Source organism: Sinorhizobium sp. 22678 (assembly GCF_052044265.1).
GTDB lineage: Bacteria > Pseudomonadota > Alphaproteobacteria > Rhizobiales > Rhizobiaceae > Sinorhizobium > Sinorhizobium meliloti_A.
This window is the reverse complement of the sequence record NZ_JBQEMS010000032.1, coordinates 1-55,721: the sequence shown is the minus strand read 5'-3', so window position 1 is coordinate 55,721 and position 55,721 is coordinate 1. Positions and strand designations below refer to the sequence as shown.

At 62.0% G+C, this 55,721-nt stretch carries 54 protein-coding genes and 1 riboswitch (1 of these 55 running past the window's edge); of the genes, 25 read left to right on the top strand and 29 right to left on the bottom strand.

The window, feature by feature from the left end; genetic code table 11:
- The 11 genes from ACTJKL_RS29105 to ACTJKL_RS29055 all read right to left on the bottom strand — a co-directional run.
- A protein-coding gene (locus ACTJKL_RS29105; RefSeq protein ID WP_440854477.1) for an FGGY-family carbohydrate kinase crosses the window boundary here: on the bottom strand, positions 1-534 show its beginning. 996 nt of this gene lie to the left of the window's left edge; 534 of the gene's 1,530 nt are visible here — the first part of the coding sequence; the start codon lies at positions 532-534; its stop codon lies off the left edge, out of view.
- Positions 535-564: 30 nt separating this feature from the next.
- Entirely contained in the window at positions 565-1,407 is an 843-nt protein-coding gene (locus ACTJKL_RS29100) for a class I fructose-bisphosphate aldolase (protein WP_440854476.1), read from the bottom strand.
- A 62-nt stretch (positions 1,408-1,469) separates the two neighbouring features.
- Positions 1,470-3,203: a glycerol-3-phosphate dehydrogenase/oxidase gene (locus ACTJKL_RS29095; RefSeq protein ID WP_440854475.1), complete on the bottom strand. Its 1,734-nt coding sequence runs from the start codon at positions 3,201-3,203 to the stop codon at positions 1,470-1,472.
- 12 nt (positions 3,204-3,215) lie between these two features.
- Positions 3,216-4,211, bottom strand: coding sequence for an aldo/keto reductase (locus ACTJKL_RS29090; protein WP_440854474.1), 996 nt, complete (start codon positions 4,209-4,211; stop codon positions 3,216-3,218).
- Entirely contained in the window at positions 4,208-5,212 is a 1,005-nt protein-coding gene (locus ACTJKL_RS29085) for a sugar-binding transcriptional regulator (protein WP_379940049.1), read from the bottom strand. Before ACTJKL_RS29085 ends, ACTJKL_RS29090 begins: the two co-directional genes overlap by 4 nt.
- 1 nt (position 5,213) lies before the next feature.
- Entirely contained in the window at positions 5,214-6,206 is a 993-nt protein-coding gene (locus ACTJKL_RS29080) for an ABC transporter permease (RefSeq protein WP_379940046.1), read from the bottom strand.
- Between the two features lie 19 nt (positions 6,207-6,225).
- Positions 6,226-7,767, bottom strand: coding sequence for a sugar ABC transporter ATP-binding protein (locus ACTJKL_RS29075; RefSeq protein ID WP_440854473.1), 1,542 nt, complete (start codon positions 7,765-7,767; stop codon positions 6,226-6,228).
- Positions 7,768-7,833: 66 nt separating this feature from the next.
- Positions 7,834-8,862, bottom strand: a complete 1,029-nt coding sequence (locus tag ACTJKL_RS29070; protein ID WP_440854472.1) for a substrate-binding domain-containing protein — start codon at positions 8,860-8,862, stop codon at positions 7,834-7,836.
- A gap of 286 nt (positions 8,863-9,148) precedes the next feature.
- Entirely contained in the window at positions 9,149-10,102 is a 954-nt protein-coding gene (gene araH, locus ACTJKL_RS29065) for an L-arabinose ABC transporter permease AraH (RefSeq protein WP_018098539.1), read from the bottom strand.
- A gap of 2 nt (positions 10,103-10,104) precedes the next feature.
- On the bottom strand, positions 10,105-11,631 hold the full coding sequence (gene araG / locus ACTJKL_RS29060; protein ID WP_440854471.1) for an L-arabinose ABC transporter ATP-binding protein AraG: 1,527 nt from the start codon (positions 11,629-11,631) through the stop codon (positions 10,105-10,107).
- A gap of 65 nt (positions 11,632-11,696) precedes the next feature.
- Positions 11,697-12,680 (bottom strand): arabinose ABC transporter substrate-binding protein, encoded by a 984-nt coding sequence (locus ACTJKL_RS29055; RefSeq protein ID WP_275598829.1) that lies wholly within the window; start codon positions 12,678-12,680, stop codon positions 11,697-11,699.
- A 192-nt stretch (positions 12,681-12,872) separates the two neighbouring features.
- Here ACTJKL_RS29055 and ACTJKL_RS29050 point away from each other — a divergent pair, with 192 nt between their 5' ends.
- From ACTJKL_RS29050 to ACTJKL_RS29040, 3 genes are read left to right on the top strand one after another with little or no spacing between them, the layout of a single operon-like run.
- Positions 12,873-13,640 (top strand): FadR/GntR family transcriptional regulator, encoded by a 768-nt coding sequence (locus tag ACTJKL_RS29050; RefSeq protein ID WP_440854470.1) that lies wholly within the window; start codon positions 12,873-12,875, stop codon positions 13,638-13,640.
- A gap of 57 nt (positions 13,641-13,697) precedes the next feature.
- Complete coding sequence (gene dgoD / locus ACTJKL_RS29045; protein WP_100672290.1) at positions 13,698-14,846, top strand: galactonate dehydratase; 1,149 nt, start codon at positions 13,698-13,700, stop codon at positions 14,844-14,846.
- Positions 14,847-14,876: 30 nt separating this feature from the next.
- Entirely contained in the window at positions 14,877-15,656 is a 780-nt protein-coding gene (locus ACTJKL_RS29040; protein ID WP_440854469.1) for an SDR family oxidoreductase, read from the top strand.
- A 76-nt stretch (positions 15,657-15,732) separates the two neighbouring features.
- On the opposite strand, the gene ACTJKL_RS29035 is transcribed toward ACTJKL_RS29040, so the two are convergent.
- Complete coding sequence (locus tag ACTJKL_RS29035; RefSeq protein ID WP_440854468.1) at positions 15,733-16,674, bottom strand: 2-dehydro-3-deoxygalactonokinase; 942 nt, start codon at positions 16,672-16,674, stop codon at positions 15,733-15,735.
- An 84-nt stretch (positions 16,675-16,758) separates the two neighbouring features.
- On the opposite strand from ACTJKL_RS29035, the gene ACTJKL_RS29030 reads away from it, so the two are divergent.
- The 9 genes from ACTJKL_RS29030 (at position 16,759) to ACTJKL_RS28990 (ending at position 26,521) form a co-directional block, all read left to right on the top strand.
- Positions 16,759-17,688, top strand: a complete 930-nt coding sequence (locus tag ACTJKL_RS29030; protein WP_440854467.1) for a dihydrodipicolinate synthase family protein — start codon at positions 16,759-16,761, stop codon at positions 17,686-17,688.
- Positions 17,685-18,854 carry a mandelate racemase/muconate lactonizing enzyme family protein gene (locus ACTJKL_RS29025; RefSeq protein ID WP_440854466.1) on the top strand — a complete coding sequence of 390 codons (1,170 nt, stop codon included), beginning with the start codon at positions 17,685-17,687 and terminating at the stop codon, positions 18,852-18,854. Before ACTJKL_RS29030 ends, ACTJKL_RS29025 begins: the two co-directional genes overlap by 4 nt.
- 32 nt (positions 18,855-18,886) lie before the next feature.
- On the top strand, positions 18,887-20,152 hold the full coding sequence (locus ACTJKL_RS29020) for an ABC transporter substrate-binding protein (RefSeq protein WP_440854465.1): 1,266 nt from the start codon (positions 18,887-18,889) through the stop codon (positions 20,150-20,152).
- An 84-nt stretch (positions 20,153-20,236) separates the two neighbouring features.
- The gene (locus tag ACTJKL_RS29015) at positions 20,237-21,142 is read left to right on the top strand and encodes a carbohydrate ABC transporter permease (RefSeq protein ID WP_440854464.1); all 906 of its coding nucleotides are present in this window, start codon (positions 20,237-20,239) and stop codon (positions 21,140-21,142) included.
- 11 nt (positions 21,143-21,153) lie between these two features.
- Positions 21,154-21,984, top strand: a complete 831-nt coding sequence (locus ACTJKL_RS29010; RefSeq protein ID WP_440854463.1) for a carbohydrate ABC transporter permease — start codon at positions 21,154-21,156, stop codon at positions 21,982-21,984.
- A gap of 1 nt (position 21,985) precedes the next feature.
- The gene (locus tag ACTJKL_RS29005) at positions 21,986-23,074 is read left to right on the top strand and encodes an ABC transporter ATP-binding protein (protein ID WP_440854462.1); all 1,089 of its coding nucleotides are present in this window, start codon (positions 21,986-21,988) and stop codon (positions 23,072-23,074) included.
- A 1-nt stretch (position 23,075) separates the two neighbouring features.
- A complete protein-coding gene (locus ACTJKL_RS29000; protein WP_440854461.1) occupies positions 23,076-24,056 on the top strand; it encodes an NAD-dependent epimerase/dehydratase family protein in 981 nt (326 codons plus the stop codon).
- Positions 24,035-25,744 carry an SMP-30/gluconolactonase/LRE family protein gene (locus ACTJKL_RS28995; protein ID WP_440854460.1) on the top strand — a complete coding sequence of 570 codons (1,710 nt, stop codon included), beginning with the start codon at positions 24,035-24,037 and terminating at the stop codon, positions 25,742-25,744. Before ACTJKL_RS29000 ends, ACTJKL_RS28995 begins: the two co-directional genes overlap by 22 nt.
- A gap of 9 nt (positions 25,745-25,753) precedes the next feature.
- Positions 25,754-26,521, top strand: coding sequence for an SDR family NAD(P)-dependent oxidoreductase (locus ACTJKL_RS28990; RefSeq protein ID WP_440854459.1), 768 nt, complete (start codon positions 25,754-25,756; stop codon positions 26,519-26,521).
- Between the two features lie 326 nt (positions 26,522-26,847).
- Here ACTJKL_RS28990 and ACTJKL_RS28985 read toward each other — a convergent pair whose 3' ends face one another.
- Positions 26,848-27,918, bottom strand: coding sequence for an ROK family transcriptional regulator (locus tag ACTJKL_RS28985; protein WP_440854478.1), 1,071 nt, complete (start codon positions 27,916-27,918; stop codon positions 26,848-26,850).
- A 59-nt stretch (positions 27,919-27,977) separates the two neighbouring features.
- Positions 27,978-28,628, bottom strand: a complete 651-nt coding sequence (locus tag ACTJKL_RS28980; RefSeq protein WP_440854458.1) for an SGNH/GDSL hydrolase family protein — start codon at positions 28,626-28,628, stop codon at positions 27,978-27,980.
- Between the two features lie 262 nt (positions 28,629-28,890).
- On the opposite strand from ACTJKL_RS28980, the gene ACTJKL_RS28975 reads away from it, so the two are divergent.
- Genes ACTJKL_RS28975 through ACTJKL_RS28955 form a run of 5 tightly spaced genes read left to right on the top strand, consistent with a single transcriptional unit; the run spans position 28,891 to position 34,138 of the window.
- Positions 28,891-29,967 carry an ABC transporter substrate-binding protein gene (locus ACTJKL_RS28975; RefSeq protein WP_275598840.1) on the top strand — a complete coding sequence of 359 codons (1,077 nt, stop codon included), beginning with the start codon at positions 28,891-28,893 and terminating at the stop codon, positions 29,965-29,967.
- Between the two features lie 55 nt (positions 29,968-30,022).
- The gene (locus ACTJKL_RS28970) at positions 30,023-31,516 is read left to right on the top strand and encodes a sugar ABC transporter ATP-binding protein (protein WP_440854457.1); all 1,494 of its coding nucleotides are present in this window, start codon (positions 30,023-30,025) and stop codon (positions 31,514-31,516) included.
- Between the two features lie 11 nt (positions 31,517-31,527).
- Positions 31,528-32,502, top strand: a complete 975-nt coding sequence (locus ACTJKL_RS28965) for an ABC transporter permease (protein ID WP_440854456.1) — start codon at positions 31,528-31,530, stop codon at positions 32,500-32,502.
- 3 nt (positions 32,503-32,505) lie between these two features.
- Complete coding sequence (locus tag ACTJKL_RS28960) at positions 32,506-33,456, top strand: ABC transporter permease (RefSeq protein ID WP_440854455.1); 951 nt, start codon at positions 32,506-32,508, stop codon at positions 33,454-33,456.
- A 25-nt stretch (positions 33,457-33,481) separates the two neighbouring features.
- Positions 33,482-34,138 carry an SGNH/GDSL hydrolase family protein gene (locus ACTJKL_RS28955; RefSeq protein ID WP_440854454.1) on the top strand — a complete coding sequence of 219 codons (657 nt, stop codon included), beginning with the start codon at positions 33,482-33,484 and terminating at the stop codon, positions 34,136-34,138.
- Positions 34,139-34,532: 394 nt separating this feature from the next.
- Here the strand turns inward: ACTJKL_RS28955 and ACTJKL_RS28950 are convergent, their stop codons facing one another.
- From ACTJKL_RS28950 to ACTJKL_RS28925, 6 genes are read right to left on the bottom strand one after another with little or no spacing between them, the layout of a single operon-like run.
- Positions 34,533-34,772 carry a hypothetical protein gene (locus tag ACTJKL_RS28950; RefSeq protein WP_440854453.1) on the bottom strand — a complete coding sequence of 80 codons (240 nt, stop codon included), beginning with the start codon at positions 34,770-34,772 and terminating at the stop codon, positions 34,533-34,535.
- Between the two features lie 28 nt (positions 34,773-34,800).
- A complete protein-coding gene (locus ACTJKL_RS28945) occupies positions 34,801-34,956 on the bottom strand; it encodes a hypothetical protein (RefSeq protein ID WP_440854452.1) in 156 nt (51 codons plus the stop codon).
- Positions 34,957-35,013: 57 nt separating this feature from the next.
- On the bottom strand, positions 35,014-35,523 hold the full coding sequence (locus ACTJKL_RS28940; protein ID WP_440854451.1) for a DoxX family protein: 510 nt from the start codon (positions 35,521-35,523) through the stop codon (positions 35,014-35,016).
- A 3-nt stretch (positions 35,524-35,526) separates the two neighbouring features.
- Positions 35,527-36,327: an HvfC/BufC family peptide modification chaperone gene (locus ACTJKL_RS28935; protein WP_440854450.1), complete on the bottom strand. Its 801-nt coding sequence runs from the start codon at positions 36,325-36,327 to the stop codon at positions 35,527-35,529.
- On the bottom strand, positions 36,314-37,243 hold the full coding sequence (bufB, locus tag ACTJKL_RS28930; RefSeq protein WP_440854449.1) for an MNIO family bufferin maturase: 930 nt from the start codon (positions 37,241-37,243) through the stop codon (positions 36,314-36,316). The genes ACTJKL_RS28935 and bufB overlap by 14 nt, the downstream gene beginning before the upstream one ends.
- A gap of 32 nt (positions 37,244-37,275) precedes the next feature.
- Positions 37,276-37,599, bottom strand: a complete 324-nt coding sequence (locus ACTJKL_RS28925) for a BufA1 family periplasmic bufferin-type metallophore (protein WP_440854448.1) — start codon at positions 37,597-37,599, stop codon at positions 37,276-37,278.
- Positions 37,600-37,849: 250 nt separating this feature from the next.
- On the opposite strand from ACTJKL_RS28925, the gene ACTJKL_RS28920 reads away from it, so the two are divergent.
- The 3 genes from ACTJKL_RS28920 (at position 37,850) to ACTJKL_RS28910 (ending at position 39,732) form a co-directional block, all read left to right on the top strand.
- Complete coding sequence (locus ACTJKL_RS28920; protein WP_440854447.1) at positions 37,850-38,386, top strand: sigma-70 family RNA polymerase sigma factor; 537 nt, start codon at positions 37,850-37,852, stop codon at positions 38,384-38,386.
- Between the two features lies 1 nt (position 38,387).
- Positions 38,388-39,026, top strand: coding sequence for an NrsF family protein (locus ACTJKL_RS28915; protein WP_440854446.1), 639 nt, complete (start codon positions 38,388-38,390; stop codon positions 39,024-39,026).
- Between the two features lie 217 nt (positions 39,027-39,243).
- On the top strand, positions 39,244-39,732 hold the full coding sequence (locus ACTJKL_RS28910) for an imm11 family protein (protein ID WP_440854445.1): 489 nt from the start codon (positions 39,244-39,246) through the stop codon (positions 39,730-39,732).
- A 173-nt stretch (positions 39,733-39,905) separates the two neighbouring features.
- On the opposite strand, the gene ACTJKL_RS28905 is transcribed toward ACTJKL_RS28910, so the two are convergent.
- From ACTJKL_RS28905 to ACTJKL_RS28890, 4 genes are read right to left on the bottom strand one after another with little or no spacing between them, the layout of a single operon-like run.
- Positions 39,906-40,715, bottom strand: a complete 810-nt coding sequence (locus ACTJKL_RS28905) for a sugar phosphate isomerase/epimerase family protein (RefSeq protein WP_440854444.1) — start codon at positions 40,713-40,715, stop codon at positions 39,906-39,908.
- Complete coding sequence (locus ACTJKL_RS28900; RefSeq protein ID WP_440854443.1) at positions 40,712-41,722, bottom strand: hydroxyacid dehydrogenase; 1,011 nt, start codon at positions 41,720-41,722, stop codon at positions 40,712-40,714. Before ACTJKL_RS28900 ends, ACTJKL_RS28905 begins: the two co-directional genes overlap by 4 nt.
- Positions 41,719-43,572, bottom strand: coding sequence for a DUF2264 domain-containing protein (locus tag ACTJKL_RS28895; RefSeq protein ID WP_440854442.1), 1,854 nt, complete (start codon positions 43,570-43,572; stop codon positions 41,719-41,721). The genes ACTJKL_RS28900 and ACTJKL_RS28895 overlap by 4 nt, the downstream gene beginning before the upstream one ends.
- Positions 43,569-44,597: a LacI family DNA-binding transcriptional regulator gene (locus ACTJKL_RS28890; RefSeq protein ID WP_440854441.1), complete on the bottom strand. Its 1,029-nt coding sequence runs from the start codon at positions 44,595-44,597 to the stop codon at positions 43,569-43,571. The genes ACTJKL_RS28895 and ACTJKL_RS28890 overlap by 4 nt, the downstream gene beginning before the upstream one ends.
- Positions 44,598-44,744: 147 nt before the next feature.
- Here ACTJKL_RS28890 and ACTJKL_RS28885 point away from each other — a divergent pair, with 147 nt between their 5' ends.
- Positions 44,745-46,031, top strand: coding sequence for an ABC transporter substrate-binding protein (locus ACTJKL_RS28885; protein WP_440854440.1), 1,287 nt, complete (start codon positions 44,745-44,747; stop codon positions 46,029-46,031).
- Positions 46,032-46,470: 439 nt separating this feature from the next.
- Here ACTJKL_RS28885 and ACTJKL_RS28880 read toward each other — a convergent pair whose 3' ends face one another.
- Positions 46,471-46,716, bottom strand: coding sequence for a DUF982 domain-containing protein (locus ACTJKL_RS28880; RefSeq protein ID WP_100674890.1), 246 nt, complete (start codon positions 46,714-46,716; stop codon positions 46,471-46,473).
- Between the two features lie 255 nt (positions 46,717-46,971).
- Here ACTJKL_RS28880 and ACTJKL_RS28875 point away from each other — a divergent pair, with 255 nt between their 5' ends.
- On the top strand, positions 46,972-48,846 hold the full coding sequence (locus tag ACTJKL_RS28875; protein WP_440854439.1) for an adenylate/guanylate cyclase domain-containing protein: 1,875 nt from the start codon (positions 46,972-46,974) through the stop codon (positions 48,844-48,846).
- Between the two features lie 605 nt (positions 48,847-49,451).
- On the opposite strand, the gene ACTJKL_RS28870 is transcribed toward ACTJKL_RS28875, so the two are convergent.
- Both ACTJKL_RS28870 and ACTJKL_RS28865 read right to left on the bottom strand, forming a co-directional pair.
- Entirely contained in the window at positions 49,452-49,643 is a 192-nt protein-coding gene (locus ACTJKL_RS28870; protein ID WP_440854438.1) for a hypothetical protein, read from the bottom strand.
- A gap of 512 nt (positions 49,644-50,155) precedes the next feature.
- Positions 50,156-50,377: a hypothetical protein gene (locus tag ACTJKL_RS28865; protein ID WP_102764577.1), complete on the bottom strand. Its 222-nt coding sequence runs from the start codon at positions 50,375-50,377 to the stop codon at positions 50,156-50,158.
- Between the two features lie 517 nt (positions 50,378-50,894).
- Positions 50,895-51,110: riboswitch (cobalamin riboswitch) on the top strand.
- A 48-nt stretch (positions 51,111-51,158) separates the two neighbouring features.
- Between ACTJKL_RS28865 and ACTJKL_RS28860 the strand changes: the two genes are divergently transcribed.
- On the top strand, positions 51,159-51,839 hold the full coding sequence (locus tag ACTJKL_RS28860) for an energy-coupling factor ABC transporter permease (protein ID WP_102764578.1): 681 nt from the start codon (positions 51,159-51,161) through the stop codon (positions 51,837-51,839).
- Between the two features lie 1,132 nt (positions 51,840-52,971).
- On the opposite strand, the gene ACTJKL_RS28855 is transcribed toward ACTJKL_RS28860, so the two are convergent.
- Complete coding sequence (locus ACTJKL_RS28855) at positions 52,972-53,157, bottom strand: EsV-1-7 cysteine-rich motif-containing protein (RefSeq protein ID WP_102762801.1); 186 nt, start codon at positions 53,155-53,157, stop codon at positions 52,972-52,974.
- Between the two features lie 51 nt (positions 53,158-53,208).
- Between ACTJKL_RS28855 and ACTJKL_RS28850 the strand changes: the two genes are divergently transcribed.
- A complete protein-coding gene (locus ACTJKL_RS28850) occupies positions 53,209-53,514 on the top strand; it encodes a hypothetical protein (RefSeq protein ID WP_102764579.1) in 306 nt (101 codons plus the stop codon).
- Between the two features lie 23 nt (positions 53,515-53,537).
- On the opposite strand, the gene ACTJKL_RS28845 is transcribed toward ACTJKL_RS28850, so the two are convergent.
- Positions 53,538-53,750 (bottom strand): hypothetical protein, encoded by a 213-nt coding sequence (locus tag ACTJKL_RS28845; protein ID WP_440854437.1) that lies wholly within the window; start codon positions 53,748-53,750, stop codon positions 53,538-53,540.
- Between the two features lie 704 nt (positions 53,751-54,454).
- Here ACTJKL_RS28845 and ACTJKL_RS28840 point away from each other — a divergent pair.
- Entirely contained in the window at positions 54,455-55,654 is a 1,200-nt protein-coding gene (locus tag ACTJKL_RS28840) for an IS256 family transposase (protein WP_440854436.1), read from the top strand.
- Positions 55,655-55,721 lie beyond the last annotated feature (67 nt).

Here is a 55,721-nt window from a genome sequence, read left to right as displayed (position 1 = left end):
GGTCATGTCCGAGACGTCGCTGACGCGCGCGCCCGTCAGCCGGTTGACGATGAAATCCTTGCAGAGAAAGACCGTGCCGATGCTGGCGAAGACCTCCGGCCGATGTCGTTTCAGCCAGGCGAGAAGAGTGGGGGTCTGCGAAGGCCAGGGCCGTTGCTGACCGATCGGATAGGTCCGGTCGCCGACACCTTCCGACCTCCACTCTTCAACAAGCGCCGCCGCCCGGGTGTCGAGCGACTGTATGCCGAGAAGCGGACGCCCCTCATGGTCGAGCGCGTAGAGCCCGTTGCCATGGCCGGCGCAGCCGATGGCGGCGATTTCGCTGCCGTCGATCCCGGCCTCATCGACACATGTGCGGATGACCCGGCGGGCATTCTCCCATAGCTCGTCCAGGCTGCGCTCGACATGCCCTGGGAACGGCATCCGGCTGTGCCCTTCCGCCGCGGCCGAAGCGATTTCCTTACCCTGCCGGTCGAAGATCACCGCCTTGATGATAGTGTTGCCGGCATCTAGGCCCAAAAGATAATCTCCCATGCTGAACCCCTCCCAAGGTCCGATATCCGATCAACCTTGACGATACAGCGCAAAAGCCTCTTCGCCGCTCGCATTGTCGTGAACGATCGCCATCAATCCGCGCACCACGGCATTCGGATTGGAGTGCTGATAGACATTGCGCCCGTAGACCATGCCCATCGCGCCCTGCTTCATCAAGGCCGCCGACTTGTCGAAGACGGATCTCAGATCCTGCTTGCCGCCGCCGCGAACGAGAACCGGGCAACGCGCCGCTTCGACCACCCGGTGGAATTCGTCCGCATCGGTGGTCGGGTCCGCCTTGACGATATCGGCGCCCATCTCCCGGGCAAGCCGTGTCAGCGTGACGATCTTGTCGGCATCGCCGTCCACCATGTAGCCGCCATCCTCGGTAACCGGCTGCATGACGAGCGGCTCTATCATCAGTGGCATGCCGTATTTGTCGCAATCGGCCCGGACGCGAGCGATGTTCTGCACGCATTGGCGGAAAAGATCCGGTTCGTCCGGCAGCATGAACAGGTTGACGACGACGCAGGCCGCATCCATGGCCAGCGCCCCGATCAGCGGCTCGGCCTCGTTTTGCAGCACCGCCCACATGTCGCGATGGCGGACGCGGTTATAGGGATTGCCCATGTCGATGCGCATGACGAGCGCCGGCTTGTCCTTTCCGGGCAGATCCTGCAGCAGATCGGCCTGGCCGTAGTTCATCTGGATCGCGTCGGGCGCCGCTGCGGTGAGTGTCTTCACCACGGACTCCATGTTCTCGAGTCCGCCCAGGAAGGATGGCTCGTTGCAGACGCCGTGATCGATCGCCACGTCGAGGCAGCGTCCGCCGTTGAACAGGCGGTTCATCCGCACCTTGCTATTGATTCTCATGCTTTTCTCCTTCGTCGAAGGTTGCGCGGCAGCCTGGGTCGGGGCCACCGCAAATTGCGGTATCAACTCGCCGCGACGGCCTTCGCCAATGGGGACGGCATTCGGGCTGCAAGGGCTTTCTCGTCGACCCCGTGCCGGTCTCGCAGGAGCGCCAGGCACCGGTTCCGCTCACTCAGGCGGCGCGCCTCGGACCACGCCTTCTCCTCCGTCAGCAGTTCGAGCGCAGCGTCGAGAATGGCGAGCGAGAGCGTGCCCGAAATCGCGAGCGTCGTGCGGCGCAAGAGCAGATCGTCCAGATGCTCGACCGCCTCGTTGCGGATCAGGAACAGAAGTTCCCGCATCGTATGAGCGGCGCCCGGGATCACGGCATCGCTTCCCTGGCCTATGAAAGCCGCCAGCGCCTCCGCCTCCGTTCCGTAGCGGGAGAACAATTCGGCGACGTGCGGCGGTGGCAGGCCGCAGCGAGCGGCCAAGGCGGCAATCCAGCTTTCGGGATCGGCCGGAAATCCCCGCCCTCCGCCGATGGCGCGGTCAGCCGTCGAGACGCGGCGTGAAAGGCCGAGGCGTTCCAGCGCAGTATCGGCTGCAAGTTCGCCGAAGGAGCGAAAGGTCGTCCACTTGCCGCCGATCATGCACAGTACCGGCGTGCCGGCGCTCTCGATCGTGGTGCAGAAATGGTCGCGCGGGATGCGGCCGGTGAAACTGTCGCTGCTGGCGGGCAGCGGTCGCACGCCGGAGAACTGGAAGACGATTTCCTCCTGCCCGATCTCGATACCAGGCAAGACGAAGGCCAGCGACTGCAGGATGTAATCGCGCTCCTCTTCCTCGCACTTGACCGTCCCGGGATCGTCGACCCGGATGTCGGTCGAACCGACCAGCACCTTGCCGAAATAGGGAAAGAGGATGCAGATGCGGCCGTCCTCGTTCTCGTAATAGATCATGTGATCGCCGAGCGCGTCGCGCAGATCCATATTGTCGATGATGAGATGCGATCCCTTCGTGCCGCCCATCAGCGGGGTCGAGGGCTGATCCGGCGGCAACAGCGCGCCATTGGTGATGTCGATCCAACCGCCGGTCGCGTTGACGATCAGACTGGGCTCGATTTCGACGCCGACCCCATCGATGCCGTCGGCGATGATGTATTTGCCGGCCTCGTTTCGGCGAAGCTCGGCATAGTTCAGCGCCGCCGCCTCGCTCGAGGCGGACAGCCCGTCCCGCAACAGCTCCATGCCGATCCGCTCGGGGTGGCTCACCCAGGCATCGTAATAGGTGGCGGAACTGCGTATCTTCGGGTTGAGCGCCGGCCATTTCGCCAGCGTCGCACGACGGCCGCGGAACCGGTGGCGCGGCATCAGTGCCCGCTTGCGCGTCAGCAAGTCGTAGATCGAAAGTCCGGCCTTGATCGCGATGGCCCCGCGGCGGCTCGGCCGGCGGCTCAAGCCGAGAAGGCGAACGATCCCATTGGCGAGGCCGGAGAAGATGTCGAAGACGGGAACCGTCGTCGCAAGTGGCGCCACGAGGTGCGGCGCGTTCCTGAGAAGCCGGTCGCGCTCCACGAGCGACTCCTTCACCAGCGTGAACTCGCCGTTTTCGAGGTAGCGCAGGCCGCCATGCACCATGCGCGACAGCGCAGCACTCGCGCCCGAGCAGTAATCGTGCTTCTCGACGAGCAGGACGCGTAGCCCCTGCAGCGCGAGCTCGCGAAAGACGCTGAGCCCGTTGATGCCGCCGCCAAGGACGCAGACGTCCACCTTCGGGCTCCGGCGGAGCCCGTCCAAAATCTCTGTCCTTGTCATGGGGCGGTTCCGTTACCTGTCCATATTCGCCAGCTCAGCCGCTATTGCCGCCTCGACCGTCGAGAGGTGCTCCGCGCTGAGCCGGATCGTGCCGGCTCTTGCATTGTCGAGCGCCTGGACGGGATTACGCGCGCCGCAAAGCGCGAAGGTGATGCCGGGTTGCGCCAGGGTCCAGGCGATGACGATCTGGGCGATCGATGCCTCGTGCTCTTGCGCGATCGGCCTTATCGCTTCGGCGAAGCGCGTGACCTTCTCCCGGTTTGCGACGGAGAAACGCGGATTGTCCCTGCGCTGGTCGTCACCGGAAAAGACGCGTTCCGGCCCGATCGAGCCGGAGAGAAGGCCCAGAGCGAGAGACGAATAGCTGAGCGTCGCCACGCCGTTTGCCGTCGTAACCGGCAGGAGTTGCGCTTCGATCTCCCGGTCGAGCATGCTGAACCGTTCCTGGATCGCATCTAGACCGCCGATCTTCACATAGATTTCGAGTTCTTCCAGGTTGACATTGCTGGCGCCGATCGCCCGGATCTTGCCGGCGGCGCGCAGGTCCTCGAGCGCTCGCATGGTTTCCTCGATCGGCGTCGTCGGGTCCTGCCAATGGGTGATGTAGAGGTCGATATAGTCGGTGGCGAGCCGTCTGAGGCTCTGTTCCACCTCGTGGAATATCGATTCTCGGCCGAGATGGCGATGGACGGGCCTGCCGTCCTCGTCGAAGAAGTGATTGCCCTGCCGTGTGTGCCAGACGAGGCCGCACTTCGTTGCGATCACCGCCTTGTCGCGGCGCCCGGAAAGCGCCTTGCCGACGATCTCTTCCGCCCGCCCGAGACCATAGGCGGGTGCCGTGTCGATCAGCGTCACGCCTGCATCCAGGGAGGCATGGATGGCGGCGACCGATTCCCGTTCGTCCGTGCCGCCCCACATCCAGCCGCCGATTGCCCAGGTGCCGAGGCCGACCGCTGAGGCTGCGACCCCGGAGCGGCCGATCTCCCGCATGATTTGTTGTCCATTCATGAACGCTCTCCGCCTTCCTTGGCCAGTTCGAGAATGCGCGCTCCCGTCGCCTGATCCGTGACGAGCGTGTCCAGATGATTGCCGCGCATGACGCTTAAGATCGGCCCCGCTTTGCTGGGCCCGCTTGCGACACCGATCTTCGTTGGGATCGAAGCGAATTCGGAGAGCGTCAGCGAAACCAGACGCCGATTGAGCCCGTAGCCGCAGACGCGCCCGCAATCGTCGAGCAGATGCGCCAGCAGTTCGCAGGAGGCGCCGGATTGCTCGATCGCTTCGCGATCGGTGCTGGAGGAGGGGTGCAGGTCGTAGTAGCTGGAATCGTCCGAAAGGATGGAGCCGATGCCGACCACGGCGATCTTCGCGTCGCGCGCCCGCTTGAAGACGTCGGCGACCGAGCGCATGCCGAGCAGCATTTTCCGTTCCGCTTCGCTGTCGGCGAAGAGCGGCGCGTGTATCTGGAAGGAATGCCCGCCGAGCCGGTCTGCCATCAGGGTGGCGACGTGGTTGACGTCGGTATAGTGCTTGCCTTGAACGCAGCCGGTCGCGGGAATAACCTCGATATCGAAGCGGCGTGACGGCTGCAAGCCGGCAACCACGGCGCTCACCCCCTTGCCGCCGGTGATGCAGATCGTGTCTCCGTCGGCGATCTGTTCGAGCATGAGCCGTGCCGCGGCTTCGCCGACCGAATGCAGGGCGATCTGGGGATTGTCCGAGACCGTCGGCACGACGACCGCGCGGCGGATGCCTCCGAGCGCCAGCAGTTGTTCTTCGATTTCCACCAATGGCTCGACCGGCGACTTGATCTTGATCTCGACGAGGCCAAGCTGGCGCCCACGCTTGATGAGGCGGTTGACGGTCGCATGCGAGATCCCGAGCTGGTCGGCGATCTGCGCCTGTGTCAAACCCTCCAGGAAGTGCAGCACCAGGGCTTGATGCATCTGCCTGGCGATGACGATTTCTTCGCGCGGGGCGGATTGTGATTTCGGTTTGGCGTTCGCCATGTCAGAGAGCCTTCCGCTTGTGCAGCAAGTGATCGATCGAAACGGCGGCGAGCAGTATGCAGCCCTTGATCATATCCTGCCAGTACACCGAAACGTCGAGCAGGATCAGCGAGCTCGTGACGACGGAGAGCAGGGCGATGCCGAGGATGGCACCGAGGATCGTGCCCGAGCCGCCATTCAGCGAGGCGCCGCCGATCACCGCCGCGGCGATGATGTTGAGCTCCATGCCCACCCCGAAGGTCGGCGTTGCCGCGCCGAAGCGTGACATGTAGATCGTCCCCGCCACGCCGGAAAGCGTCGCGCAAAGCACCGTCACCCAGAATTTGACCTCCTTCGTCTTGATGCCGGAGTAGAGCGCGGCCTTCTCGTTGCTGCCGGTGTAGAAGACCTTGCGGAAGGCGGTTGCCCGGCGCAGCAGGAAATCGAAGGCGGCGACGACGGCGATGAAGATCAGGATCACATAGGGAACCCCGAAGAGGGTACTCTGGCCGACCGCCTTGAATGCCGGCGGCAAGGTGAAGAGCGAAAGCGGCGTGCCCTTGGTGATGACGAGGCAGAGACCGCGAACGATCACCATGGCCGCAAGCGATGTGATGAAGTGGTTGAGCCCGACCACGGTGACGAAGAAGCCCATGATGCAGCCGATGGCGGCACTGGCGGCAATTCCGACGAGCGATGCCGTCCAGGGATCGACACCGATCAGGAAGAGCGAGCCGGAGAGCACCATCGAGAAGCAGACGACGGAGCCGACCGAAAGATCGATGCCGCCGACGATCAGCAGGATCGTCATGCCGACGACGACGATGCCCTCGACCGAGAAGGACATGAGCATCGCCCGAAAATTGCCAAGCGTCAGGAAATGCGGCGAGGCGAAGCTCATGATCACCGAGAGCGAAAGGATGATCGCAATCAGTCCGGCCTCGCGCATCGTGCCGATCCGCTTCCATGCCGGCCTGCGCGTTTTTCCCGCGACCGCCAATGTATCGACTGCCATAGTCCTGTCTCCCGCTTCTTCAGGCAGCATGCCCGGATGCCTTCAAGGTGGTTTCGCTTGCCGACCCGATGCCGGATGCCAGCCGCATGATCGCCTCCTCGGTCATTTCGTCGCCCGATACCTCGCCTGCGATCCGTCCCTCGCGCACCACCAGGATGCGGTCGCAAAGGCCGATCAGCTCCGGCAGTTCGGACGAGATGACCAGAATGCCGATGCCGGCATGGGCAAGCTCGCGCAGCAGGCGGTGGATTTCCGATTTGGCGCCGACATCGATGCCGCGAGTCGGCTCGTCCATCAGGATCACCTTTGGATCGACGGCCAGCTGCTTGGCGATCGCCACCTTCTGCTGGTTGCCGCCCGATAGCGAGGAGACCGGCATGTCGACGCCGCCCATCCGGACACCAAGCCTGCGGGTCAGGTCCTCGGCGAGCACTCTTTCCTTGCGCGAGTTGAGCAGGCCAAGTGAGGTCAATGCCTTCAGATCGAGTGCGGCAATGTTCTGGGCGATCGAGAGATCGAGGAAAACGCCGGATCCCTTCCGGTCCTCCGAAAGATAGACGACGCCGGCTTTGGCCGCGTCGGAATAGCGCCGCAGACGAAGCACCTGGTCATGCAGCCGGATTTCGCCTTGCGTCACCGGTCGCAGTGCGCAGATGCCCTCGGCAATTTCCGTCCGCCCGGAGCCGATCAGGCCACCCACGCCGAGAATTTCGCCGTGGCGGAGCTCGAAGCTGACGTCGCCGAAGCGTGCGTCATCGCCGAGATCGCGGACTGAAAGAATCGGCTCGCTCGGGCGTTCGGGAGGATGCGGCTTGTCCGGATAAAGCTGGCTGATCTCGCGGCCGACCATCAGTCGGACGACATCGTCAGGAGTGACGTCCGCGATCTTTTCCGTCGCGACATAGCGCCCGTCGCGCAAGACGGTCACCCGGTCGCAGAGATTGAACACCTCTGCCATGCGGTGGCTGATATAGATGATCGAGATGCCGCGCGCCTTGAGATCGCGGATGATGCCGAAGAGCACCTGCGCTTCGGTCTCTGTCAGCGCCGCCGTCGGCTCGTCAAAGATAAGCACGCGGCAATCGAGCGTCAGCGCCTTGGCGATCTCGACGAGCTGCTGACTGGAGATCGGCAGGTCGCCGACCTTCTGGCTGACGTCGATCGGGGCCAGACGATTCATCACGGCCTGCGCGTCGCGCTCCAGCTGAGCGTAGTTCATCAAAGCCGAGCGTCGGCGGTTCGTCGCCGCCATGAACATGTTTTCGGCGATTGTCGCGTCGGGGCAAAGCGCGATCTCCTGATGCACCAGGCCGATGCCGAGCGACTGTGCGACCGCGGGCGAGGCAATCTTCACGGGTGCGCCTTCGATGAGGACTTCCCCGTCCGACGGGTGCAGCACGCCGGCAATGACGTTCATCAGTGTCGACTTGCCGGCGCCGTTCTCGCCGCAAAGCGCGTGAACTTCGCCTCGTTCGAGCCGAAAGTCTACGCCTGTCAACGCCTTCACGGCGCCGAAATGCTTGCTGACATTGCGGATCTCCAGCACGGTCTCTGACGTCATCGCGATTTTCCCCTCCCGCCTCGTCGGCCGCCCGGAGCAAGGATCCGGGCGGCCGCTCCTGCGATCTTATTCCTCGATGCCCTTGGTACCGCGGCGTTTCAGGTACTTGTCCCAGTAGAAATCGTCGGCGTTATCGGCCGTGACGATCGAGAGGCCGTTGTCGACGACGGGGATGCTCATCGGATTGAAGCCGGATCGCTTGGCATCGTTCATCGGGTCGATGAGCTCCGGGTGCTTGGCGAGCCAGAGCAGCAGGAAGCCCATATAGCCCTGCATGCCCTGATTGGGGTTGATCGAGCCGAAGACCTCGCCCGCCTTGATCATGTCGAGAATATTGGCGTTGACGTCGGCGCACATGACGAGGACTTTGCCGCCCGTTTCCTTGTTCGCCTGCGCCGCGCCGATCGCCGAATTTGCCTCGGGCATGAACACGGCGCCAAGATTGGGGTTTGCCTGGATGAGGCTCGTGAGTCCCTGATAGGCTTTGTTAGGGTCCTGGTTGGAAGCGGCCCGCCCGACGAGCTTCATGTCGGGCCATTTCTCCTCCATGCGGGCGATGAAGGCTGCGATGCGCTTGTCGTGATTGTCCTGGCCGGGATTTTCGAGCACCGCATATTCACCCTTGCCCCCGAGCTTTTCGGCGATCTTGTCGGCGGCGTAGATGCCTTCACGTGTGTTGTCGGAGGTGATGTAGGAAACGCGCTTCGACAGGGGAGAATCCGCGGCGAAGGTCACGACCGCCGTGCCCTGGTCGGTCGCCCGGTTGATAGGCTCGATAAACGGATCCGAATTCATCGGGTGAACCAGAATGCCGGCCGGGCTCTGCGCCAAGGCTTGATCGAAGCTGGCGATCTGCTTGTTGACGTCATATTCCGGCGTTCCGGTGTATTCCGTCTCGCAGCCGAACTGCTGGCCGGCCTGCTTGAACATCTCGTAGACCGGGAACCAGTATTCGACGCCGGACACCATCACGTTCATGACGTATTTTTCGCCCGGCTTGCAGCGGAACGGGTTGTCCGTCGCGGCGGCGGCCGTGCCGGCAAGAAGCGTGGTTGCGAGGACCGCCATCGCGGTCGTGCTGAGAAAATTGCGCAAGAGTCCTCCTCGAGGCCGAAGCCCCTCCCAAAAAGCGCGTCGGCGCGCCAAAGGCGGCCGCTGTGTTCGTGAAATCCGTTCTTCCTCCTCGAAGTCCGGTAGAGGCAGGTAACGCTAGGAAAGGATGCGTGTCAATATATTTCGTGATGTGAAATATATTTCACATATGGATACGCCCGCGGCGAAACGCGTAAAGCCAGCCCAAGGGTTTGGGCTGGCATGATTTCTGTGACAGGCAGAGGAATAAGATTGAGAACCGAAGGACTTGCGTCCTTCGTGCCGGAAATCACCCTCGCGGCCTGCCGGCGACAGAGCGCATATTGTCGAGGAGGACAGCAATCAGCAGGATGAGACCACGCACCACATACTGGTAGAAGGCCTGGATGTTGAGCAGGTTCATGACATTCTCGGCAATACCCATGATCAGAACGCCGACGACGACCCCCGTCATGGTCGCCCGGCCGCCGGCAAGCGAGACGCCGCCGAGAACGCAGGCGGAAATCACCGAGAGTTCGAGCCCGGTGGCCGCATTCGGCTGCCCCGAAGTGATGCGCGAGGCGAGCAGGACCCCTGCCACCGCACATACCAGTCCCTGCAGGGCGAAGATCCAGATGCGCATCCGCGCAACGTCGACGCCGGCCAGCCGCGAGGCTTCCGGGTTGCCGCCGATCGCAAGGGTGTTCTTGCCGAAGACGGTACGGTTGAGCAGGAAACCGAACACGATGAAAAACAGGGCCATCACCCAGATCGGCGTGGGTACCGTCAGGAACTTCGACAGAGAGAGCTGGTAGAATGCCGGATCGTTGATCCCGACGGCACGGCCGTCCGATGCAATCAAGGCAAAGCCGCGTACGATCTGCATCGTCGCCAGCGTCGTTATGAGCGCATTGATGCGGAAACGGGCGATCACGATGCCGTTCGCGAGACCAACGATCCCACCGCAGGCAAGAGCCGCCAGAAGGCCGAGCACGATCGAGCCCGTCGCGTTCGACGCCATTACGGCAACCATTCCCGAGAAGGCTACGGTAGAGCCGACCGAAAGATCGAAGTCGCGTGAGGCCAGGCAGAACATCATGGTGCAGGCGACGACGCCGATGGTCACCACCGACTGCAGCAAGCCGAGCATGTTGCGTTCGGTGAGGAAATTCGGAACCGTCAGAGACACCACCACGAAGGCGGCGGCAAAGATCACCAGCAGGCCCTGTTCGCCGAGAAGAATTTTTTTCAAGGAAGTCGTCATGGTCAGCTTACCTGTTCGGGAAGGGTGGCCGTCGTGGCTGAGGCATCCGGAAGTGCTGCTGCGAGTATCCGGTGTTCGTCGAAATCGCTCCGGTCGATTTCGGCCGCGATCCGACCCTCGCACATCACGAGAATGCGGTCCGCAATCCCCATGACCTCGGGCAGTTCGCTCGAAATGACGACGATCGCCATGCCTTGAGCCGCAAGCTCGTAAAGAATTTCGTATATTTCCGATTTCGCGCCGACATCGATGCCGCGGGTCGGCTCGTCGATCAGAAGCACCTTGACGCCCTCTTCCGACAGCCAGCGGCCAAGGATCACCTTCTGCTGGTTTCCGCCGGAAAGGTTGACGATGTCCTGGTGGCGCGAGGGAGTGCGCACCCGCAGCTTCGCGATGAAACGCTCGGCAAGGTCCGCCTCCTTACGCTTGTCGACAATTCCGAAGGGCGAGAAATGACGGCGGGAGGAGATCGCCATGTTCTCCTCGATCGAGCGCCCGTGCACGATGCCATCGGACTTCCTGTCTTCCGGGCACAGAACGACGCCGGCACGGATCGACAGCCGCGGGCTGTTCGCCGGTACGGCGGCGCCGTCCACCAGGACCTTGCCCTGCCGCCGGCGATCGGCGCCATAGACCAGACGGGCCATTTCGCTGCGGCCCGCGCCGATCAGGCCGAAGAAGCCGAGAATCTCGCCGGCGCGGACGGCAAAGCTGATCGGTTGGGGCAGGGTGATGCCGGAAACGCCTTCGACCGAAAGCCTCGCAGCTCCGAGCGTCCGGGCGCGCCAACCCCAGATGTTCGAAATTTCGCGCCCGACCATCTCGGCGATGATCTGCTCGCGGCCGACTTTCGAGATGTCCGGATGATGGGCTGCGAGCCGGCCATCTCTCAGCACGGTCAGGCTGTCGCACAGGCGGAAGATCTCGTCCAGCCGATGCGAGACATAGAGGATGACCGTGCCGTTCGACCGCAATCTTTCGATCAGGGCGAAGAGGATTTCGCTTTCTCGCGAGGAGAGCGAAGAGGTGGGCTCGTCCAAGGCAATCACGCGAGCGTCGGTCATCACCGCTTTGGCTATCTCGACCATCTGCCGCTCGCCGATCGACAGGGATGCAACCTTCGCCTCGGGATCGACGTCGATACCGATTTCTTTAAGCCTGTCGGAGACGACGCGAACCAATTGTCGACGGTCGATGACGCCGGCATTGCCGGGGAAGCGGCCGAGCCAAAGGTTTTCGGCGACCGTCAGCTCCGGTACGAGTTGCAGTTCCTGATGGATGACGATGACGCCCGCGTTGAAGGCATCGCGTACGCAACGATAGTGCTGCGGCTCGCCGTCGATGCGGATCTCGCCGGTGTCGGCCGCCTGGTCTCCGGAGAGCACCCGTATCAAGGTGGACTTCCCGGCTCCGTTTTCTCCCATCAGCCCGTGAACCGCGCCCTTGCGTACAGAGAAGGAGACCTCAGACAGCGCCTGAACGCCGGGATAGCCTTTTGAAATCGATTGGAATTCCAGAAAGTCCTGCATTGCAGCGCTCCGGGAAGGACGCCCGGCGCTTGGCGACACCGGGCTCGTTTCAGTCGGGGCAGGGCTCACTCGATGCCGAGTTCCTTGCGGACGGCCTCATAGTTGTCGCGCAGCGCGAGCTGGCCGGCGGTCAGGATCAGCTTTTCCGGTTCCTTGCCGTTGGCGATCCACTCGTACATGTTGAGGGCCGTCTCGTAGCCGTGGCGTTTTGGCGAGATGATGACGGTGCCGTAGAAGCCCGTCGCGGAAGGCTTCTTGAACTCGTTGATCGCGGAGTCCGCGCCGCCGATGCCGATGCCGATCATGCTGTCGGCGGGGATGCCGACCGTCTCTGTGGCACGCACTGCACCAAGCACGGCTTCGTCGTTGAGGCCGACGGCGATCCACTTCTTGATGCCCGCATTCTTGTTGAGAACGACTGTCGCGGCATTGAGAGCGGCTTCGGTGTCGGTCTTTGCCTGCGGCGCGTCGAAGATGTTGGCTTCGGGGAAGCCGTTCGCCTTCAGAACGGAGAGCGCGCCTTCCACCCGGTCCACGGCGGTCGGGAGCTGGTCGTAGGAAACGCGGATCGCGCCGACTTCCTTCATGTCCCAGCCGCGCTTCTTGATCTCCGCGACGATCGCCTCGCCCACGGTCTCGCCGATCTTGGTGGCGGAGATGCCCATATGCGGAACGTCCTCGATCGGGCTGCCGTCGGCGTTGACCAGCCGATCGTCGACCGTCATCAACTTGAGGTCGTTGGCTGCCGCCTTGGCGACGATGCCGGGGCCGAGCTTCACATCCGGCGTGCAGACGATGAAGCCCTGCGCGCCCTGGGCGCCGAGATTGTCGATGGCCGACTGGACCTTTTCGCCATCCTGGGCGCCGATCTTGACGAGCGTGAAGCCCTTTTCCTTGGCCGCTTCGTCGGCGAATTTCCATTCGTCCTGGAACCACGGCTCCTCCGGTTGCTTCACGATGAAGCCGATCTTCACGTCGGCGGCGAAGGCGGATGTTGCAGCAAGAATCGCGACGGTGCCGGCCAAAGCGACGGCTTTGATAAAGCGCATGATTTCTCTCCCTGTTCGAACTGCTCCCAGCAGCCGCATTTGTGTATGATGGAAAGATCATACTTGTCAATTGGACGTGTATGATGAATGATAATCGCGTGTCTGATAATGCGTGCTGCACGAAGGGTCGTCACTTCGGCTCAATTGCGATAAGCATCGCGCTTCAAGTCCCAAGAAAATAGCGGCCCGCGCATGGAGATTTCGGTGCAAGGACAACAGGATCAATCGATGGAACCGAGCGGCGCGCCTTCCCGCCGGCCCCGTGTCCAGAAGGATGTGACGCGGGCGATCGCCGCCGAGATCTGCGGCGACGACTATCCGGCAGGCAGTTTCCTGCCGCGGGAGAACGACCTGTGCGAGCGCTACGGCGTCAGCCGCACGGTGATTCGGGAATCGCTGAAGATTCTCGAATCGAAGGGCCTTGTGCGCGGGCGTTCGCGCGTCGGCACCGTCGTCTGCAGCAAGGACGAGTGGAACATTCTCGACCAACAGGTCCTGGAGTGGATCGGCGATCGGATTTTTCAGTTCGATCTTCTGAACTGTATTCTGGAAGCGCGCCGTGCGATCGAGCCGGTTGCGGCGGAGCTGGCTGCTGCGCGCGCGACGGTGCAGGAAATCGCCGCGATCGAGCGCGCCTGGCAGCAGATGAAGGACGCCGAAGGCGACATCGTGAAGTTTACTGCGGCGGACGTCGCCTTCCACGAATCGCTCCTGAAGGCGAGCCACAATCAGGTGTTTCAGCAGCTGGCGAGCATCATTCAGGCCGGCCTCAAATTCTCTCTGCAAGCCTCGAACGAGGCGGCGGACACTTGCGGCGACGCCGTGGAAATCCACAGGCAGTTGGTCGAAGCGCTGCGGATGCGCGATACGGCGGCAGCGCGCGACTGTTCGTACCAGTTGCTGGACCTTGCCGCACGTGATCTTGCCGTCGCCGTCGAGCGGCGTTCGCCGCAAGGCTGACCGCCAACATAGACGCCGTTCAGATCGCCATATTCCTATTCAGATTGGACGCATTTCATGAAAATCACGAAGCTGACCACCTATATCGTTCCGCCGCGCTGGCTGTTTCTCAAGATCGAAACCGATGAGGGTGTCGTGGGGTGGGGGGAGCCCGTGGTCGAGGGGCGCGCTTTGACGGTCGAAGCTGCCGTTCACGAACTTTCGGACTATCTCGTGGGCAAGGACCCCTTCCTGATCGAGGACCATTGGAACGTCCTTTATCGCGGCGGGTTCTACCGCGGCGGCGCCATCCATATGAGTGCGCTTGCCGGCATCGACCAGGCGCTTTGGGACATCAAGGGCAAGGCGCTCGGTCAGCCCGTCCACTCTCTGCTCGGCGGCCAGTGCCGCGACAGGATCAAGGTCTATTCCTGGATCGGCGGCGACCGCCCGAGCGATGTCGCGAACAATGCGCGTGAGGTGGTCGCCCGCGGTTTCAAGGCGATCAAGCTCAACGGCTGCGAGGAGATGCAGATCGTCGACACCAACGAGAAGATCGACAAGGCGGTAGAGACGATAGGGCTGATTCGGGATGCGATCGGCCCTCATATCGGCATTGGCGTCGATTTCCATGGGCGGGTCCACCGTCCGATGGCGAAGGTACTCGCCAAGGAGCTGGAGCAGTTCAAACTGATGTTCATCGAGGAGCCCGTGCTTTCCGAGAACCGCGAAGCCCTGAGGGAAATCGCCAATCATTGCTCGACGCCGATCGCACTCGGCGAAAGGCTCTATTCGCGCTGGGACTTCAAATCGGTTCTCTCGGACGGCTTCGTCGACATTATTCAACCGGATCTTTCCCACGCCGGCGGGATCACCGAATGCCGCAAGATCGCCGCCATGGCCGAGGCCTACGACGTGGCTCTGGCGCCGCACTGCCCTCTGGGGCCGATTGCGCTTGCCGCCTGCCTGCAGGTCGATGCCGTCAGCTATAACGCCTTCATCCAGGAGCAGAGCCTCGGCATCCACTACAACGAGGCGAACGACATCCTCGACTACATCTCCAACAAGGAGGTCTTCGCTTACGAAGACGGCTTCGTTTCCATTCCGCAGGGGCCCGGTCTCGGCATCGAGGTGGACGAGGCCTATGTGATCGAACGCGCGAAGGAGGGGCATCGCTGGCGCAATCCGATCTGGCGCCATTCGGACGGCAGTGTTGCCGAGTGGTGAAGACTATACGCGGATCGAAGGGAGGCAGGGATGAGTGACCGGCTTAAAGGCAAGCGGATCATGGTGACCGGTGCGGCGCAGGGCATCGGCCTTGCGATTGCCGAAGTGTTCCTGTCGGAGGGTGCGGCACTCTTCCTCGTCGACCGAGACGGTCCCCTGCTTGAAATGGAGTCGAAGCGACTGCAGCGGGAGGGGCGGGCGCTCGCCTACGCCGAAGCCGACATTACGGACGCCGATGCGATCGAGGCGGTGGTGTCGGCAGCCGCTTCATCGATCGGTCCGATCAATGCGCTCGTCAACAATGCCGGGGTCAACGTCTTCTCGGAACCGCTGGAGATGAGCGATGCCGACTGGCGGCGCTGTTTCGACATCAACCTCCGTGGTGCCTGGAACTGCTGCAAGGCGGTGTTGCCTGGCCTGATCGAAGAGGGCGGCGGGGCGATCCTCAACATCGCTTCCACCCATGCCTTCACCATTATTCCGCACACCTTTCCCTACCCCGTCGCAAAGCACGCGCTGCTCGGCATGACGAAGGCGCTCGGTATCGAATATGCCCCAAAGGGCATTCGCGTGAATGCGCTGGCGCCGGGCTATGTGTTGACCCAGAAGGCTTACGACTACTGGAACAGTTTCCCGGACCCGGCGGCAGCCGAGGCGGCAACCATGAAGCTCCACCCGGGCGGCCGCATCGCGACGGCAGAAGAGATCGCCCGCGCCGCCGTCTTCATGATCTCCGACGAGTGCCCTTTCATGAACGCGACCTGCCTGACGGTCGACGGCGGCCTCAGCGTCCTGCATCATCCGGTCTGATGAGCTCGAAGCAAAAGGCTGCTGAAAGAATCCACGGCGATCTTCGTGAATGGTGCGGTCGGGAGATCGCCGCGTTTCATTGCGCGGCGGGCAGGCGGCTCCCCGAGATCGCGAGGGCGCCCCGGATCGCCGCGTCAGCCGGCGCGGGCGCAAGCTCCAGGCCAAAGGCCGCGGCCACTCTCTCGTAAACCTCGACAAGATCGTCATCGCCAACCACGGCGATCGTGTCCCCTTCCTTGAACCAGCCGCCGGCCCGCGCCTCCACAAACTCCCATCCGACAATGAGCCCGGAAAGGCGGCTCTTCATTTCGTCCGGCGTGATCGTACCGGCAAGCCAGCCGGTCCTGACGGCAAAGAGCCGCGTCAACAAGCCGCCGGCCCGAGCGCATTCTTCCTGCGCCAGCGCAACGCCTTTCGCGAAAGCCGCGGTGGCATGGTCACGCTCGGCCGTTGCGACTTTCGACAGGAAGGAATGGTTGGCCAGCGTCGTGTAGATTTCACCGGTGACGAAGGTGCGGAAACGCTCGATGCGGCCGTTCCTGATCTCGGCCCATTTTGCATGGGTGCCGGGCAGGACGACGATCATGTCCCGCATCAGGCCGAAGCCGACGAGCTGTGTCTCCTCGCCGCGCATGACGTCTGGGAATGGAAGCGCCGTCGGGTCCGTCAGTCCCGGTAGAAAGGTAAGCCGGTCTCCCTCCGGGAGTTCGATGGCGCGGCACGCGGCAGCCAGGTCCGCCGCTGCCGCCGGGGTCGGGACATAGGGCATCTCGATCCATCCGTTGCGGCTCCCGATCATTCCCGCCGCCAAGATGTCGAGCGGGCCATATTCGGCGCGCCAGGATGCGAGGGCCTCGCTGACGACGCGTTCGTGCTCCCCTTTCGCAACCGACTGAATTCCCCGGTCGCCTTCTTTCTCATCGATGATTGAGCCGTCCGATTTCACCAGGAAAGCCCGGAAGTTTGTGGTGCCCCAATCGAGCAGGACCGTGACGGGTTCATATGCAGCGTTGGACAAGGTCTTCTCCTTCGGAACTTCGGCGATTGACACGGCCTATCACCTTCGCCTATGGTCCACAATATAAATTATAAGTCTCATTATATGGACCTAGCCATGCAGCTGACAGGAATTTTCCCGGTTCTCCCGACGCCTTTCACCGAAAACGGGGTGGATGTTGCTGCGATGCGCCGTCTCGTCCGGTTCGCTTTGGATGCGGGCGTTGCGGGCCTGGTGTTCCCGGGTTTTGCGAGCGAGGTGGAAATGTTGACCGGCGAGGAGCGCCTGGCGCTTCTCGAAGCCGTCTCGGCCGAGGTCGATGGCCGTGTGCCGATCGTAGCCGGCGCCAGTGCAGCGACCGTGGATGAAGTCGTCGCCTATGGTCGGCAGGCACTGGCGCTCGGGATCACGCAGCTCATGATTCAACCCCCGAAGTCCATCGGGGCGGGAGCAGACGCGGTGGCCGCTTTTCTCTCCGCTTCGGCGATGCAAATGCCCGACGCGGAAATCATCCTTCAGAATGCTCCCGCGCCGCGTGGCTCGGACCTGGCGCCCGAGGCGGTCCTCGAGGTCGTCCGCCAGGTTGCGGCTGTTCGATACGTCAAGGAAGAGACGCTTCCCGCGGGGCCGGCTATTACCGCCATTCTTGCGGACGCGCCCGAGCATTTGCTGGGTGTCATCGGCGGCGGAGGCGCTCGCTACATTCTCGACGAGTACGATCGGGGTGCATGTGCGGCAATGCCGGCGCTCGAGATCGCCGACCTGCATGTCGCCCTCGACCGAAATTACCGCGCAGGCCGCGGGGACGAGGCGCGAGCGCTTTACGTCAAGTCGCTGCCTCTGTTGGCGCTGCAGGCCGTGTACCGCATGCGGCTGACCAAGCATGTGCTCGGCTTGCGCGGGGTCATAGACAACCCCATTGTGCGTGCGCCGACCCCTGATCTCGACGCAATGGCCCTGCGCGACATCGAGAGATGCCTGCAGGAGTGTGGCGTGAAATCCTTCGGGCGGGCAACGAGAGGGCCGGATGCATGAGCGATCGCGTCAAAAAGATTGAGAGCTTCACGCTCACCTTGCCGCGCGACAAACCCTATCTCGGCAAGGCGCGCCCGGGCGAGGAGCCGAACGGGCGCGGGTACCTGGTCCGCAAGGGCAATCGCACGGTCTATCCGACATACGATCGCAGCGTGCTCGTCCGCATCGAGACCGAAAACGGCGCCGTCGGCTGGGGCGAAACCTATGGATTGGTCGCGCCGCGGGCGACGATGGAGATCATCGACGATCTTCTTGCGGATTTCACCATGGGCCGCGACCCATTCGATGCGGCAGCGATCCATGACGATCTCTATGATCTGATGCGGGTGCGCGGCTATACCGGCGGCTTTTACGTCGATGCGCTCGCTGCGATCGACATCGCGCTGTGGGACTTGGCTGGCAAGCTCGCTGGTCTGCCGGTCTGCAAGCTGCTCGGCGGCCGGAGGCGCGACAGGATCGACGCTTACATTTCCGGGCTGCCCGAAGATACGCGCGTCAAACGCGCAGAACTCGCGGCATCATGGCAGGCCAAGGGCTTCTCATCCTTCAAATTTGCCTCGCCCGTTGCCGATGACGGGGTCGCAAGGGAGATCGAAACCCTGCGCGAAAGGCTCGGTGCCGGTGCACGCATCGCCTGCGACATGCATTGGGCACAGACTGCCAGCGAAGCGATCGCGCTGATCAGGGCAATGGAGCCGCACGGGCTGTGGTTCGCCGAGGCGCCGGTGCGCACCGAGGACGTCGAGGGTCTGGGCCGGGTGGCGGCGAGCGTCCCGACCGCCATTGCGGTCGGTGAGGAATGGCGCACCGTCTACGATATGGTACCGCGCGTTGCGCGGAACGCGCTCGCAATCGTGCAGCCCGAAATGGGCCACAAGGGCATCACGCAATTCATGCGCATCGGCGAATACGCGCATGCGCACCACATCAAGATCATCCCGCATGCAACCATAGGCTCGGGCATCTTCCTGGCGGCCAGCCTCCAGGCGAGCGCGGCGCTGGCGAATGTCGATTGCCATGAGTTCCAGCATTCGATTTTCGAGCCCAATCGCCGGCTTCTCGACGGAGATATGGATTGCGCCGAGGGCCAATACATTCTGCCGACAGGGCCGGGACTCGGCGTCGAGCCTTCGAAGGAGGCGCTCGCGCTTCTGAAAAGAAATTGAAATCGAATAGGTGCGGAGGAGTGGAGGAAAACATGAAAATCATCCGGAAATATGCCGTCGCAACGACCGTCGCAGCGATGCTGGCTTGCACGGCCCTGCCGGCCACCGCCAAGGCGGAAGTGCTCAAATTCGTCTCGTGGCAGAAGGACGAGAAGGGCATCGGTGATTGGTGGGGCACGGTGATCAAGGAGTGGGAGGCAAAGCACCCCGGCAATTCGATCGAATGGACAAAGGTGGAACGCAGCGCCTATGCCGACACCATGACGACGCTGTTTGCAGGCGGAACGCCGCCGGACATCGTCCACTTGGCCTCCTTCGAATTTCAGACCTTCGCGAACAATGGCTGGCTGGAGGACCTTGGTCCCTGGGTCGAGAAGGCGGGGCTCAATCTCGATGGATGGAGCGGACAGGACATCTGCAAGTTCCAGGATACGACCGTCTGCATCATGATGCTCTATTACGGCACGATCTTCGGCTATAACGAGGAGATGCTGAAGCAGGCGGGCGTCGCGGTCCCCACCAATTACGAGCAGTTCCTCGAAGCGGCCCGTGCGACCACCAAGGACCTGAACGGCGACGGCATCGTCGACCAGTTCGGAACCGGCCACGAGACCAAAGGTGGCGGCGGGCAGTATATCGCGGAAATGGCGAGCTATCTTTTCGATGCCGGTGCACGTTTCACCACTGCGGAAGGCAAGGTGGCCATCGACACCCCCGAAATGGTCGAGGGCCTGACGCGCTGGAAAACCGTGGTCAAGGAAAACCTGACCCCGCGCGATCTCTCGGCGGGCGAGGTCCGGAAACTCTTCGCCGATGGAAAGATCGCGCTGAAGGTCGACGGTCCCTGGATCTATTCCATTATGCAGCAGGGAGCGGCAAAGGATAAGCTGAAGCTTGCCAGCGTTCCCTTCGACCCGCCGCTGGGAGGGTCATCCAACATTCTGGCGATGCCGAGCGAGATTTCGGAAGAGAAGAAGCAGCTTGTCTGGGACTTCATCGCAATTGCAACTTCGGACAAATTCCAGACCAGCTTCGCGACGCTTGCCGCCTCGACACCGCCGAGCCCGCGCGCCGATCTCACCGAAGCCAAAGCGCAGATTCCGCATTTCGATCTGATGGTGAAGTCGCAGAAGGCTGCGGCAGAGCACAAGATCGACCGCATTCCGGTCGGCCTCGAGATCCAGTTCAACGAGTTCTCGAAAATGATCCAGGAGGAGGCGCAGAGAATGATCATAGAAGATCTCGATCCTGCGGCCGTCGCCAAGACGATGCACGAGAAGGCCGAGGCGCTTCAATAGACGTTTGCCGACCCTCGGCACATGAGGGGCACCCGGCGCCCGCAGCGGCGCCTGGTCCCCCCGGCAAAAAACCAAGAGGCAAAAATGAGCGTACGCTTCCTCGATCTGGCACGCCCAAGCCGGCAGCATTGGCTGGGCTACCTGTTGTTGCTGCCGGCGGTCGCGCTAGTGGCCCTGATCATCGTCTATCCGCTGTTCGTGTCGCTCGACTTGTCTTTCCAGAAGATCGGCATGGCGACGCTCAGCGCACCGCGCAAGTCGTTCACATTGGAAAACTACCACAAGCTGTTCACGTCGCCGGAATTCTGGAAATCGTGCTGGGTGACGATCAAGTTGGTCGTGGTCGTCAGTGCAGCCTGTTTCGCCGTCGGTCTGGGCACGGCCTTGCTGGTCAATAACCGTTTCAAGGGGCGGACGCTGGCGCGTCTCTTCGTGGCTCTGCCCTGGGCCGTTCCGGAAGTCATCGCCGTCGTCATTTTCGCCTGGATATTCGATTCTTCCTTCGGTCTGATGAACTGGCTCTTCATCAAGCTCGGCATCACGAGCCAGATGATAAACTGGTTCTCCGAGCCGACCGCCGCGTTCTGGGTGGTGGCGATAACGATGATCTGGAAGGGTTACCCCTTCGTCTCCATCATGACGCTCGCCGGTTTGCAGTCCATTCCGGAAGATTTCTACAACGCCGCCAAGGTCGATGGCGCGAACGCCTTCCAGCGCTTCTGGTACATCACCATTCCCGTGCTCATGCCCGTTCTCGGCGTCACGTCGGTGCTCGTCGTCCTTTGGGTCTTCCGGGATTTCTCGATCATAAAAGTGCTGACCGACGGCGGGCCGCTCAAGGCGACGCAAACGCTCTCGATCATGACCTACAATCAGGCTTTCGGCTTCTTCAACATGGGTTACGCCTCCGCGATCGGCATCGTAACGCTCGTGCTGTGCGTCGTCGCCAGCCTGTTCATGCTCGGCCGCAAGTCCCAGGCAATGTATTAGGAGGTCGAGCTATGCAGCGCACAACCCTTCAAACGCTCGCGCTCTATGCCGGCCTTGCCGTCGTCTGCGGCGTCCTTCTCTTTCCGATCTATTGGCTGTTCGTCACGGCGCTGTCGACGCTCGCGGAAATCCGCCAGTTGCCGCCGTCCTTTTGGCCGGCAGAGCCGCAGTGGAGCACCTTCGCCAAAGTGGCGACCGAGCGACCGATCCTCCTGTGGCTGTGGAATTCGACGCTCGCGGCGCTCGGTTCTGTAGCCCTGTCGATGGTCGTTTCGGTCTTCGCGGGCTACAGCCTGTCGCGCTTCAGCGTGAAGGGCGGGCGATCGCTCGGTCTCTTCATTCTCACGGCGAAGATGCTGCCGGCAACGCTGCTCGTCATTCCGCTTTTCGGAATTTTCCGCTCTATGGGGCTGATCGGAAGCCTCTGGTCGCTGGTGCTCGCCCATGCGACGCTGATCATTCCCTTCACCACATGGATGTTGAAGGGCTACTTCGACACGATCCCGCGCGAACTGGAGCAGGCGGCTATGGTCGATGGCTGCTCTCCGCTCGGCGCCCTGTTTCGGGTGGTGCTTCCGGTTGCAACGCCGGGGCTTGCTGCGACCGCCCTTTATGCCTTCGTTCTCTCCTGGGCCGATTATGCCTATGCCCGCACCTTTCTCACCAATGCGCAGGGGAGTTGGACGGCCAATCTCGGCATTACCACGATGAAGGGGGAGTACGTCACCGACTGGAACGAGATTTCGGCGGCGGCCGTGTTCGTCTCGGTGCCGATTATCCTGATCTACCTGTTCCTCGAACGCTATTTGGTCGGCGGGCTGACTGCCGGCGCGGAGAAGTGAAATGGCCGGCATAAGCATTCAGAACGTCTACAAGAACTACGGAGCGCTCAACGTGCTCAAGGAGTTCTCGCTCGAGATCGCGGATGGGGAATTCGTCGTCCTCGTCGGCCCATCGGGCTGCGGCAAGTCGACAATGCTCAAGATCCTCGCCGGCCTCGAGCCGGCAAGCGGCGGCAAGATCCTGATCGGCGACAAGGACGTGACCGACCTTGCACCAGGGGACCGCGACATCGCGATGGTCTTCCAGAATTACGCGCTCTACCCGCATCTGACCGTCGGCCAGAATATCGGTTTCGGACTGAAGATGCGCGGCATGCCCAAGGCGGAAATCGACAAGCGCGTTGACGCCGTCGCCAGGATCCTGGCTGTCGACCATCTGCTCGATCGTCGCCCGAAGGCGCTGTCGGGCGGACAGCGCCAGCGCGTCGCGCTCGGCCGGGCAATCGTGCGGGAGCCGCGTGCCTTCCTGATGGACGAACCCCTGTCCAATCTCGACGCAAAGCTGCGTGTTCACACCCGAGCCGAGATCAGCGCGCTGCACAAGCGGATCGGCGTCACGACGGTCTATGTCACGCACGACCAGATCGAGGCGATGACCATGGCCGATCGCGTCGTCATCATGCGCGACGGCGTCATCCAGCAGATCGCAGACCCGGATACGCTGTTCGCCAAGCCGGCCAATCTCTTCGTCGCCGGCTTCATAGGGTCTCCGGGCATGAACTTCATGTCCACCCGCATCGAGGGGGGCAAGCTCACCCTATTCGGCCAGAGCTTCGTGACCCGGAAAGGCGCTCGGGACGGCGAGGTGATCGTCGGCATTCGGCCGGAACATCTGCAGCTCGGCCAGGGCCATGTCGCCTTCGCGGTGCGGCCGACATTGGTCGAGAGCCTCGGCTCGGAAAAATACATCTACTTCGATCCGGGCGAAAACGCATACGGCGAAGCAGCTCGGGACGAAGAACGCGGCAAGGGCCTGATTGCGCGGATCGCGCATTCCGGCCCTGTGCGAGAGGGCGAAGAGCTCACGCTCTCCTTCGACCCGTCAGAAATCCACCTCTTCGATCCGAAGACAGAAAAGGCCATAGATTGACATGAAAGTGCTCGTGACGGGCTCTGCCGGCAGGGTCGGCTCTTTGGTTGCCAGGAAATTGCTCGAGGCCGGACACCAGGTGAGGGGTTTCGACCTGCGCCCGGCATCGATCCATGATGTCGGCTTTGACGAAGTCGTGGGCGCGTTTGACGACCGGGAGGCGGCGATGCGCGCCTGCGAGGGGAGCGACGCCGTACTCCATCTCGGCGCCTTCATGTCCTGGCTGGCGAGCGACCGCGAGCGGTTGTTCCAGGCGAATGTCGAAGGGACGCGCATCGTGGCCGAGGCGGCCGCCGCGGCAAAGGTCGGCCGCTTCGTCTTTGCCAGCTCCGGGGAGGTCTATCCGGAAAACAGCCCCGCATTCCAGCCGATTACAGAGGATCATCCGAAGGAGCCGCTATCTCCATACGGTCTCACTAAGCTTCTCGGCGAGGAACTGGTGACGTTCCAGGGGCGCGTATCGTCGATGGAGACGGTGATCCTGCGCTTCTCGCATACGCAAAATGCCGACGAGCTGCTCGATCCCGACAGCTTCTTTTCCGGACCGCGCTTCTTTCTTCGCCCTAAGATCAAGCAGCAGGAAACCTTCGGCAACAGGACTGCGGCCGACCTTCTGAGGGCGGCGGATCCGGGGCGGCCGGCACTCGTCCTGACACGCAACGAGAACGGCCGGCCATTCAAGATGCACATCACCGACACCCGCGACATGGCCGGGGGCGTTCTGCTCGCGCTGACCCATCCGAAAGCCGCGGGTGGCGTCTTCAATCTGGGAGCGACCGGCCCTGTTGACTTCGCCGAGCTCCTGCCCGTAATGGCCGACAGGATCGGGTGGCCGCTCGTGGCGGTCGATCTTCCCGGCTCCGGCGTGTGGTATCACACTTCCAACCAGCGCATTCGTGAAATGCTCGGCTTCGAACCCGAGTGGCCGATCATGCGAATGCTGGACGAGGCGGTAGCGGCATGGACGACAAGGCAGGCTTAGGCGGGCTTGAAGATCGCGGGGCACCGGCGGGTGCAGCCGCGCTCGCCAAGGGGCTCGCTCTCCTCGATCTCATAGCGGAGGCGCCGAAGGCGCTGCGCTTCGCGGACCTGCAGAAAATGAGCGGCGTGCCGAAGCCGACGCTTGCGCGCATGCTGAAGACGCTGATGGTGTTTCGTCTGATCCGGCAGGACGAAGCAACGGGCGCTTACCTGCTCGGACACCGCTTCATCGAGCTTTCGCATCGCGTGTGGGATAAATTCGACCTCGTCAGCGCCGCCGCCCCCGAACTCGAACGCCTTTCCGCCGAGCTCGGGGAAACGGTCGCACTTTGCCGCCTCGACGGGCACCGCGTGGTCTATCTGGAAGAGCGCTCGAGTGGCGGCCTGGGCGTGCTGATCGCAGTCGGCCGGCGCGTGCCGGTCCACTGCACCGCAGCCGGTAAGGCTCTGCTGGCGTTTCAGGAGCCTTCTTTCGCCCGTTCGTTGGCGGGACAGCTCGTTTATGATCGCTTCACGTCTCAGACCATTACAGATCCGCAGGCGCTCGAGGCCGATCTCGTCCTCACGCGCGCGCGGGGCTATGCCGTTTCCTACGAGGAGCATCTCGCCGGGGTTAATTCCGTCGCTGCTCCGATCGCCGGGCGCGACGGAGTGCCGCTCGGGGCACTCGTGGTGCTGGGGCCTGCTTCCCGTCTCGACAGTTCCGCCATCCATCCGGTCGGCCGCGAACTGATGGCTGCGGCGCGCCGGATCACCGGCACGGTCGGTGCCGTCGCCATCAGCTCCGGCCCGCGGCCCCGGACGCGCGCGGGAGGACAGAGCGACGTGCAATGCGTCCTGCCCTGGGGCGCCCAACTCGGCGAAGCTCCAGTCTGGGTCGACAGGGAAAAGCGGCTCTATTGGGTGGATATTCTTCACCCGGCCGTGCACCGGTTCGATCCAGTCACCGGCAAAAACGAGACCTGCAATGCAGCCAAGCTCGTCAGTGCCGTCCTTCCGGACAAGGATGGCCGGCTGATCGTCGCCTCGCAGGACGGCGTCGAACGTTTCGACTTCGAGCGCGGCCTGTTCACCCCTTTTGCCGAGCCGGAACCGGGAGTGCCGGAGAACCGCCTGAATGACGCAAAAGTCGACCCGGATGGCCGGCTTTGGGTCGGATCGATGCGGCTCGATGTGAGCCGGCCGACCGGCAGCCTGTATCGCCTGACGAAGGCCGGTGAAGTCGCCCGCGCCGAGAGCGGTTTCACGGTCGCCAACGGACTGGCCTGGAGCCCCGATGGCTCGACCTTCTACTTCGTCGATACGGTGCCGGGCATCATCTATGCCTATGACTTCGATGCGAGGGAGGGGAGCATCGCCAACCGCCGCGTCTTCGTTACCGTGCCCGAGACGGAGGGGCGCCCGGACGGCCTTGCCGTCGATGCCGATGGCGGCGTCTGGTGTGCGATCTGGGACGGCTGGCGCGTGAACCGCTATCGGCCCGATGGCCGGCTGGACCGGGCCGTCGAACTGCCGGTGCCGCGCCCCACCAGCGTGGCCTTCGGCGGGGACGATCTTGCGACCTTGTTCATCACCAGCGCGCGCACCCGTCTCCCGGCCTCGACGCTGACGGAAGCGCCGCTCTCCGGCGGCATTTTCGCCTGCAATCCTGGTGAGCGCGGCCTGCCCACCTCGCTCTTCGGCGCCTGAGGAACAGTTGTGAACACGTATAAGGACATATTTTCGCTGAAGGGCAGGACAGCTCTGGTGACCGGCTCGAGCCGCGGAATCGGGGCTTCGATCGCACAAGCCTACGCAGCCTATGGCGCGCGCGTGGTTCTGCACGGACAAAAGCCCGGCGCAACGGGCCGGGTCGAACAGGAAATACGCGCTGCCGGCGACGACGCGGTCTCGATCCATGGCGAGCTTTCGCCGCCCGGTGCAGGCCGTCAGTTGATCGCAGCGGCGGAAACGATCGTGGGTCCGCTGGATATTCTGGTCGTCAACGCATCGGCGCAAGTCAATGGGGCGTTCGACGATGTCACGCCGGAAGACTTCGCCGCCCAGGTCGACGTCAATCTGCGGTCCACCGTCGAGATGCTTCAAGCGGTGTTGCCCGGCATGGCCGAACGCGCCTGGGGCCGCGTCGTCAACATCGGCAGCATCAACCAAGTGCGGCCAAAATCCGTCGTTTCGATTTACGCGGCGACCAAGGCGGCACAGCACAATCTGATCCAGAGCCTTGCACGCGATTACGCCGCTCGCGGCGTGCTGCTCAACACCCTTGCGCCGGGCCTCATCGACACGGACCGCAACGCCGCCCGCCGCGACGGCGACCCAGAGGGTTGGGGGAACTACGTCCGGACGCTCAACTGGATGGGGCGTGCAGGCACGCCGGACGAAATGGCAGGCGCTGCGCTCTTCCTCGCCTCCGATGCCTGCAGCTTCATGACCGGCGAAGCCATTGTCATGTCGGGCGGATACTAACAGCTCGGCGTCCGGGTTTCGCTTTCAACATGCCGGCGGGTGTGTCGGAAAAGCAGAGTGTACCGAACGTTACGGACCGGGCGCCATGCATCGAAGATGTTGGCGACGGCTTCCCTGATCCGGAGAACGTCGATGCGCAGTTCATTCGTCGCAATGCCGGTTCTGGTGTTCCCGGGAGCACACCCCAGCGCGGTATGGTCGCAAGAGTGTGAGAACAGCTGAGGGGTCGCATCTGCCGGATAGTGCACATCCGGCTCAAAAGCCAGCCGCCGCGGGAGCTGCAATTCGAATTCGCCTGAAGAGCTATCGACATGGCCAAATTCACTTCAGTGAACCATGAACCGTGAGCTGAACGGCAGGCTTGCGGCTCCAACCGCTTTTGGAGAGGAGGTCTTGCCCAGGACTGCGTCGACGGACGGTATTTCCTGCTGGATGTGTTCGCAGAGCGTTTCGCAAATTCCGGGCGGGATAAAGGACGAAAGCACCACGGTCTTGAGCTCGATGAATTGAAGCAGCGACTGAACCGCCTTAACGAGGCTTTCCGCGCACGCGCTCTGCCAAGTCTCGAAGGTCGGTCCCATTGTCGGCCAGTTTCGGCTTTGTCTCCAAAGTTTCTCCCGGATCGCAGGATCCGGTGGCAGGGCCCGTTCGAGGGCGAGCACGCCAACATCATAGCTGATCGGCGAATTGCCGTTATAGATCTGATGGTTGAGCACGAGGCGGCTGTGCACGCGGGCACCGAGATAAAAAAACAGGAAGTCCTGCAACTGCCGCGCGGCGCCGAACAGACTTTCGCCACCGGCCGCAGCGGTAATGTCGTTCTGCACGAAGACGGGAAGCTTGAGTTCCGCTTCCAGATCGCGGTGAAGCACCGCCTGGTCCGGGCCGGTGTGGAGTGGAGGCGTTGGAAGCGCCAGTCCGACGCCCGCAATGCGTCCCCGCCGACTTTCAGAAAGACTCGCCACGGCATTGCGAATTTCGAGCGCCAAACCTTCCTTCGCGTCGAAGGCGCCGGCTATCCTGTGTGGCATGACATGCTGGTGCTGTATGTTGCCGATAAAATCGACGACGACGATATGGGTGTTGCGGTATCCCACACTGACCCCGACGGAATAGGCGCCTTCCGAATTCAGCATGAGGGGCGTCGTCGGCGGCCCGACCCGTCCCTTCTGAGCCTCGCCACGCACGACAAGGCCTTCCTGTTCAAGAGAGCGCACGATCACCGAAATCGTCTGCGCCGACAAACCGGTCTTCTCGCCGATCTCGAGGCGCGTTGTCGCCTCGTTCTGCAGGAGAAGCGAGAGGACCAGGCGTTCGTTGTGGCTGCGCACGCTCAAAGAGTTGAGCCCGCTGGCGCGGTCTGCGATGCGAAGCGGATTGGGAGGCGCAAATCGCATATCAGGCAAGGTGGGGATCCTCCCCGGAAAGCGCTGTGGTCACGCGAGCGGAAGCGGTTTCATGCATCGGGCCACCCGATCGCCAGCACTTCCTGCGCCAGCGCCTCGCCGAGTCTTCGATGGGCCTCCTCGTCGATATGGAAGCCATCGGCCGGCGCGCACTGGCAGACCGTTCCGGCATCGAAGAAATGCACCTCGAGCGAATCCGCCATGATTTCGAACTCGAGCGCCAGTTTGCGGGATTTTTCCTGCGCGCCGGAGAAGATCGACTCCCATTCCTTGAGATCCTCCAGCATGGGCGGCGGGGCGACGATCATGATCTCCGGATCGTGGCCGGTGGGACCGGGAGAAAGCTCCCGGATGTCATAGACGAGGCAGCCCACGCCCATGGCGACCTCCGAAGGCGGCATATTGAAGCGCCGTTTCAGGTCGTTGGTGCCGAGCATGATGATAATAAGGTCAAGCGGTGCGTGGCTTTGCAGGCACGGGCGCAGATAGGTTCGCCCGTTCTTCATCGATCCTTCAATCGGGTCGTCATGCACCGTCGTGCGCCCGCTTAAGCCCTCCTCTATGACCTCCCAGTTCTGGCCGAGGACATTGTGAAGCACCCCGGCCCACCGCTGTTCGCGGCGATAGCGTTCGAGCGGGCCGCGGCCCGGAATCTGGCCGTGGGTGTTCGAATCCCCGAAGCATAGAACGGTCCGCGTCACTGTCTCCTCCACCATCCGCATAGTCGCTTTCTCTGGACCAGATTTCGCATCCGGGTCGGCGCTTTGCAAGGACGAGTTATTATTCATTCAAGATGAATAACTATTGACAGCAGATAATGCCAGTGATTTTGTGTCGGCCGGAGGAGAGTTTCAGGTCGGTACAGGCTGCAGACGAGCGTCGGACTTCGGTCACGAGCTGCCGATGTCGCGTGCCCTCCGGCCGGTCTTCCCATCATCAGACGCCTGCTTTTGGAGGAGAAGCATGAACAGCATCATCAGGAAAATCGGCATATCGGTTCTATTGTCCGGCGTCGTTTTTGCGAACGGCGCACTGGCCCAGGAGGTCCACCTGCTCGACGGCGTGACGACGCCTGCGGAAAACAATCCGGCGGTGGAAGCCGGCAAGTACAAGAAGGACGCGCCCTGGATCATCGGCATGAGCAGTTTCGGCGTCAATGCCAATACCTGGACTGTGCAGGTAGCGCACGAAGCCCAGGCCGCTGCCGACCGTGACAAGCGCATTTCCAAATTTGTCCTGCTCGATGCCGGCTTCGACCAGAAGAAGCAGGTCGCCGACATCGAGGACCTGATTGCCCAGAAAGTCGACGCGATCATCGTGCAGCCGGTCACCTCGACCTCGGCCAATGCCAGCATCGAGAAGGCCGTGCAGGCTGGCATCCCCGTCGTGCTTCATACCGGCCGCATCGAATCCGATGCCTATACGACGGAGATCCAGGGCGGCGCCGAGCATTTTGGCAAGGTCATGGGTGATTTCCTCGTCAAGGAGCTGGGCGGAAAAGGCAATATCTGGGTGCTGCGGGGACTGGCGGGCCATCCAGAGGACACCAACCGCTATAATGGCCTCGTTCAGTCTCTAGAGGGCACGGAGATCAAGATCACCGCCGAGGAACACGGCGATTGGCAGTATGACAAGGCCAAGAAGGTCTGCGAGACGCTCTACCTCAATGACCCGAATGTTGCCGGCATATGGTCTTCGGGTGCAGACATGACGCGTGCCTGCGTCGACGTTTTCAAGCAGTTCGGTGCGGCCATTCCGCCGATTTCCGGCGAGGGCAATAACGGCTTCTTCGGCCAGTGGATCGCCGACAATTTCAAATCGGTCTCTTCCGAATACAGCCCTGCCCAGGGCGCTGCGGGCATCCGCGCTGCCACCGCCCTGCTGGAAGGCAAGGAGCTCAAGAAGCACTATGACTACAACCCGCCGGGTTGGGACCTCGAAAAGGTCAAGAAATACTATCGCGACGATCTGTCCGCCAATGTCTGGTGGCCGTCGGAACTCTCCGAAGAACAGCTGAAGCAGTTCTACGCCAAGCAGTAAACGCAAGCCGAGGCAGGCGGATTGTCTGCCTCGGACGCGGTTGCGGGGGGATCCAATGTCGCACCTCATTGAAATGTCGCGGATATCGAAGGCGTTCGGCGGGAGCGTCGCGCTCAGGGACGTGTCTTTGGCGCTGGCCCCCGGAACCGTGCATGCCCTGATGGGCGAGAACGGCGCCGGCAAGTCGACGCTGATGAAGATTCTTGCCGGCGTATACCAACCGGATGGCGGCGATATTCGACGAAACGGCCGCATGGTCAGCTTCGCCAATCCGCGCGCCGCGCTGGAAGCCGGCATCTCAACGGTGTTCCAGGAATTGTCGCTGCTGCCCAACATGACGATCGCGGAAAACATGTTCCTCGGCCGTGAACCTGCCGGCCGCTTCGGCGGGATCGACCGGCGACGCATGCGCCAGGAGACGAAGGTCGCGCTCGCCCGTCTCGGCCTCGATCTCGACCCGGATACCCTGGTTTCCGAACTCTCCATCGCGCAGCGGCAGTTCGTCGAGATCGCCCATGGCATCGACGCGGACGCAGGCGTCTTCATTCTCGACGAGCCTACGGCGGCGCTTAACGCCGCCGACGTCGAAGTCCTCAACCGGCACATCCGGGCGCTGCGCGATAAAGGCAAGGCCATCGTCTACATCTCGCACCGAATGGACGAGATCTTCGCGATCTGTGACGTCGTGACGGTGTTGAAGGACGGGCAACTGGTCGGCACGCAGCCGCTGTCCGACATGACGCAGGGCTCGCTGATCGAGATGATGGTCGGCCGCGAACTGGAGGATCTTTTTCCCGAGCGCGACGGAGCGGCGGGTGAGGTGGCGCTCTCGATTTGCGGCCTCCGCCTGGAGCCGGATGCCAAGCCGTTTTCGCTTTCCGTTCGCAAGGGCGAGATCGTCGGCCTTGCCGGCCTCGAAGGGCAGGGGCAGCAGAAGATCCTGCGGGCGCTTGTCGGGCAATTCGCGCCGGTCGAGGGCACGCTTACGCGACGTGGCAAAGACAAACGGTTGCCGCTGCCGAAGGAAAGCGGCGTGCGGCGCTGGCAGGCGCTGGGAGGCGCCTTCGTGCCGGAGGACCGTAAGGATGAAGGGCTCTTTCTCGGCCTGGGAGCAGGCCAGAACATCGCCATGGCGTTACATGCCGGCCGGCCTGCGATAAAGGTCGCAAAGCGCTACGGCGAGGTGATTGGCGCGACGATGAGCAAGCTCAATGTCAAGGCAGCCGGTCCGGCCGCTTCCGTCGGCTCGCTCTCCGGTGGCAACCAGCAGAAAGTTTTGCTCGGACGTTATCTCGCCACCGATGCCGACCTGCTCCTCATCGAGGAGCCGACGCGTGGCGTCGATGTCGGCGCCAAGTCTGAAATCTACAAGATCCTGCGTGATTTCGCGAAAGCGGGCGGCGCGGTGCTCGTGCTTTCGCGCGAGACGCTCGAGCTAATTGGCCTCTGCGATCGCCTTTATGTGATCCACGGCAATACCGTCGTGTCGGAAATGCGGGCCGCCGAAGCGACCGAGCACAGCATTCTCGACGCGGCCCTCAGCGCATGACGGAACGCCCGATGACCCTTCTTCCCCCTTCCATTCTCGGAAAATTTCCTAGCCGCCGCGCCAATAGGCAAGGCCTGTGGCTGTTCGCGCTCATCATCGCCGTGGCGATGGCCCTCTGGCTCGCCACGACGACCGACCAGTTCGGCCAGTGGAGCAACCTCGCGAACCTTGTCGCCCAAGGCATGCCACTCCTCATCACGGCAGTCGGACAGATGTTCGTCGTGCTCATCGGCGGGCTGGACCTGTCCATGGGTTCGGTCGTCAGCTTCACCACGGCGATCGTCGCGCTCGACCTGCCGGGCTATGTCACTATTCCCGGCGTCTTTGTCCTTGCCGGACTTATCGGCGCGACGAATGGTTACTGCGTCACGCGGCTGAACGTGCACCCCATCGTCGCGACGCTCTCCATGCAATATGTCGTGCTCGGAATCACGCGCGTTCTCCGGCCGGTCTCGGGCGGTTCCGTGCCGGAGGGCGTGCGCTGGATGGTGGAGGGGACAATCGCCGGCATTCCGCTGCCGGTTTTTTGGGGCATCGTCACAATTCTGCTTGCCTGGAAGCTGCTCTACGGTTCGCGCTACGGACTGCATCTCTTCGCGATCGGCGGTGGGGTCGCCTCCGGTTCGGCTGATGCGGCGCGCAATTTCGGCATCCCCGCCAATCGCAACATACTGCTGGCCTACGTGGTCTGCTCGCTCTTTGCAGCACTTGCCGGCATCTTTCTGGCCGGGCGCATCGTCTCGGGTGATCCGAATGTCGGCCTGCTCATGGAGCTCGATGCCATCACGGCGGTCGCGATTGGAGGCACGCAGCTTTCCGGCGGCGTAGGCAGCCTGCATGGCACCGTCATCGGCGTCGCCGTGCTCGCTCTTCTCTCCAACGGCATGAACCTGCTCAACGTCACACCCTTCGTCCAGACGGCGATCAAGGGGATCCTGCTCATGGCGGTCGTGGCGCTGCAGTCGCGCAAGAAGATCGGACTTTGAACCATGTCGGCTCTCGTCAACTCGACCCTTGTCCGCCGGATCATCAAGGTCCCGCCGTCCTATTACCTGCTTGTGGTTCTGCTGGTGATACTGTTCGTCTCGCGCCCGCAGATGCTCAATGCGAACGTGCTCGGCGTCTTTGTGCGTCAGGTCGTGCCGCTTGGCATCCTTGTCCTCGGGCAGCTTCTGGTAATGCGCGTGAAATCGATCGATCTCTCCGGCGGCGGCGTTATCCTGCTTATCAATTACTGCATTTCCTCCGGCATGTTCGCCGGCGCCTCGTTCGCCTTTTTCGTTCTGCTCGCCATCGGCCTGGGACTTGCCATCGGCTTCTTCAACGGCCTGATGGTCGCCAAGCGCCGCGTTTCGGCTGTCATCGTCACGCTGGCACTCAGCATCGTTCTCGTCGGCCTTGTGCAATATCTCTCGAGTGGTAAGCCGCCGGGCGACGTCCCGACGTTCTTCGGCGAAATGTTCAATACTCGTTTCGCCGGTCTGCCGAGTCCCGTCCTCTTTTGGATCGCGCTCACCGCGCTCATGGCGCTGCTCCTCTCGCAGTCTGTCTTCGGCCGCTTTGTCACCGCCGTCGGCGAGAGCATGCCGGCGGCCCATTTTTCGGGCGTGCCGGTAGAGCGCACAATGATCCTCGCCCATACAGTCTCCGGCCTGATGGCCGCGATCGCCGCGCTTGTCCAGACGGCGTCCATCGCCGTCGGGAGCGTGCGGGTCGGTCTCGATCTGCCGATCCTTTCGGTCGCCGCCACCATTCTCGGCGGCGTGGTCTTCGGGCGTGGAGAAGGCGGCGTCTGGGGGCCGTTCTTTGGGGTGCTCTGTTTCGCCTTCCTCTTCGTTGTCATGACGATGTTCGGCGTCGGCGAGGCGGGCAAGCTCGTGGCCCAGGGCCTGATCATTCTACTCGCAGCCGTCTTCTACGGCCTGCGCGCCGACAAATAGCAATCAAACGTTCAAGGAGATCGATATGGCGGACAAGCGCTCAATCTTGTGTTTTGGGGACTCGCTGACTTGGGGTTGGATTCCGGTGAAGGAGTCCGCGCCGACGCTGCGGTATCCTTACGAACAGCGGTGGACCGGTGCCATGGCCGCAAAGCTCGGCGAAAATTACCACGTCATCGAGGAAGGGCTCAGCGCCCGCACCACCAGCCTCGACGATCCAAACGATCCGCGGCTGAACGGCAGCGCCTACCTGCCGACGGCGCTTGCCAGCCATCTGCCGCTCGATCTCGTCATCATCATGCTGGGCACGAACGACACAAAGTCCTATTTCCACCGCACGCCCTACGAGATCGCCAACGGCATGGGCAAGCTCGTCGGCCAGGTGCTGACGTCTGCCGGCGGCATTGGCACGCCCTATCCGGCGCCGCGGGTTCTGGTCGTCGCCCCGCCGCCGCTCTCGCCGATGCCGGATCCATGGTTCGAGGGCATGTTCGGCGGCGGCTATGAAAAGTCGAAGGAGCTCTCAAGACTTTACAAGGCACTCGCCGACTTCATGAAGGTCGAGTTCCTGGCGGCCGGAGACCACGTGTCGACCGATGGCGTGGACGGCATTCATTTTTCCGCCGAGACGAACATTACGCTTGGACACGCGATCGCGGCCAAGGTCGAATCGCTGTACTGAGCGAGGCCACTCCGGCGCCTCCGCCGGAGCGGCATTTGTACTATGTCGAATAATGACGGGGCCGGTTCGATTCCTTCCTAGGCGAGAGATTGAAAGTCGGCGGCACGGTCAAGAAGCTGTTGATCGAGCAGCCTGAAATCAAGGGCGTGACTCTGCCTGCCTAAGGATCGCCCGGTATGAGCGGCACCAAAGAAGGCCCGTTCGAGATGCTCGAGATGCGTCAATCAAGGCGCAGTGCGACTGGAAGACACCACTCTCGTCCGGCCGGATGCCGGCGCCGCCTTGGCTGCAGAAGTTCAGATTGGACACTGGTCCGGTCAGGAAACTACAAAACGCTCATGCCGGTACTTGCAAGTCTGCACAATCCGACCAAGCCGCTATTGTCTGTCTCTGCCTAGCCGGGAAAGCCGCTGAGCAATCGGTTGCATTCGGTGGCAAGTTTTTCGCTTGGCATGCGGCCATCCGCATCGCGCGCATACTCCGGATTTAAGCGGTCAAGGAAGCACATATCGAGCCTGCGCCCGCGCTTCGTCTCGATAGTCCCTCGGGCTTCCAGTTCAAATAGCGTCTTGACACGCCCGGCATTGATCCGTCCCGGAGCGCCGTTCTCCTCCATGAGCGCGGCCGTGTTCACCGCATCGCCCCAGATATCGAAGGTGAACTTACGCCGGCCGACAACACCCGATAGTCGGCAGCATGAGCGGACCGTTATCGGCCTGAACGTCGATCGACTCGGAGCCGATGATGCGCATGCTGGTCATCGGCTGCAGCATGGATATCCGGTCGAGCGCCGGTCCGTTAGGAAGTCCTTGCTGCACCAGACAGGTTGCGCTCCTCGCCGCGCCCCGCTCAGCTTCGGATTATGCTCCGGCCGCTTATCCTGCTGACGCAGCCGGTGACACGAGCCAGTGGTCGAGCGATAGCCTCCCCGCACCCCCGGCAATCACGCCAAGCGCCATCGCCGCCCAGGTCAGATGAATGGGCCATCCATCCGGAACGGTGAATTGGATGACAATCGTCATTGCGAGAAGCCCGAGCGCGACAAGGCGCGTCGCCAAGCCCAGGACCAAAAACATTGGCAGCAGAACTTCGGCGGAGGCAACCACGAAGGCAGTCACCGCTGGAGCCGGGAAAGGGTAGGGTCCGCCCGGCAGCTGAAGCTGGAATTCCGACGTGAACAGAAGAACGGCAACGTCGTTGAGCTCAAGGATGCCATCCCATTTGCCCAGGCCGGAGCGCCAGAAGGGCACGGCAAGGGCCAAGCGCAAGGTGAGTTGGGCGAGCCATGCCGGGGCGATGGCGGCGATCATGCGATCGATCTTGGCCGCACAACCTCTCGCTTTCCAGTTTCCGTGTCTGTCGAGGAAGGTTCGTAACGAGGTCATTTTTCACCCTCCATGGCGGACAGCTGCAAAAGCGCCGGCCTCGAGCATCACCCTGATGGCGGTCGCGAGATCGAAGTGTGGGCAGCAAGCGTGCCCCGCAACCGCGGCACGTCCGAATGGTTCGCCTTCAAGGAGACTGCCGACGAAGATATCGGCCCCCGGCGGAAGAGCGCGGACCTCCACCTCGAGCGACGGCCGCGTAATCAACGCGGTTTCCGGCGCACTAGCCTCGATGCGCCCAACCGGACCATCCCCGTGATTTGCCGAGAACACCGTCACTGCTGGATAGGCGGAGCGGACGACGCCGGTCGCCGGGTGGGCTTCGAAGACCAGGTCGGCGAGGTCAGCGGGCTGTGCCGCCGCTAGCACGTGCGGCAGCAGGACGGCTGCGTCTGCCGCATGATAGGCGTCGAGCCAGGCCCGCTCGATCCGTGCGATGTCGGCCAGCCACGGCATTGGCCTGGCATATGCGTAGCGTTCTATGAAATCGGGAAAATTCCGGCCATATTCGAAGAGGAGCGGCGATTTCGGTGGCGTCTCGCGGATATGGAACCGGGCCATGGCCCGGAAGAACGCTTCGCCCGTGATGCGCCTCGTCGCTGGGAACGTGGCAGCGAGCGCCTCGATGAGGCTTACCGTCACATTGTTGCGGTAGACATTGAAGCGCCTGTCGGCTGCCTTGCCGTGCGGGCCCGTGAGGAGCGTCGGGGTTGGACGAGCGGGATCGAGTAGCCCGGCCACGAACTGGGCTGGATAGTCGAGCTCGTCGGCCGGCTCTCGGAAACAGTCCCTAACCTTGCGCATGCAACACCTCCTGTCGGAGGCCCGCAGCATGGCGGTCCATGAGCATTTGGGCGGCCTGCGCCTCACGCTTCAATACTGGCCAGTCCGGTATCGCGCTATCCCATTCGATCAACGTCGGTATCGGGCCACGTAGCGCGATCACCGCGTCGAAGAGCTTCCACACCGCGTCGGCTACCGGCCCGTCGTGGCTGTCGATCAGCAGGAGATCGCCTTCATCATCCTGCTGCTCCGTATGGCCGGCGAGGTGAATCTCGCCGACAGGGGCCATGGGGAAGTCGGACAGATAGTCTAGGGCGGAAAAGCCATGATTGGTGGCCGAGACGAAGACATTGTTGATGTCGAGCAACAGGCCGCATCCCGTGCGTCTCACCAGTCCCCGCATGAACTCCGTTTCGCTCATCGTCGATTCCTTGAAGAGCAGGTAGCTGGAGGGATTTTCCAGTAAGAGCGGTCGTCCGATCACCTCCTGTACCTCGTCGATGTGATCTGCGACCCGCTGCAAGCTTGCCTCTGTGTAGGGCAGGGGCAAAAGATCGTTGTAGTAGGTCGTGTCGTGCGTCGACCACGCCAGATGTTCCGAGACGAGCGCCGGCTCGTATCGCCTGACGAGGGCAGCGAAGCGGCCGAGATGGGCCTTGTCCAATGGCTGCGGCCCACCGATCGACATGCACACACCGTGAAGCGAGACTGGATAGTCCTCGCGTATTTTCATGAGTGCGGCATGCGGAGGGCCGCCTGCTCCCATGTAGTTTTCCGCATGAACTTCGAAAAACCCGCCAGTCCGCTCGTTCTCAGCGAGGATGGCCGGCAGATGCTGGTGCTTGAAGCTGGTGCCAGCCAGCCCATCGACCGGATGCGCCGGAAAGCGAGGAATTCCCGGCTGAGCGCGATCCGCGTGAATTGCCAGTTCCGTCACTGTCGCCTCCACTTTCCGGCTCATCGTTGCGATTAAGACGGCAGGTCGCGCGTCAGCGGTTCAGGCGAGCCATTGCGATCACCCGGCAGCTCCATTGTCGTGCAGGTGCCGCCGTCGACGAATTTCCAGGCGTTGCCCTGGTAGTCGACAGTCGACGTGGCCTGACAGGTCGTGCCCGGGCCGGCAGCGCAATCATTCTGGCCCTTGAGCGCCACGCCGTAGCACTTCTCCTTGCCTGCATCCATCGCAGCCTTGACCTCGGCCTGCGAAAGCGGCGCGGCGTTTGCAAGCGACGACAGCGCGGTCGCCACAGCGCCGGCAAGCATGGCCGCATTGATCGAACTTCTGGTAGACATGATTCTTCTCTCCATCGTTGCTGCATGCACCTTCGCTTCGGCGCACAGTCCGTCATTCGCAGCCGCCGGGAGCGATGTTACATTTGGCGGTTACACGCTTTCGTGAGTATCGCGCCATTTGAAATTTACGGCGAATTTGGGAAGACTAAGAAAGACGAATGTTTCCGCTCCCGCGGCCCAGCTGCGGCAAACTTTTGCTGCCCGGGCATGTAACAAGTAGCTAGAGTCGGCGAATTGGGAGGAAGTGCAGGTGAACGGCGCGGACGACGGCGATCTCGCCCGGCTCCTTCGCACGGCGCTCGGTGGCGACGAGAAGGCCTACAGCGATTTCCTGCAGAATGCGGCTGCCCTTGTTCGCATCTGGGCGCGCCGGAGAGCAGCGTCTGTCGGCCTCGATCCCGAGGACATCGTCCAGGAGACACTGCTGGCGGTCCATCTAAAGCGCCATACCTGGCGGACCGACGGACCCGTGAAGCCTTGGCTCTTTGCAATCGCGAGGCACAAGCTCGTCGATGCCTTGCGACGACATGGCCACTATGCTCGCGTGCGACTTAGTGACGTTGAGGGCATTCTCGCGACAGAAGAGGCGGAAACCGCCAGGGACTGGGAGATTGGCCGCGCGCTCGAGGTGCTGACGCCCGGCCAACGCTCTGTGGTGACGGCTATATCGGTCGAGGGACGCACGATCGCCGAGGCCGCAAGAAGCCTCGATATGAACGAAACTGCAGTTCGCGTCGCGCTCCACCGCGGCCTTGCTGCCATTGCCAGGCGATTTGGACGGAAGTGATATGGAAACGCAGGAACTCATCAAGGCCCTGGCAGCGGACAACCAGCGAAGCGGAATGCCGATGACTGTCGTCTGGACGGGAGCCGCTGTCATCGCCATCGCCGTCGCTGCTGGCGTCTTCTTCGTACTTCTCGGGCCCAGGCCGGATTTTGCAGGCGCAATGCAGACGCTGCGCTTCCCGTTCAAGATTGTGGTGGCAGTCGTGCTTGCCCTGAGCTCCCACAGGGCACTGCGCGCGCTGTCGCGGCCGGAAACCGAGCCGCGCGACGTGCTGCCCACGCTGATCGTCGCTCCGGCGCTGATCGCGATGGCGGTCCTCGCCGAGCTCATTGCCGTGCCGGAGAGCACATGGGCAGCGAGGCTCGTCGGAACGAACAGTCTCGTGTGCCTGACCTTCATCCCGCTGATCGGCATCGGGCCCCTCGCTCTGCTGCTGCTTGCGCTGCGCCACGGGGCTTCTTCCCATCCCGTGCTTTCGGGCGCAGCTGCCGGATTGACTGCCGGTGGCATTGCGGCGGCCTTCTATGCCTGGCATTGCACGGACGACTCCCCGCTTTTCGTCGCAACCTGGTACACGACGGCGGTGGCAATCTTGGCCATTGCGGGGGGACTTGCCGCCCGCCGCATAATTGATTGGTGAGTAGCCGACAAGGGCCGGCCCCCTGCACTTCGGTGTACTGTGATCGAAGTTCTGCTAATGACGTGATCTGCCTAACACCTAAAGCGGTGATATGATGAGAATTTATGAGTTAATCCTCGCCGACGGGCAGGAATGGGCTCTCCCGAAGGTTCTCGAGGATAATCACGTGCTATCGGACCTTCGCGGACAGTGCCAGCCCCACTGGGTGTCTATCCGCATGGACCTCCTCACTGAGGATGATGAGGGTACGCCGCGGGGATATTCTGATTTTCCCTGGTATGGGTCGCATGTCCTCATCCTTCGCGCCGCCGCTGCCGAAGGCCTGCGCGACATCATGACGCCATACGGCGAGTTCTTGCCCCTGAAGGGCGGCAATGGATTGGAGCTATTTAACGCAACGACTGTCTTGGACGCATTAGATGAAGGTCATTCGGAAATCATACGCTTCGACGATGGCGATATACTAAACATCGAGGGTTATGTTTTTCACCAGGAGGTTATCGGGAATTCCCTCATCTTCAAACTGCCATACCGCGCATCCAACCTGTATATGCAGGCTGGTTTCATTGAACAAATCAACGCCATGGAACTTTGCGGGATTGGGTTCGAACTGGTGTGGAGCGACGAGGCCGATCCAGTGCGCAAGGTCATTTTTCCGCCTCGCCACCAGCCGCATAGAAAAAGGCAGTGGTGGTGGTCGCGCTGATGCCCAAGAGCAAAATCGCGGCTGTGTTTGTGGGACCGCCGCCACATGAATGGCGTCCACAGCCGGCTTCAGAAACCTTTTGGCCCGTGGAAGGCCTCGGATACGTGAAGGGGTAGACTGGCACTTCGTCGCTTCAAGCTACGCCGCCACACAGATGGCCGTCGAAAAAGCAGTCATTCTTCGTCTGAAATGGCAGAAGCGCCTGGCGGAAACTCCATCTTCAGAATTTGTCTCAGTGTCGCCGCATCCGCCAGAAATGCCGCCGGATCGTCTCCCGCCACGAATTCAAGCATGGCAAAACGCCGGCCGGTCCAGCGCGACGACGGCATGGCGGCCAGCACGGCTCGCCAGTAGTCGGCGGCGGATGCCAGCGGGAAGCGGTTGCGGTCGCCATCCCAGGCGAAGACATGGAGATGCGAAATGTGCTCGCCGATGCGAGCGATCTCCGAGAGGGCCTCATCGAGCGGGAGCCCGGGCCGCGGCTGCCAGTAGAGATAGACATTCGGGTGCGCGACCGCCTCGATCAGGGTGAGCGCCGACCCGGTCTCGTCCGTCAGGGTGTTTGGGTGATATTCGAGCGAGACCGTGACGCCATGCCGGGCAGCTTCCGCGGCCATGTCGCGGATCGCATCCGCCGCGGCGCGCCGTTCATGGGCGCTGTAATCCCGCGAATCGCGCTGACGCGTGCCCGGCCAGATGCGGATGTTGGAGGCACCAAGCGCGACCGCCGTTGCCAGTGCGGGCTCGAGGGCGGAAAAGTCGTCTGACGGTGGCGAGACATAGGAGCCGTAGGAGGTCTTGAGGCCCGCGCTTTCACACAGGCGCCGGACCGTGCGGGCGGTGGCCGTGTCGCCCGGAGGAACATGGGCGTCTGCCGCCCATTCGACGGCGGCGAGCCGCGCCTTCGTTGCGAGCGCGACGATTTCGCCGGCGGGCAGCTTGCGGAAAGTGACCGTGCAGAGAGCCGGTTCGAAAGCGTTCATGCCATGCGCCCCAGATCCCGCTTGCGGACCTCGAACAGGAGCGGACTGCCTTCGAGGAACCGCGCCACTTCATCGACCGCCATTTCCCCGAGGCGCGTGCGTTCCAAACCGATGGCGCCCGCAATATGCGGCGTCAGAAATACGTTCGGCAGGTCGTAAAGCGGTGAGTTTTCGTCGGGGATTTCGGGGTCGGTAACGTCGATCACGGCATTGATCGCGCCCGACTGCAGTTTTTCGATGAGTGCCGTCTCATCCACCAACGCACCGCGCGCCGTGTTGATCAGCGTCGCGCCGTCCTTCATGAGGGCGAGTTGGCGATTGTCGATCATGTGCCGGGTTTCGGGCAGCAGCGGCGCGTGCAGCGACACGATATCGGACCGGGCCATCAACGTATCGAGATCGACCTTCTCTGCCTTGAGAGCCATGGCTTCGGCGTCGCTGACCAGCGGATCATAGAGCAGCAATCGATAGTCGAGGAGATACAGCAGTTCGATTACGCGTCGTCCGATCCGCGACGCCCCGACGATCCCTACGGTGCGGCGATGATTTCCGATCGCTTCGCCCTGAAGAATCTGGGTGCGCTCGCGCCCGCGGTCGGCCGCATAGACCTCGCGGAAGCGGAACACCTGCTTGCCCGCGAAAATAATCGCTGCGAGGGTAAACTCGGCGACCGGCACGGCATTGGCCTCCGCCGCGTGGCTAACCTTGACCCCAGCATCGAACACGCTCTCGCCGACGAGCCCCTTGATCGTGCCGGCGGCATGGACGATGAGGCGAAGGCGCGGCGCCCGGGCGAGGACGGCCGCATCGATAAACGGCGCGCCCCAGCCGGTCACCAGGACCTCTGCCTCCGCCAGCAATCGCTGCGACCGCTCATCGGCGAACTCCGTCACCGGGCGCTGATCCGGTATTCGGGCGAAGGCGCCGAGCCGCGCGAAAAGCTCAGGCGTCAGAACATAACGCGTCCTTTCCGGCTGCATCGCAAAGACGACGGTCGGGAGGGTCATGGCATCGATCCGGGCGCTTGCATGGCGCTGACGGTCAAGCCTTCCGCCCTGAGCGCGTCGAGCGCCTCCATATCGGGCATCGCCGGCGGGTTGGACCAGTCTTCGGCGACGGCGGAAGTGTTGCGGGCTGCGAGCACGGCGCAGGCGAATATCGTTTCCCCGCTGGGGATTTTGGCCCGCAACTGCGGCACCAGTGTCTTTGCGGCAATCAGATTGGTGTTGGGCGGCGCCTTCTGGACCAGGCCTTCGCGCGGCACGGTCGAGCCGAGATCGCGGATCCCGCTGAAATCTTCCGCGCCGATTGCGTGGGCCGTCGCTTCCGCGGCGGCGAGCGTGTCGGCCTCAAAATCCCGTCGGGGAATGGCGAAGCCGCCTTCAGCAGTCTGCAAGGGCCGGGGCGTCGTGATCCGGTGCACGCGCACGTGCCAGGGCGAAGCGGGAACAAGCCACGTCTCGACAACGACGTCCGGCCAGGGGGACCATTTTGAAAACAGCACATCGTCCGCAAGCCGCACCACCTCATTGGCCTCGCGCACCCGGTAATGAATGCCGTCGTCGCTGAATGCCAGCATCGAATCGAAGGCGCCGCCGGCAAATGCCCGTTCGTCGCTCTCGACGCTGAAGGCGTATCGCGTCGAATAGGCGAATTTCGCATATTTCTCCGAGCCGAAGCGCATCTGGCGGTTTTCCTGGCCGGAGGAAAGCGCCACCACGTCCCCTCCAACCGGCATCATGACCATGCCCGGATGGCGAAGGGCAATCGGCCCGGCCAGCGGCCGCAGCGGTTCTTCCGCGCTCGTCCAGAAGGGATGGTCTTCGCCGACGCCAAGCGGCAGGAAAGCCTTGAAGGCCCAATAGGGCGAACCGGCCGAATTGTAGTTTTCCGACATCAGGAGGTTCGGATAGCCGTAGCCGATGGAGAGAACGCCGTCCCGATCCGCTATCGGCTTGTCTGCCCACCATCTGAGGTGGCGGAGGCAGAGCCCCTTGATCTCGCTCCAGGGCAGCGCTTCGAGGTCGGCAAAGGCCAGTGCTGCCCAGAAGCCGGCACAGGCGAAGCGATAGGTGAGACTACGGCCGAAGGGGAGGGTCGCTCCGTCTTCGGCGAACCAGTGGCGGAAATTCCGGGCGAAGGCGACCGCCCGCTCGCGATATCGTTTCGCATGGTCGTCTTCGACGAGGCGCGCATAGATCAGCCCGTAGAAGTGCATGGCAAAGGCGATGTAGTGGTCGACGCGCCGCACATTGCCGTCGCGATACCAGCCGTCCCCGATATAGAAGCCGTCCAGTTCGGCGAGATAGGCCTTTGTCAGGCTGCGATCGTGCTCGATGCCGAGGCGATCGAGAGCGATGTCGACGAAAACGCGAAAGAACTTCCAGTTATTGTCGGCGTAGTCGAACTTGCGGGCATGGAGGAGATAAGCGACGAGATTGTCTCTTGCACGCCCGCTCAAGGGATCCCACAGTTTCTCCGGCGCCAGCGCCAGGGCGAAGCCGAGGGCGGCAAGCTCCACCATGCGCTGGTCCCGGCCGTTCACTTGTCCCCAATATTCCGGATGTTCAGGGTCGGTGCCGTTGGCGATCCCTTCCGCATAACGGTCCCAATGCGCGAAACTTCCGCCGCCTGCGGCAAAGGGAGCAAGACCCCAGAGAGGCCGCGCAAAGCCTTCCAGATCGGCAGCGGCCCGGTCGAAATGAGCCGCGGCGGCGTCGAGACGGACCCGCGCATTTCCTCTGGAGAAACAGGGGACCAGCGGATCGAAGAGATCGAGCAGCGCGCGCTGCATGTCGCCGCGTGTCTCGAGCGGATTTCCGGCAAGCGGGTTGGCGCTGGCGGGATCATAGGTCATGGGGTGTCTTTCGAGGCAATTGTGCCGCCGGGCACCGGGACGACGGCGTGAGTGACATGCCGGGCGGGCACGTCCGGATGACGGAAGCGAAACTGCATCATGGCGACCGCTTCGCGGCCGAGCGCTGCGCGGTCGACGCGCATGGTCGATAGGCGCGGATTGGCCATGTCGGCGCACGGCAGATCGTCGAAACCGATGATCGCGAAATCGTCCGGCACGCGCCGGCCGAGTTCGGTCACCGCCTCGAGAACGCCCACCGCGATGAAGTCGTTCATGCAGAAAGCCGCGGTGAAACCCTCGTCCTCGGCAAGAGCGGCGAGCGTTGCCGCGTGGGCTTCGGCGCTGGAGTTGTTCGCGAACGGCAGGCGGACGACACGCGCATCGCCGCCATGCACGGAGGCGACGGCCGCTTCGAAGCCGCGCACGCGCTCGCGGATCGTATGCCGATGCGATCCGGTCAGGTGGAGGATACGCCGGTGGCCGGCATCCAGGAGCATCCGCGTCGCCGCGAAGGCGCCGAAGAAGTTCGGTGGCGAGACACCGTCGAAGCGCAATTGCGGATCGACGCCGTTGACGAGGACGATGGGGGTACGGCTTTCCACGAGCCATTCCGCAAGAGCCTCGCAGGGATCTATGCCGACCAGGAAAAGCCCCTGCGCACCGACCGATTGCATATGTCCGCCAACGGCTTGCGGCGTCGCCTTCGCCTCGTTTACGAGGCGGATGTCGAAGGACATGCCCTGCTCGGCCGCCTCGGAGCGCAGGCCATCGACAATGCCCTGGTAAAATGCGCTCAGATTGCCGGTAACGCCGTTGCTTGCGATAAGCGCCAGCGTGCGAGGGCCTGCCGCGGCACTGGCTTTGAGAGGGTAGCCGAGGTCGCTGGCGACCTTGAGGATCTGCACCCGAACATCCTCGCTGATGCCGGGCTCATTCGCGAGGACGCGTGAGACGGTGGAGACGGAAACGCCTGCGTGTGCGGCAATGTCGGCTTGACGGAGTCTTCGGGAGGGTCTTTCGATCATGGTGCAAACATTGCGCAATCAACGCAAATTTGCAAGATCGAAAAGAAATATTGCGCATGGACGATTTTTGCATAAGCTCTTGCGCTGATCGAAACCTGCAGGCGCCGGAGGAGAGCGCCGGGCAGGGCAGCACAGGGGAGGACTGGCATGCTACTCAACAGACGCGGTTTCATGGTCGGCGCGGCTGGCGCGGCGACGGGTATCGCCTTCGGTTCCCGTTCCAGCTTTGCCGCCGAAAGCGTGCAGTTGCGCGCGATGTGGTGGGGATCGAACGACCGCTCGAAACGGACATTGGCGGTCGCCAAGCTTTTCGAGGAGAAGAACCCGGATATCAGGATCGTCGGCGAGAGCTTGAGCGGAGACGGGTACTGGACGAAGCTCGCCACGCAGATGGCCGGCCGCGCCATTGCCGATATCTTCCAGCTCGAGCCCAGCACGATTTCCGATTATTCCAAGCGCGGCGCCTGCATGGCGCTCGATCCCTTCATCTCTTCGGCGCTCGACGTCGACGCCTTCGGCAAGGACGTGCTGAAGCTGACCACGGTGGACGGAAAGCTCTGGGGTATCGGCCTTGGTCTCAATTCCTTCGCGCTGTTCTACGACGCCGATGCCTTCGCCAAAGCCGGCATCACGCCGCCCGGGATCGACACCACCTGGGCGGAATATGCCGACATCGCCGTCGAGATGACCAAGGCGGCCGGCAAGAAGAATGTCCGGGGCGGGCCCTATGGAGCCCGCTATGCCTATGTTTTCGACGCCTGGCTCCGCCAGCGTGGCAGCAGCCTCTACACCGATACCGGCCTTGGCTTCAGCATTGAGGAGGCGAAGGAGTGGTATGCCTATTGGGAGGAACTGCGCAAGCGCGGCGGCACCGTCGGCGCCGATATCCAGACGCTCGACCAGAACACGATCGACACCAATTGCCTGGCGCTCGGTTACTCGGCCATGGGCATGGCCTATTCCAACCAGATGGTCGGCTACCAGCTCATCATGAAAAGCAAGCTCGGTATCGGCATGCTGCCACGCGCCGAAAAGGGCGGCCCCTCCGGCCATTACTATCGCCCGGCGCTGATCTGGAGCATCGGCGCGTCGACGGAAAACGGGGAAGCGGCCGCCAAATTCATCAACTTCTTCGTCAATGATGTCGCGGCCGGCAAGATCCTCGGCGTCGAGCGCGGCGTACCCATGTCGCCGACGGTTCGCGAAGCCATCCTGCCTTCGCTCAACCCCACGGAGACGGAAACGGTGAAATACATCAATGCCCTCAAGGATCAGGTGGGCGGCTATCCGTCGCCGGCGCCGCTCGGATCGACCGAATTCGACCAGCGCGTGCTGCGCCCGATTGCCGACGAGCTCGCCTTCGAGCGGATATCCATCGAAGACGCGGCGACACGGCTGGTAGAGGAAGGCAAGGCCACGGTCCGAGCCGACTGATCCAGTCAGCGAGATTCCAATCTGCAGAAGCCGTTCCATTTGCATGTAATGTGCACATGGCAGGGTCAGCGATCCGATCGGCAGACGTGTGATTGAGACCTCGGAAGCTGCCGATGCAGCCGCGCGGCTTATGGCCGCTCGGCTTTGCCTGTTCTGGCAAGGCCGATCGATTGGTGCGCCTGCGCACATCGATCATTCGCTCGAGAGTTTACAGCAGCCGCGAAGACGGGTGATTGCGACGTAGAGTGCGACCCTCTAACGATGCGCAGTAGGCAGCATAGAGCGACGTCGCCATCATCGAGGGGCTGGAGCCAGGAGCGCGAAGGTCGAGCCCGCGGCCCAAGATCGGAGCGCTCGAGCCATGATAGAGGGCCGAACAAGCTGTGTCGCCATGTTCGTGCCGTCGCAGCTCTCTGCAAAGGGTGGGACCCGCGTGACCTCAGCTGAAGGTCTTGAGCTTCGCCTCTTCAATCGCTGCTATGAAAGCGTCTCGTGCCGGCGCGGCAGGGGCGGCACCAAGCATCGCGTCTGTGCAGGCGTTCAAAGCAGCAGCGTATGTGCTTCCGTCCATTTTCGGCCAGTTTTCGCTAAGCAGGCGAGCTGCACACGTGGGCGACCACACGATCTGGACACCATCGAGATTGGGAATTTCGACGATTACGCATTCATCCCATGTCGCGGCCATGTTGATATTCCTGTTCTTTTCGGGGGCCTAACCGAGTTCCCTCTCAATCGTTCCAGCGCGTCTATCATTGCGTACGAGGTGCGAAGAGCTAAGAGGCGCACGTCATTTCTGTTGCGCGGCTTGGCTGATTGAAGCGCAAGTTCGACCGTTTTCGGCTCGCCTGACAGAGACATTCACTAGCCGCTGGAGTATAATCGCCTTTGGCCTGGGACATGGCACCCCGAGCGTGGCAGTACACGAAAACTGGGTGGTCACATGGACGATCCGACCGTGCACAGACGTCTGACGGCCATCCTTGCCGCAGACGTAGTGACCTATAGCCGCCTCATGGCCCGGGATGAGGCAGGTACTCATGCGGCATGGAAATCGCACCGAAAGGACCTAATCGACCCCAAGATCGCCGAGTATGAGGGGCGTATCGTCAAGCTCACCGGCGATGGATTCCTGGCGGAGTTCCCAAGCGTCGTGAATGCAGTCACCTGCGCTGCCACGGTGCAGCGGTGTATGCTAGAGCGCAATGCGGATGTGCCGCGGCCAAGCCGCATCGAGCTTCGCATGGGCATCAATCTTGGCGACGTGATCGTTGAAAGCGATGACATTTTCGGGGACGGCGTCAACGTGGCTGTGCGCCTCGAAAAAATTGCGGCGCCGGGCGGTATCGCCGTATCTGCGGCCGTGCGAGATAACGTTGGCAACAGGCTGGATCTTCGATTTGAGGACATGGGCGAGCAGGCGCTCAAGAACATCGACCGGCCAGTGCGCGCCTACAGCATTTCTCTGGATTTCCCGGCGGCTCAAGAAACGGTCGGCTCGGATACAGGCAGCCAAGACCCTTGGGAGATCGAGAAGCCGTCCATCGCGGTGCTGCCCTTCAACAATATAAGCGGTGACCCTGAGCAAGAATATTTCAGCGACGGGATCACGGAGGACATCATCACCGACCTGTCGAAAATCTCCGGCCTGTTCGTTGTCGCCCGCAATACGGTATATACCTACAAGAACAAGCCGGTGAAGGTGCAGCAGGTGAGCCAAGATCTCAGGGTTGGCTATATCCTGGAAGGAAGCGTGCGTAGGGTCGGCTCGCGTGTGCGCGTCACTGCGCAACTCGTCGAGGGCAAGGGCGGTGGTCATCTCTGGGCCGATCGCTATGACTGGGACCTCACCGAAATCTTCGCCCTTCAAGACGAGATCACCCATACCATTGTGGACCACTTGAAGGTCAAGCTGCTTCCGGAGGAGAAAAAGGACATCGGTCGAGTGCCTACCGGGAACTTCGAGGCCTATGCGTATTACCTTAGAGGACGGCAATTCCTGCACTGGCACTCAAAGTCGCATTACGTTCTGGCGAAACGTATGTTCGCCATGGCGGTCGCACTCGACCCGCTTTATGCGCGGGCCTACGCCGGAATTGCCGATTGCGACTCTTTCCTCTTCCTTCACTACAACGCTGACGTGTCGATCGACGGAATTTTGGCCACCAGCGCAAAGGCGCTGGATCTTGAGAGCGGTCTCGCAGAAGCGCACGCTTCACTTGGCCTCGCCCTGTCGCTTCGCGAGCGACATTCGGAAGCCATGGCGGAGTTCGATCAGGCCATCGCCCTCGATCCCGATCTGTTTGAGGCCCATTATTTCTATGCCCGCGCTTGCTTCACCCAAGGTAAACTGGACGAAGCGGCCAGGCTTTTCCAGCGCGCCGCAGACATCAAACCTAACGATTACCAGGCCTTACTTGTGCTCATTAACGTTCTCCGTACCCTCGGGCGCGAGCAGGAAATGAATACCGCGGCGCGGGAAGGCGTCGCGCGCGCCGAACGTGAGCTCATGATGCGTCCGGAAAATCCAAGACCCGCCTATTTGGGGGCTGTGGGGCTTGCGGCACTTGGTGAGCTTGATCGCGCTAAGGAATGGGCGGGACGAGCTTTGGCGATCGATCCCGACGATCGCCTGGCCAAATATAACGTGGCTTGCTTTTACGCGCTTCAGGGCGAACCTGATCGGGCGATCGACTTGCTAGTCGAGCTTCTCCCGGGGGCCACCCATGAAACAAAGAGGTGGGTAAAATACGACTCGGATCTCGATTCGATCCGTAGTCATCCGCGGTTCCCCGAGGTGCTTGAGCTCCTCGGGTGAGAGATACGCCCGGCAATGATTTTCGGCAACTTAGGCGAAGAACAGGCCGAATGAGATCCGGGCGATGTCTTGAGGCATCCAAGCCCCCCGGTCAAGGCTTAGGCGCGCATCGGGAATATCCACGAAACGCCTCTCAACCCTCGTCGAGAGACGGCTCACCTTGCGGACCTCCGGGTCCGGTATCCTGGACATGAATTCATTGCGGAAAAATGCAGCCACCCGGAAACGGCCGCACCCGGCCAGACCACCAACGACTCCCGGACTCCCAAAAGGGTGCCGCAATACGTGGAGTGGGTCTCGTTTACAAACGTGTTTCCCACTGTCTGCCGGGAGTTGGAAAAGTTCACAAGTGCACAACTCCCAAAGGAAGGACCTCATGATCAGAATTTCCCATGGCACTCGGGGCGGTTCATTCCCAAGCCGCGACGCAGCACCGCCTATGAAGTACGATGTCCACCTCCCGCGCGGCCAGCGGGCAGGGGTTCGAAGGTTAAACGACCCAGCGACAATGCGCTCCCAGTCATGGATGAAGGTTCGCTTGGGGCTACGGACTTTAACGAGCATGTCGGGCTGGTCGACGCGCACGCCTAGTGGTCACTAATACCTCAGTACCGCCACCTCGGCGCACGCTTGACATTGTGAAGCAACTCCGAAGCCTCAGCGAAATCGCCAAAAAGGCTGGTCAGGCGCTTTTCCTCCTCGTGAGGCAAGCGTTCCCGCCGGCAAAAAACGTGAATGTTCCATACCTTAGTAGAAGTTTGCTTGGAAATCTTATCGGCTTCAACGCGTTCTACCATCTTGCTCCTCCCAAAGCGAAGGAGGTCAGACTATGCTACTTAAGTCTAATTAAGCAAGAACTAACTAAGTAATACTTATTGCCTGATCCTGATGGCTGCGACGGGTCGCTGGCGCGAGAAGATCTGCAGTTGATGCCAGGTGGTTGCGGCGACGTCTCTTGGCCAAGATGCTGTCTCCGGAAACGCTGCCATCGAGATTTATGGTGAACTTATCAACTCCGAAACCGACGTGATGCCGTTGTGCGTCGTATGGCGGCTTGTGGTTACCGCGGCCGTCATCCGTTCTCCCTCGGTCGAGTATGATCGGACATAAGATAATTCGGCGTCACCACCCCACGTCTTGCCGTCGATGGCGTGACGCTGGATGTACCCGCCAATCTTACTTCGTCACTTCAGGCCCCCAGCCCCAGCACCCCTATGACAGGTTGCCTATAGGAACCGCTGAGCTCATGTTCGGGGATGAGCTACCATGTACGTGCTTGTTGCCGCGTTACTGTCTTGGGGCTCGACTTTTAGATGATGCCGGGGAATTCGCCTTCATGCTGATCGTCGGGGTCGGCAAGCGCCGGTATGGGCTTGATAGGCCTTGCTGCTAGGGCTTTGAGGTCCTCGGCTAGGCCTGCGAGCTGCGCTGCAAAGTCCATCAAATTTGAAGCCGCGCAGTGCGCCGCGATATCCGAGAGGCCAGAAGCCGGCTCGTTTCGGCCGGCGCATTTCGGTTCGCTATCGTCCATGTCTCAGTCCCATTTCCATCAATGTGGATCGATGGCGAGGCTCGTCAAGGGCTGCGGCCGGTGACGAGCCTCCCGGCCGCCTGCGAGGGGCTAGAGCGACCAATGTCAGTTTAGGCTGGACGAGCGCCGGCCGCCATTAAGCAGTGTGGCTTAGCCCGCTTGAATCTGCACGGATCTCGCCAGACGCGCTCTTCGCCTGGCGCTCGGTCGTGTGGACCTATTCCAAGGCCGAACTGGTGAAGGCGCTAGCCGGCGCGAGACCTCAGCCGAGCGTCGAAGAGCTGCCGGCAATCGAGTCGCCGTGATTTGAAATGTTCAGACGATGCCGGAGAATTTCTGATGCTCGCGCACTTAGGCTTTTGCAGCCGCTTCTAGGCTCTTGCACTTCTTTCGGACTTAAGCAGAGCGTGATCATCTTTCGGCGCAAGGTGGAGAACGGATAGCCCAGCGGACAAATGCGGGACCTTTGACAGCACTGGCTTTCGAACGTTCTTCATTGTGTTTTGGCCGGCGCGAGCATAACAGTTCAGATGATGGTTCCGCCCGACTGGAGGGAAGGCGGATGAAAAGGGAATACGGTGAGGACGACCCCTAGGGGGCCAAAACCGTGGCTGCCCCCGCAACTGTGAGCGGCGAGCAAAGTCCAGAGATGCCATTGGCCGTGGATCGGCTGATAAGGCGGACCAAGCTACGACCCGCAAGCCAGGAGACCTGCCATCAGATTTGGGCGCTACGCCTCAACAACTGCCATGCCGCACGGTGGGTGCGGAAAGGAGAGCACATGCATATCGAACCGGGCGTCGTGGACGGCGCCAAAATTATGTTGAGTTATGCCACTGCCGCAGGGGCGTTCGGGCTCACCGCCAAGTTGGCGACTGACAGTATTCGCAGCGACGGTGGTGCGGGCGCGCTCGCGTTACGCAGTGTCGTCACAACGGCTTTGGTCTTCTGCTTTTTCGAAGTTCTGCCGCACCATCCTGTAGGCGTCTCGGAAGTCCACCTTATCCTCGGATCAACCCTTCTTCTACTGTTTGGTGCAGGCGCCGCCGCGATCGGCCTTGCAGCCGGGCTGCTTCTTCAAGGGCTTTTCTTTGCACCCTTTGATTTGCCGCAATATGGCATGAACGTAACAACATTGCTGGTGCCCCTTTGGGCGGTCAGTCTGTTCGCCGAGCGGATCATTCCGGCCCGGACCGCGTATGTGGACCTGACATACGGGCAAGCTTTGGCGCTTTCCACGGCCTATCAGAGTGGTATTGTTGCTTGGGTCGCCTTCTGGGCCCTGTATGGCCACGGCTTCAGCGTCGAAAACCTCGCGGCCGTCAGCTCCTTCGGTGTTGCCTATATGGGCGTTATCCTGCTGGAGCCTCTGATCGATCTGGGTGTTCTCGCCGGTGCAAAGGCGCTCGACCGCTACAGTCGCGGTCCTATGTTCAATATTAGATTGCATCAGGCGGTCTGAACAAGATCAACGCCATAGGCATCCTTAGGCGCAAGCGGGCTGGACCGCTTGCGCCGTACGTCACGAACTGCGGCGGACTTGGCCGGTAACCCCGGTCCGATACGCCTGGCTCGCAAAACCGGTCATGCGATTGGGCGCTGCGATTTTGACCCGATCTATTTTCAGGCATGGGCACGGAAATTGCAGACCTCAGACTCAAGCCGTGGCTCCTCGTCGCATTTAACCAGCTCGGATATGAGGTGGTCGGAGATATGCAGCATCTGTCTGCCGTAGAGACGCGGATAGCCGGGATGGTGGGCACTGTTATCGGAAAACCGTAAAAAGTGAGAGAGCTGATCTCGGATTGCAGAAGGACGTTGCCGATTTACCAGCCCGACGAAAGCGGCAATCCGCCCCCCTGATTCCGAGATGATGCCGCCCCCATCGGAAAGCATCTGGCGTGGGTGTTCTGCTGGTGTGAAGTTTCTTCCTTCGAGGTGACGAAGAAGGAACGGGATGCCTGTGGAGAGACTGGAGATGCGGCGTGTCCGCGAGATATTGAGATATCGCTTCGAACAAGGACTTGGACACAAGTCATCGGAATCGGCACCTTGACGGCCAGCAACCGAAAGAGGCGCTCGGCGAAGGCTGGCAAGAATAGTGGCCGGGTGACGACGATGGCGGCGGAAACCACACTACACGTCCCAGGCGTAACCGTCGGCGGCGAGGGCATGCCCCCGGTCAGGTTCATCAGTTCGCGCTGGTCATGGGCGTTGTTGCGGATGACCGGCCCGGCTTGTCCGGAACACCTCCATTGTCGGGCTTGCGCGCTTCGTCATGTCGCTATGCGGGCGCGCCGCATGCCATAGCTCATCAAATTCCACTTCTATGCGGTACCGATTATACATCCGGTCAAGCCTGCCGAGTTCCCTACCATTGTTGCTCTTGTTCCACAGCGTGAAGATCTGAGCTTCGGCCGCAATTCTTCAAGGGTGCTCTGGCTGCTGAACCTGGCCGCCCGCCATTTCCCTTCGGTTCACCCAAATGCGAAGATCACTCGCGGCGCAGCGTGCGCCGAGGATCTGTTCTTCGCTCCGCGAGCCGCAGATACCCGACACCGTCCGGATAGGCCCCGCGGGTGTTGGGTTCCAAGTCAACGCCGGGGCTGTGCCTCATGGCGCGACTTCCACTCCGGCTGATGCTCAGAGCAGAACCAGTGCGGCTCCGCCCGATCGACGGCGAAGCCAAAGCTGCCCCACCTGGTGCAGCCCGGATGCTCGCAGTCGTGGACGTACGGCCCGAGATCGTAGTGAGGCTTCGCGCCCAGTTCGTCACTCAAAGGACGACCTCCTGTGGTCGCCTCCTCAAATTTGGGGAGTTCGAGCATCGGTTGATTGTTCTTCTTTTGTTCTTACATTATCTCATCGCCATGGTCGAGACAATTGGCGATGCATTCAGCCTCGGTTGGCAACTCAAAGCGCGATGTGCATTCGGTAACCGCGAAGGCATGAAATCCGTTCGCCAGTGCACTTGGACTTATGATCTCGACATGCTGACGCTGGTCGCGACGCGCGGACGGGACTTTCCGCTGGCGATGCTCGCCAGTCGCCTTCGCTGCCCTCGCTGTGGATCGAGAAGTGTGGCCGTCGTGTTCATTCCGCCTTCGGAGGGCGACACGCGCCGAGGGGCGGCCTAACTGCGTTTGCAACCTAGTTCGCCCTAGGCTGCAGGTTTGAGCATTTCGCGTATGCTCGCCCTGTTCCTGACGCCACTTTGATAAATCTCTATCAGCCTGGCTGCCAGATCGGCCGCCTCAGGGCAATCATAGGTCATTCTTCTGGCTTTGATCTCCTCGTCGAACAGGCTCTGCAACAATTCGATATCGCTCGGAGTGAGAATCCTGGGATCGATTGCATGGAACTGAGAGGTCATTAACCGATCTCCTCTCTAGGGGCGCAATAGCGGAAGCTCCTCCGCAGGGCGCCCGGGTAAATCCTGCGGCGCAAGAGCATTGTAAACCGAAGAACGGCGATCGCGAGTCGCGAAAATTAACGGCACGGATGAACATAAGCAGTGATCCGATCAACATCTCGTCCGTTATTGGCTGCATGGCTAAAGCAGCTTCAAAGAGGCCATCCCCGGAGCCTCCGGGGTAACAATGGCTGGGGCAACGGCCAAATCCAGCGAACGCCGGCAGCTCTCATGGCGGTGGCGTTGATGGCGAAGCGCGAGCTTGAGCAGTGACGTTCTTCTTCGATCAGCTAGGCAGACTGGATTAACGAGCTCCCCCGGTCTTGGTGCCGCTTTGCGAATTGCCTCGCCGGGCCCCCCTGAAAAACGCTACGCCTTCGATCAGCATCCGTGATGTTGCGGCGCGCTCGGTAGCTGCACGGTGTTTCTGCAGTTCCTCGACCTTCTTCATTTCTGAGGTGAGGTCATCACGCAAGGCGTCGATCCAAGCAGAACCTTCATCTCCTTTGGTCGTGTCCCCACAGGTGGTGTAGCTCGGCGGTAGCGAAGCCGCTCGCGAGCGCGCCCTTCACAGCGCCGTAGTGAGCGGGCGGCGGAGCGGTGGTCATCGATGTTCTCCGGTAGGGTCGGGTTGCTGACACCAACCTGATTCGAAGGAACCACCGATGACCGACGACATGATGAACCTGCGTGCGCTCGTGGAGAAGTCCCCCGACGCCGATCTTTTGCGCGAGATGATCGGTTTTGCCGCCGAGCGGCTGATGGAGCTGGAGGTGGGGGCCGCCACCGGTGCCGGCTATGGTGAGAAGAACCCGCTGCGGACGGCCCAACGCAACGGCTACCGCGAGCGGGATTGGGAGACGCGCGCCGGAACCGTCGAGCTGCGCATTCCGAAGCTCAGGAAGGGCTCTTACTTTCCGGGCTTCCTGGAGCCGCGGCGCATGGCCGAGAAGGCGCTGACGGCGGTCATCCAGGAAGCCTATGTGCAGGGAATCTCGACCCGCTCGGTCGACGATCTGGTCAAGGCCATGGGCATGAGTGGCATCTCCAAGAGCCAGGTCAGCCGGCTGTGCGAGGAGATCGACGGCAAGGTCAAGGCCTTCCTCGATCGGCCGATCGAGGGTGACTGGCCATATCTATGGATCGATGCCACCTACCTGAAGGTCCGCCGCGGCGGCCGGATCGTCTCCGTCGCCGTGATCATCGCCGTCGGTGTCAACAGCGACGGTCGCCGGGAGGTGCTGGGCATGGAGGTCGGCACCTCGGAGGCCGAACCGATCTGGACCGAGTTCCTGCGCAAGCTGACCCGGCGCGGACTGCGCGGCGTCAAGCTGGTCGTCTCCGATGCGCACGAGGGCCTCAAGGCGGCCGTCACCAAGGTTCTCAGCGCCACATGGCAGCGCTGCCGGGTCCACTTCATGCGCAACGTTCTCGCCCACGCCGGCAAGAGCGGCCGCCGTGTCGTCTCCGCCTTCATCGCCACCGCCTTCGCCCAGGAGACACCGGAAGCCGCAAGCGCCCAATGGCGCGCCGTCGCCGACCAGATCCGGCCGAAGGTGCCCAAGCTCGCCGTCATCATGGATGATGCCGAAGAAGACGTTCTCGCCTACATGAGCTTCCCGAAGGAGCACCGCGCCAAGCTGCACTCGACCAACCCGATCGAGCGCCTCAACGGCGAAATCAAGCGCAGGACCGAGGTCGTCGGCATCTTCCCCAATGATGACGCCATCGTCCGCCTCGTCGGCGCGATCCTGCTCGAGCAGAACGACGAATGGGCTGTGCAGCGCGCCAGATACATGACGCTGGAAACCATCAGCCAGATGAGCGATGATCCGCTCATCAGCCTGCCAGCCGTGGCGCGCTGATCATACCGGCCATGCCGGAGAACGCGGCGACCCAGCCGCCACCTACACCACTCCCTGGGACATGATC

What these genes read in the sequence shown, in the direction of transcription:
- ACTJKL_RS29100 (WP_440854476.1), bottom strand. Translation starts at nt 1,407, where the DNA reads ATGAGAATCAATAGCAAGGTGCGGATGAACCGCCTGTTCAACGGCGGA.
- ACTJKL_RS29095 (WP_440854475.1), bottom strand. Translation starts at nt 3,203, where the DNA reads ATGACAAGGACAGAGATTTTGGACGGGCTCCGCCGGAGCCCGAAGGTG.
- ACTJKL_RS29090 (WP_440854474.1), bottom strand. Translation starts at nt 4,211, where the DNA reads ATGAATGGACAACAAATCATGCGGGAGATCGGCCGCTCCGGGGTCGCA.
- ACTJKL_RS29085 (WP_379940049.1), bottom strand. Translation starts at nt 5,212, where the DNA reads ATGGCGAACGCCAAACCGAAATCACAATCCGCCCCGCGCGAAGAAATC.
- ACTJKL_RS29080 (WP_379940046.1), bottom strand. Translation starts at nt 6,206, where the DNA reads ATGGCAGTCGATACATTGGCGGTCGCGGGAAAAACGCGCAGGCCGGCA.
- ACTJKL_RS29075 (WP_440854473.1), bottom strand. Translation starts at nt 7,767, where the DNA reads ATGACGTCAGAGACCGTGCTGGAGATCCGCAATGTCAGCAAGCATTTC.
- araH (WP_018098539.1), bottom strand. Translation starts at nt 10,102, where the DNA reads ATGACGACTTCCTTGAAAAAAATTCTTCTCGGCGAACAGGGCCTGCTG.
- araG (WP_440854471.1), bottom strand. Translation starts at nt 11,631, where the DNA reads ATGCAGGACTTTCTGGAATTCCAATCGATTTCAAAAGGCTATCCCGGC.
- ACTJKL_RS29055 (WP_275598829.1), bottom strand. Translation starts at nt 12,680, where the DNA reads ATGCGCTTTATCAAAGCCGTCGCTTTGGCCGGCACCGTCGCGATTCTT.
- ACTJKL_RS29050 (WP_440854470.1), top strand. Translation starts at nt 12,873, where the DNA reads ATGGAGATTTCGGTGCAAGGACAACAGGATCAATCGATGGAACCGAGC.
- dgoD (WP_100672290.1), top strand. Translation starts at nt 13,698, where the DNA reads ATGAAAATCACGAAGCTGACCACCTATATCGTTCCGCCGCGCTGGCTG.
- ACTJKL_RS29040 (WP_440854469.1), top strand. Translation starts at nt 14,877, where the DNA reads ATGAGTGACCGGCTTAAAGGCAAGCGGATCATGGTGACCGGTGCGGCG.
- ACTJKL_RS29030 (WP_440854467.1), top strand. Translation starts at nt 16,759, where the DNA reads ATGGACCTAGCCATGCAGCTGACAGGAATTTTCCCGGTTCTCCCGACG.
- ACTJKL_RS29025 (WP_440854466.1), top strand. Translation starts at nt 17,685, where the DNA reads ATGAGCGATCGCGTCAAAAAGATTGAGAGCTTCACGCTCACCTTGCCG.
- ACTJKL_RS29020 (WP_440854465.1), top strand. Translation starts at nt 18,887, where the DNA reads ATGAAAATCATCCGGAAATATGCCGTCGCAACGACCGTCGCAGCGATG.
- ACTJKL_RS29015 (WP_440854464.1), top strand. Translation starts at nt 20,237, where the DNA reads ATGAGCGTACGCTTCCTCGATCTGGCACGCCCAAGCCGGCAGCATTGG.
- ACTJKL_RS29010 (WP_440854463.1), top strand. Translation starts at nt 21,154, where the DNA reads ATGCAGCGCACAACCCTTCAAACGCTCGCGCTCTATGCCGGCCTTGCC.
- ACTJKL_RS29005 (WP_440854462.1), top strand. Translation starts at nt 21,986, where the DNA reads ATGGCCGGCATAAGCATTCAGAACGTCTACAAGAACTACGGAGCGCTC.
- ACTJKL_RS29000 (WP_440854461.1), top strand. Translation starts at nt 23,076, where the DNA reads ATGAAAGTGCTCGTGACGGGCTCTGCCGGCAGGGTCGGCTCTTTGGTT.
- ACTJKL_RS28995 (WP_440854460.1), top strand. Translation starts at nt 24,035, where the DNA reads ATGGACGACAAGGCAGGCTTAGGCGGGCTTGAAGATCGCGGGGCACCG.
- ACTJKL_RS28985 (WP_440854478.1), bottom strand. Translation starts at nt 27,918, where the DNA reads ATGCGATTTGCGCCTCCCAATCCGCTTCGCATCGCAGACCGCGCCAGC.
- ACTJKL_RS28975 (WP_275598840.1), top strand. Translation starts at nt 28,891, where the DNA reads ATGAACAGCATCATCAGGAAAATCGGCATATCGGTTCTATTGTCCGGC.
- ACTJKL_RS28970 (WP_440854457.1), top strand. Translation starts at nt 30,023, where the DNA reads ATGTCGCACCTCATTGAAATGTCGCGGATATCGAAGGCGTTCGGCGGG.
- ACTJKL_RS28965 (WP_440854456.1), top strand. Translation starts at nt 31,528, where the DNA reads ATGACCCTTCTTCCCCCTTCCATTCTCGGAAAATTTCCTAGCCGCCGC.
- ACTJKL_RS28960 (WP_440854455.1), top strand. Translation starts at nt 32,506, where the DNA reads ATGTCGGCTCTCGTCAACTCGACCCTTGTCCGCCGGATCATCAAGGTC.
- ACTJKL_RS28955 (WP_440854454.1), top strand. Translation starts at nt 33,482, where the DNA reads ATGGCGGACAAGCGCTCAATCTTGTGTTTTGGGGACTCGCTGACTTGG.
- ACTJKL_RS28940 (WP_440854451.1), bottom strand. Translation starts at nt 35,523, where the DNA reads ATGACCTCGTTACGAACCTTCCTCGACAGACACGGAAACTGGAAAGCG.
- ACTJKL_RS28935 (WP_440854450.1), bottom strand. Translation starts at nt 36,327, where the DNA reads ATGCGCAAGGTTAGGGACTGTTTCCGAGAGCCGGCCGACGAGCTCGAC.
- ACTJKL_RS28925 (WP_440854448.1), bottom strand. Translation starts at nt 37,599, where the DNA reads ATGTCTACCAGAAGTTCGATCAATGCGGCCATGCTTGCCGGCGCTGTG.
- ACTJKL_RS28915 (WP_440854446.1), top strand. Translation starts at nt 38,388, where the DNA reads ATGGAAACGCAGGAACTCATCAAGGCCCTGGCAGCGGACAACCAGCGA.
- ACTJKL_RS28910 (WP_440854445.1), top strand. Translation starts at nt 39,244, where the DNA reads ATGGACCTCCTCACTGAGGATGATGAGGGTACGCCGCGGGGATATTCT.
- ACTJKL_RS28905 (WP_440854444.1), bottom strand. Translation starts at nt 40,715, where the DNA reads ATGAACGCTTTCGAACCGGCTCTCTGCACGGTCACTTTCCGCAAGCTG.
- ACTJKL_RS28900 (WP_440854443.1), bottom strand. Translation starts at nt 41,722, where the DNA reads ATGACCCTCCCGACCGTCGTCTTTGCGATGCAGCCGGAAAGGACGCGT.
- ACTJKL_RS28895 (WP_440854442.1), bottom strand. Translation starts at nt 43,572, where the DNA reads ATGACCTATGATCCCGCCAGCGCCAACCCGCTTGCCGGAAATCCGCTC.
- ACTJKL_RS28890 (WP_440854441.1), bottom strand. Translation starts at nt 44,597, where the DNA reads ATGATCGAAAGACCCTCCCGAAGACTCCGTCAAGCCGACATTGCCGCA.
- ACTJKL_RS28885 (WP_440854440.1), top strand. Translation starts at nt 44,745, where the DNA reads ATGCTACTCAACAGACGCGGTTTCATGGTCGGCGCGGCTGGCGCGGCG.
- ACTJKL_RS28880 (WP_100674890.1), bottom strand. Translation starts at nt 46,716, where the DNA reads ATGGCCGCGACATGGGATGAATGCGTAATCGTCGAAATTCCCAATCTC.
- ACTJKL_RS28875 (WP_440854439.1), top strand. Translation starts at nt 46,972, where the DNA reads ATGGACGATCCGACCGTGCACAGACGTCTGACGGCCATCCTTGCCGCA.
- ACTJKL_RS28870 (WP_440854438.1), bottom strand. Translation starts at nt 49,643, where the DNA reads ATGGTAGAACGCGTTGAAGCCGATAAGATTTCCAAGCAAACTTCTACT.
- ACTJKL_RS28865 (WP_102764577.1), bottom strand. Translation starts at nt 50,377, where the DNA reads ATGGACGATAGCGAACCGAAATGCGCCGGCCGAAACGAGCCGGCTTCT.
- ACTJKL_RS28860 (WP_102764578.1), top strand. Translation starts at nt 51,159, where the DNA reads ATGCATATCGAACCGGGCGTCGTGGACGGCGCCAAAATTATGTTGAGT.
- ACTJKL_RS28845 (WP_440854437.1), bottom strand. Translation starts at nt 53,750, where the DNA reads ATGACCTCTCAGTTCCATGCAATCGATCCCAGGATTCTCACTCCGAGC.
- ACTJKL_RS28840 (WP_440854436.1), top strand. Translation starts at nt 54,455, where the DNA reads ATGACCGACGACATGATGAACCTGCGTGCGCTCGTGGAGAAGTCCCCC.